We start from the raw sequence: 57,092 nt of genomic DNA, 5'->3' as shown, positions 1-57,092 counted from the left end.
TTGATTGCGGAAGAAGATCACCTTGTGCTCTAGCAATAAGCTGTTGATCGCAGCTATCGCGTGATCCGGTAGATCGCCTGACAGCTTGATATTTTTGACTTCGGCACCGATGCGCGCTGCTCGTTTCACAATATCCGCGCTCGGAATGACGCCACCTATCAAAGTCATTGCGCTGATCTCGCTTTTCCAGGCCCTGGCAGGTCTCCCGCACCCCCTTGGAGCGAATGATCTTCAGCAAGCATCGTGCCAATCGAAAGACCAACATGTCCTCGACAATAGGCACTGAACGAATCGTGGTATTTGCTGCGAGTCATCGAACGTCATCGTGCCATATCAACGGGTTCGAGAGTATTTGCTGGTCTACATGTCTCGGATGCTTATAGCGGGTAATGTCCGGTTAAGTGAGCTGAATCAGCTGACCGGTCCTCGAGGGTGAGATGCGGTGGAAAGCGTGAGCATTGCTGCTTTGTGGCTCTGCTTCTTGATCGATTCGTTTTAGGCAGTGACCATGCCAGGCGGCGCTGGGCAAGCCACAACGCGAATGGGCTTTTCGAGAGTTCGCGTACTATGCCCGCTGTACTCGACCTGACACGGGATTTGGCCCCTGTCGGAAAACCGACAACTCTCCACATAGTGTAGTAAGCTCAAGCTGACTGTTCCATTGGCAAATTCGTGAGTTAATTGACGGCCCGGGTTAATCTCCCTACGTCGCTGGAGAGCTGTGAGAGTTGCAGATGTACGATCATTCTCTCGAGCGGCGTTCTTGGCGACGGTCATGCACATTATCGTCTCGTCCTGAAGTGGGACAAAGCTGCAATATACTGGTCCTGTGCCAGTTTGCTCGCCGCTTAGGCCGGTGCCGAAACCAATGCGATCAGGCGCCAGCGGTGGTTCATGTCCGATCATGGTGATCGGGATGAAATCCGCGGGAGCATCGCTGACCGCCCACGGCGTCGCACGTCACGTCTCATGGAGGTTCGTCAATCGCGTCACGATCTGAAGCAGGCGATTGAGATACTCGAAGAATTCAATCGCCCATGGGCGTGGACCGCGATGTAATTCCATGTCGGCAGCATATGTTCGGCTTGTGGTTTGCTGGGAGACCAGGATGACGTCTCGCAAGCCTCTGCGCCAGTGAAGATCGGCAGAGCGGTCCGATTGATGCGCGATTGCGGATAGCTAAGTTCACTTCGCCGGCGGCCTGCCCAGCGTCTTTGTCTACTGGACAACAGACTGAGCCGCCGCCATGGTGCAGAACGTCGCAGCACCGGCGGTAGGGGCTGGTCCAAAGCGGCTCCTGTGGTCGTTTGTTCCGCAAGGTCCGGAAGTATCCCAATTTCCAGGAAACGGATGCTTTCTCGGGCACTTCAGCGCTGTTAGCGGAACGACCGTGCAGCTATTCGTGAGGCTATGGGCACGGCCCCCTGGCACATTGCTGCCTCAATTGGGCGCAGTTCTCTTGATCTTTCTCAAGCGATGCCCCTTCTGCAGCAGTGGAGCAGGCGCGCCTGCCGCGCAGCGGTGGCAAAGGCGTCGTGGTCGACGATTCTAAGAAGGATCAGCTTCGGGCAAGGCCATAATTCGCATCCATCTTCCAGGGATCCGGCGAGTATCGTGGTTCAAGAGCCGCCCCTCCTCATTGCCTCGATACTGGCTCGGGCGAGCCCCCAATCGTCAGACTTCAGAAGGGCAACTTCCACACGAAATAGAGAAGCGCAGCGATTGCCACCCAGAAAAGTATGCCGCGGAAGATGAAAGCGAGCGCCATTTTAGTTGCCATCTTGCCCAAGCCGCTGCGCCATGGTGATTCCATCGATCGCGTCTGCCAGCGCTTCCAAGAAAGTCCGATACCACGCGTCATCATCGGGAAGATCCCACTCTTGTAGGCTGCCGACGTAACGCGTCAGAGCAATCACGCCCGCGATCGTGGTTGGGGTTGAACGGATGAGCACGTTCCCATGCTCCGCGAGAGCATGGTTCCTTTGACAGCTGATTTCCTCGGCGGCATCAAACTCGGGTCCCGAATCGAGCTTCGCCGATACGGACAGGGCCGCATCGTAATGCGCCAACAGCTCGCGATGACCCTCGATTATTGCGAAGATTAGATCCCGATCGGCTGCAGCAGTCGACTGGAAGGAAATTTCCTGCGATGACAATGTTGGCCCCAAGCAAGTAGCAAGGCTACGTTAGCATGGTAGTCATGATGATAATCAGCATAGAGGGTCCTTGATCTGCGGTATTTCTGCTCGATCGCCTTGGCATTCAGGCGAGGTCAACGGCTCCATTTTGAGTTCGAGACGTTTCGCGCACGAGGGCGCGCCTTACTCGCGGGAAAACGGCCCTGCTCGATCGTTTTGGCGTACATCACTGGCCTTTCAAGCGTCGTCGTCATTTATGAATGCCACGCAGCGTGCCAGGGCGGAGATCCTCGCACAGCCGGCTTGGGGGTGTCCTCGCACTGTTGGCGGAACCTCGTCCGCGTCGTGTGAAGGCGACACCGCGACATCGGGTATTCGGCGGCAGGCCCATTCAGCCATCATTCACGGATCATCCGGTCTGAGCCGGAGTGACGACGCAGTTGAGGCGTCGACGCCCGCGCTGGGAGCTCTCCGCAAAAGTCCTACGCGGACGGTTGGATAAGATATCGTAGGTTTGGTCGGTGTGGGGGTAGGCGGTAGCGCTCCCCCGCTACCAATCCAGCTAAACAGCTGATGTTTTTTCAGAGTATCGCGTGCACTCGGCTCGATGCTAGCGGTGCGTTATGCTGGTCCTATAGCTGGCGCGCGGCGTCGCGCGCGCTGCATTGATCGGCAATTGGGCGCAGAGCGATAGGAAATGTCCGACCAGCTTGAACTCGTAGTGCTTCATCGGAGCGGTTGCGGAAGTCCCGCGAAGAAGGAGCGGTACACGTTCGATTTTGTCGTCAATGGCCAATCTCTCTTTGCCATCACCGGTGCCTCCAGCTTTGATTTGTCCGGTTGTCTTTCAGTCCCTCAACGAGAGCCCGAGCTTGCCGTTCGCCTCAACGATGGACTTGCGCGACTTCTGACATCGGCCGTTCCGATAGGTGAGAGCAACCGCGTAGCTCTGTATGTTTGTCCGGAATGCGGAGACCTTGGCTGCGGAGCTATCACGGCACGTGTGTCGCGAAGCGACGACGTCGTGCGTTGGTCCGACTTTGCGTACGAAAACGCAGATGACAGCGAAACCAAGCTGTCGAAGATCGGCCCCTTTGCGTTCGAATGGACGTCCTACGTAACTGAAATCGAACGAGCTTGCGCTGGCTGACGGGTCTGTAGGATGGGTAGAGCACTTGCGAAACCATCGTGTTCCACGGCGGGCGGTATCGATGGGTTTCGCTTTCGTTCTATACCCATCCTACCCTGTGTCGCCTCCGTCAATCCCTCCCCACAAAAATATTCTCCTTTACCGAATTTCGGAAATATCGCACACCTGCGCCCATCCCGGCTCACCTTGAGGGGCGATCGCGTCGTCGTCTTGATCGCGAGCCGGGCTTGCGGTGGACGCGGCAGCGTCGGGCGCGACGGGTAGCGGGCAGGGAGGGTAGTCCCCGGTGAGCTCGCGGCCGCGCGCGGACGAACGACGCTGCTAGGTCTCGTCTCGTCTTGCAAGTTTCCGGCGCTGTCGACGGTGCCAGGGAATACTGCGGCGAAATGGCGGGCCGTGCGTACGGCAAAACCGTGTGGTCCTGGCCGTCGTTGCTACGGTCAAGCGCTTGCGGAGGCGGTAGTCGCGTCAACCGGCGCGGGTGCCGGTGAATTCCGTGAGGGCGAGGGAGGCCAGAAGGAACTCGGCTCCCGGGAGAGCGCGGCATAAGCCGTCCGACCATCGCGCAGGGAAGGCCGAGTGATCGGCACCACCTGTATGCTGCTGTGCGGTTCTTCCTGCGTGTGCATTTTGCGCAGCAGACCGCGGGTGCGTTGTCAGCACCCGGCCTTCCCTGCGCCCTCTTGGCTTTCAGAGGGTGGAGTGACCAGGTAAAGCTCGGGCGAATTCAGCCGCGAGAATGCGAAGCTGTGTCCGGCATTCGGAATCAAGGCTGAGCGGTGAATGGCAAGTGTGGCTGGGGAGGCCGCGGCGCGCCGCCGTAGCCGCGTGATGTTGATGCCCCGCCCCGCCGGGGAACCGCCGAGCTTTGTTCGCCGTTTGCATCCGGAAGCATGGGTGAAGTGCGATGAAGTGGATGCTGGTGGTTCTGGTCGGCGGCGTGACGCCTGTGAACACAGACCTGGTGTTTGACAAGTTCACCGATTGCCTTTCGGCGGAAGAGCAGATGCGCAAGCACTATGCCGATGCTTTCGATGCCTGGGACAAATGGGCGGCGATGAACATCGAGCGGCGTCGCGACTATTCCAAAGCCCGCGATGTGCAGGCCAAGCGCTTGTTGGGCAATATCGGAACGTGCGTGCCTCATGGCGACGGGGCGGTCGTGAAGCCGGAGGCCAGCCCTTCACCGACGCCTTCGCCCAAGCCGAGCCCATGACAAGCAAACGAAGCGACCGCGAGCATGCTCCGCGGCCGCACCCGGGAAGCAACCGACGGGTTCTGTGATCACCATCACAGGTGTGGCCGCCTTTCTCTGTCTATATTGTGGGCTCGGCAGCAGGGTGGCGACCATGCGGAATCGGATTGCACTGGTTTTCAGTCTCTTTTTGTTCACAGTTCTGGCAGCCGCTGATCTTGCGGCAGCAGATGACCGGACAATCTGCGCGCAGCGCGGCCATGAAGACCGCATCGCCGCGTGTTCGCGGCTGATCGCAAAGAGCGGTGGGCGCGATGCCGTGGCGTTCGACAATCGCGGTGCCGAATATGGCGACAAGGGCGACTACGATCGCGCCATCTCCGATTTCAGCGACGCCATCCGCATCGATCCGAAATACGCGCTTGCCTGGCAGCATCGCGGCGCCGCCCTGCTTCGCCGGAACGAGGTAGATCGGGCCATTGCCGACCTGACCGAGTCGATCCGGCTCGATGCAAACAATCTGAACGCCTTGAACGACCGCGGCATGGCCTATGCCGCTGCAGGTGATTCCGAGCGCGCGCTTTCGGATTACAACGCCGCAATCCGCATCAATCCGAGGTTCAAGTTCGCCTACTTCAATCGAGGGCGGCTCTATGCCGGCAAGGGCGACCACACCCGGGCGATCGCCGAATACTCCGAGGTCATTCGCATTGACCCGACCTACGGTTATGCGTTCAACAATCGCGGACTGTCCTATCGGGACACCGGCCAGTCCGAGCGTGCCGTGGCCGATTTCAGCGAGGCGATCCGGCTTTTGCCGAGGACGACGCTGGCCTACAACAACCGCGGCGACATCTATCTCCTTCAGGGCAGGTACGATCAGGCCCTCGCCGATTTCAAAGACTCGCTGCGCAATGATCCGCAACATCAGAGCGCGCTGGTAAACCGCGGAATGGTGTTCGAGAAGCTGGGCGAGATCGCAAAGGCCCGCGCCGACTTCAACGCAGCTCTGGCTGCCCCGCAGAAGTACGACAGCGCGAAATGGGCGATGGACAAGGCGCGCGAACGCCTCGCCGCGCTGGACGATACGTCCATCAAGACCGTTCCCGCCACCACCACGTCGGTCATCGCGCTGCCGGGACCGTCAAGCAGAAATGACAGGCGCATCGCGCTCGTGGTCGGAAACTCCGCTTATGAGAATGTCGCAGCGCTCACCAATCCGGCGCGCGATGCGGCGCTCGTCGCCGAAACGCTCAGGCTCACCGGATTCGATTCCGTCACGCTGCTAACCGATCTGCGCAAGGATGCGTTGACCGCGGCGTTGCGCGACTTTGCAAGGCAGGCGGAAATCGCCGACTGGGCGATGGTGTATTACGCCGGTCACGGCATGGAGGTCGGCGGCGTCAACTATCTGATCCCGATCGACGCGAAGATCGCGTCCGACCGCGACGTCAGCTTCGAAGCCGTGGCGCTGGACCAGGTGTTGAACGCCGCGGAACGCGCCAAGCGGCTGCGCCTCATCGTCCTCGATGCCTGCCGCGACAATCCCTTCGCCAACCAGATGAAGCGCACCATGACGCTGGCGTCGCGTTCGGTGTCGCGCGGCCTTGCGTCGATCGAGCCCGAGGCGGGCACGCTGGTGGTGTATGCCGCAAAGGATGGAGAGATGGCGCTCGACGGAGAGGGCAGGAACAGCCCGTTTGCCACGGCGTTCGTCAATAATATGCGCAAGCCCGGTCTCGAGGTGCGCCGGCTGTTCGACGTCGTGCGTGACGACGTCATGGAGGCGACCAATCGTGCACAAAAGCCGTTCAGCTACGGATCGGTCTCGGGCCGGCAGGATTTTTACTTCGTTGCCGGGAAATGACATGCAAGGCTTTGGCTGTCGCGCCGGCCAAAATTCATGGTATTGAGCCGAAATTCGGAAATACCGCATAAAACCTGCCCATCCCGGCTCATCCCGAGGGCCTTCCCTGTGCCCTCTTGGTTTTCAGAGGGTGGAGTGACGAAGCAAAGCTCGGGCGAAAGTCGTCGTGAGGATGCGAAGCCGTGTCGCAATCAGCCGGCGATCTCACGCGGGCGGCGCGCGAGGGTTGAACTGGGCTGGTTGGAACTCGCGTGCGTGATGGTCGTTTGCTTGGCCGGGGCACCAGTAGCGAGTAGGGAGAGCACGTGAACCGACGCCAGCTTGTTCAAGGGTCGGCAGTGCTGCCGGCGTTGCTGCTCGCTCCCCGATGCAGTCTGGCAGCCCCTTCGGACGACATGTTCGGGCCGTCCACGGTGAGGGACCTGGCGCGCAAGCTGGCGGGCAAGCCGTACGAGGCGCCGGACGAGAAGCTCCCGAGCGGATTGAAGGACCTGGATTACGATCAGTATCGTTCGATCCGCTTTTTGCCCGAGCGGGCGCTCTGGCGCGGCAAGAATCTTCCGTTCGAGGCGCAGTTCTTCCACCGCGGCTTTTTCTACAAGAACAGGGTGAACATCTTCGAGGTCGCGGACGGAAAGGCATCCGAGCTCAAGTACCGCAAGGCGGACTTTTCCTTCGGCGAGAAAGTCCCGGCGTTCGAGGACAGCGATCTCGGGTTCGCAGGCTTCCGCATCCATGCGCCGATGAACCGTCCCGACTATTACGACGAGGTCTGCGTCTTCCTGGGCGCGAGCTATTTCCGCGCCGTGGCCAAGGGGCAGACGTACGGGCTCTCCGCCCGGGGACTTTCGATCGATACGGGCGAAGCCAAGGGCGAGGAATTTCCGCTCTTCAAGGCCTTCTGGCTCGAGCGGCCGGCGCCGGGTGCGACATCGTTGGTGATCCATGCTCTGCTCGACAGCAAGAGCTGCGCCGCGAGCTACCGGTTCACGGTGCGCCCCGGGGAGACGACGGTCTTCGACGTCGAAATGTCGGTCTACCCGCGCGTCGAGATGCCGCGCGCCGGTCTCGCGCCCATGACCAGCATGTTCTTTTATGGTCCGAACGACCGCAACGACATCGACGATTTCCGCCCCTCCGTCCACGATTCCGATGGCCTTGCGATCTTCAACGGGAAGAGCGAAAGCCTCTGGCGGCCGCTCAGCAATCCCCGCGATCTCCAGATCAGCACCTTCCAGGATCTCAATCCGCGTGGCTTCGGGCTGATGCAGCGGGAGAGAAACTTCTTCGCCTACCAGGACATCGAATCCAGCTTCGAAAAACGTCCAAGTCTCTGGATGGAGCCGATCGGCGATTGGGGCGAGGGCGGCGTCGTGCTGTTCGAGATCCCGACCAAGGAGGAGATCCACGACAACATCGCCGCATTCTGGCGCCCGAAAAGCCCGCTCCAGGCCAAGGGCGAACACAACTACACCTATCGGCTGCATTGGGGGCCAGATAGCCCGAAGCCGCATTCGCTGGCCAGATTCACGCGAAGCGGGATCGGGGCGAGGGGCGGAGATGCGCGCCTGTTCGTGCTCGATCTGCATGGCGACAACCTCAAGGGCGTCGATCCTGCCGGTGTCAAAGGCGTGGTGACGGCGGAGAAGTCCGAGGTGAAGAACATCGTCACGCAGCCCAATCCCTACACCGGTGGCTGGCGGCTCAGCTTCCAGTGCCGGGTCAAAGGCGAGCCGATCGAACTGCGGGCATTTCTGGCAGAAGGCGACAAGCCTTTGTCGGAAGTCTGGGTCTACCGATGGGCACCCTGAGCACTGCACCGCGGCCGATTGTCGGCGATATCGCGACCCAGCGCCTGCTGCCGACGGAGGCCCCCCTTCCGATGGCTCCTGGCGACCTCGGAAAACATGGGGTACCCGACCGCATTCCGGCGCCGGTTGCCCCCGCCATGGCCTGGCGGCGCGGCCTCATCCTGCTCTCGACAGCGGCGCTCACCGGGGCCGGCGGATATGAGATGTATCGCGTGCTGCAGGTCGGCGGCGTCACCATCCTTGAAGCCATGGTGCTGGCGCTCTTCCTGGTCTTGCTCGCCTGGGTCGCCTTCTCGTTCGCCTCCGCGCTGGCCGGCTTCTTCGTGCTGCTGGTCCATCGTCCGGGCGCCTTTGCGCCGGACGAGGAGCTGCCTGCGATCGCAAGCCGCACCGCCATGCTGCTTCCCACCTACAATGAAGATCCGCACCGATTGACGGCGCGGCTTCGCGCGATCATCGAATCCCTGGAGACGACCTCCCAAGGAAGGCTGTTCGACTGGTACGTTCTGAGCGACAGCACCGATCCCGACATCTGGGTCGCCGAGGAAAAAGCGCTCCTCGCGCTGCGACAAGCCGTCGGAACGCCAAGGCTGTACTATCGCCATCGAGCCGACAACACGGCTCGGAAAGCCGGCAACATCTCCGAGTGGATCACGCGGTTCGGCGCCGCCTACGACTTCATGATCGTGCTCGACGCCGACAGTCTCATGAGCGGGCAGACCATCGTCCGACTGGTCCATGCCATGGAGAGCAATCCGAGCGCCGGCCTCGTCCAGACGCTCCCCATGGTCGTCAACGCACGAAGCCTGTTCAGCCGAGTCCAGCAATTCGCCGGCCGCCTGTACGGACCGATGATCGCCGCCGGCGTCGCCTGGTGGCACGGCTCCGAAGGCAATTACTGGGGCCACAATGCGATCATCCGGGTGAAGGCGTTTGCTGAAGAGGCGGCGCTGCCGCAGCTTCGGGGACGGAAGCCGTTCGGCGGGCACATCCTCAGCCATGATTTCGTCGAGGCTGCGCTGATGCGGCGCGCCGGGTGGGGCATCTACCTGCTGCCGACGCTCGGCGGAAGCTACGAAGAGGTGCCGCCTTCGCTGCTCGATTTCGCAGCGCGCGACCGGCGCTGGTGTCAGGGCAATCTTCAGCATCTCGCCGTGGTGCCTGCGCGGGGTCTCCATTGGGTCTCGCGCGTGCATTTCATGGTGGGGATAGGGGCATATCTGACGGCGCCGCTCTGGCTGCTGTTCCTCCTGCTGGGAATGCTGATCTCGTTGCAGGCCCGCTTCGTGCGTCCGGAGTATTTTTCGAAGGGGTTCTCGTTGTTTCCGACGTGGCCGGCCCAGGATCCCGTGCTTGCCATCTGGGTGTTCGTCGCCACGATGGGGTTGCTGCTGTTGCCCAAGCTTCTCAGCCTCGTGCTCGTTTGGATGCGAGGCTCGGTGAGACGCCAGTTCGGCGGCGCGTTGCGCGCTTCGGCCGGAGTTCTCGCGGAGATCATCGTATCCGCGCTGATGGCGCCGGTGATGATGATCTTTCAGTCGATCGCCGTCGTCGAGATTCTGGCCGGCCGCGATGCCGGCTGGCAGACGCAAAGGCGCGACGACGGCACGGTGGAGCGGCGCGAGCTCTATCGGAAATACGGCGTTCCGACCCTGTGCGGCGTTGCGATGGCCGCAAGCGCCTACGCCGTTTCGCTGCCACTTCTGCTCTGGATGTCGCCGGTCATCGTTGGGCTGCTGTTCGCCGTTCCCATAGGCGCGCTGACCGCCAAGTCCGTCTCCGGAAGATTGTTTGTCACTCCGGAAGAACGAGAGCCGCCTCCCGTCCTGCGGCGAGCGAACGAACTCAGCGCGTCCGCGGACCTAGGGGGCAGCCCCGCCTTGGTGGAGCTGCGCCAAGACCCCGCGCTCCTGGCCTTCCACCTCGCGCAGCTGCCGCCGCCTTGTCCCATCAGACCCGACACGGTCGACGCCAATCTGGCGGTCGGCCGTGCCAAGGTCGATGCAAGCGAAACTTTCGAGGAGGCCGCAGAGCATCTATCCTCGCGAGAAATCTTCTCGATCTTGAACGATGGTTCGGCGCTCTCCACAGTGTTGCAGAAGCGATGAAGCTGCGGCCTGGATCTGTCCTGCGGCCGTTTGAAGCTTTTCTCGTTGCATAGTCCGGTATTGCTCTCTCCCTTGATGGCCGGCATCCTCGAACCAAGTGCGCGGAAAAGCGCGCCCCAAAAAGTCCAAGGAAGGAAGCAATCGATGAAGATGATCAAAGGGCCTGCGATATTCCTCGCTCAGTTCGCTGGCGATGCGGCGCCGTTCAACTCGCTCGGTGCGATGTGCGGATGGGCGGCGTCGCTTGGCTACAAGGGGATTCAGATCCCGAGTTGGGATGGGCGGCTCTTCGACCTCAACAAAGCCTCGGAGTCTCAGGCCTATGCCGACGAGGTGAAGGGCATTGCGGCTCGTCACGGCCTTTCCATCACCGAGCTTTCGACCCATCTGCAAGGCCAACTCGTCGCCGTTCACCCGGCCTATGATGCGGCATTCGACGGCTTCGCAGCGCCGGACGTGCGTGGCAATTCCAAGGCCCGCACGGAATGGGCCGTCGATCAGGTCAAGCGCGCCATCCTGGCGTCCCGGCGGCTCGGGCTCAGTACGCAGGCGACGTTCTCCGGCGCGCTTGCCTGGCCCTATGTCTATCCCTGGCCGCAGCGTCCCGCCGGCCTGATCGAGACTGCCTTCGATGAGCTCGCCAGGCGCTGGCGGCCTATCCTCGACTATGCCGACGAGCACGGTGTCGATCTCGCCTATGAGATCCATCCTGGCGAGGACCTCCACGACGGTGTCTCCTACGAAATGTTCCTCGAGCGGGTGAACAATCATCCGCGCGCGAACCTGCTCTACGATCCCTCGCACTTCGTGCTGCAACAGCTCGACTATCTCGACTACATCGACATTTACCACCAGCGCATCAAGGCGTTTCACGTCAAGGACGCCGAATTCAATCCCACCGGTCGCCAGGGCGTCTATGGCGGGTTCCAGAGCTGGGTCGACCGTGCCGGCCGCTTCCGCTCACTCGGCGATGGTCAAGTCGATTTCGGCGCAATCTTCTCCAAGCTCACGCAATACGATTACGACAGCTGGGCGGTGCTCGAGTGGGAGTGTGCCCTGAAACATCCCGAGCAGGGCGCGGCCGAGGGCGCCGAGTTCATCCGAAACCATATCATCCGGGTGACGGAGAAGGCCTTCGATGATTTCGCAGGCAGCGGCGCTGACGCGGCAGCCAACCGCAAGATGCTCGGCATCTCCTAAAAGAGAGGGTGCAACATGGCGATCGAAGCAAGCAATGAAACCGGCGGCCATCGCCGTATCTGCCTCGGCATGGTCGGCGGGGGCCAGGGCGCCTTCATCGGTGCAGTCCACCGCATTGCCGCGCGCATCGACGACCAGTTCGAGCTGGTCGCCGGCGCGCTCGCGTCGGATCCGGTTCGCGCCAGGACTTCCGCAAAGGAGCTCGGTATCGCCGACGGCCGGGCCTATGGCTCGTTCGAGGAGATGGCGCGGGCAGAAGCGGCGAGAGCGGATGGCATCGAGGCGGTCGCGATCGTGACGCCCAATCACCTGCACAGCCCCGTCGCCAAAGCCTTCCTCGAAGCCGGCATCCACGTCATCTGCGACAAGCCGCTGACGACGACCGTTGCAGAGGCCGAGGAACTGGTGGCGCTGGTCAGGAAGACCGGCAGGGTCTTCGTCGTCACGCACAATTACACCGGCTATCCCATGGTCCGGCAGGCGCGCGCCATGGTCGCGAATGGCGATCTCGGCGAGATCCGTCTCGTCAAGGTCGAGTATCTGCAGGATTGGCTGACCGAGCCATTGGAAACCACCGGCCAGAAGCAGGCGGCGTGGCGCACCGACCCGTCCCGGTCCGGCGCCGGCGGGTGCATCGGCGACATCGGCACCCATGCTTACAATCTTGCCTGCTTCGTCAGCGGGCTCGAGCTCGACGAATTGCTCGCCCAATTGTCGACCTTCGTCGAGGGGCGGCGGCTCGACGATGATGTCCAAATTCTCCTCAAGTGGAAGAGCGGCGCCAAGGGCATGCTGTGGGCGAGCCAGGTTGCCGTCGGCAACGAGAACGGGCTCACACTGCGCGTTTACGGCAGCAAAGGCGGCCTCGAATGGGCGCAGGAGAATCCGAACCACCTGTGGTTCACACCCTACGGCAAGCCCAGGCAGCTCCTGACCCGCGGCGGGGCCGGCGCATCGGGCGAGGCCGCCCGCGTTAGCCGCATTCCATCGGGGCACCCCGAGGGCTACCTTGAAGGTTTCGCAACGATCTATGCCGAGGCGGCGCGCGCCATCCGCGCGGCAGCGGCCGGTGAAAAGCCGCATCCCGATGTCGTCTTCCCGACGGTCGAGGATGGCCTTGCCGGCGTGAAGTTGATCGATGCTGCGGTGAAGTCGTCCGCGGGTAATGGCGTCTGGGTTCGGATGACGTAACGGCCCACGTGCATCCGACGTCGGCGCAATGCCGGGTGGAAAGGCATGCACGCCCCGGGACAAGCCGGCCATCCGGCACGGGCAGACGTGTAGGAACTCTTGCACATGGTTGAAACTTGACTCCGCGGGTCAGCATCGCCGCCGATCGCTGGCCTGCACGGCCCCGCCTCCAAGCCCCCCATACCCCCCAGGGTGGGGCCGTGCTTCCAAGCAGGAGGTGCAATTGTCCGAGCCGACCGAGCAAGAGATCAGAGAACGCGCGCACCAATTGTGGGAGCAGGCGGGCAAGCCCGAAGGCCGCGAGGAGGAATTTTGGCACGCGGCGGAGCAGGAGCTGCGCAACGAGGACGGGTCGAACACGCTGCGGACGCCGGATACGCTGTGACCGACAAGGCCTGCCCATTCTGCCAAGGTCTTGGATGGGTCTGCGAAAACCATCCGCTCCGGGTCTGGAGCGAGAAGCTCGGCGGCTGCCGCTGCGGCGAGGGCATGCCCTGCACCTGCAACACGACTGAGGATCCTGAAATCAGGGTGGTGGTCGTCGAAGCCGACACGACGTGGCATTAGCGGCGCCGGCGGCTTCGGCTGGACCGATGGTGCGACCTTCGTCCTTTCCGAAGCGCCACACCTCAGGGAACGGACCGTCGGGGAAGGGAATTTAGTCTCCGCACGGCTCCGACAAGAACCCTTTCCCACGGCAGTTTGGCGGTGGACGAACAGAAGAAGCTAGAGCACCAGATCGAACTCGCAACGCGAGCGGCTTCGCTCGTCAGGGACGAAACCACCGGGCAACGCTTCAGGAGCTTCGCCGAGGAACTGAAACGAAAGCTGCTTCGCATGATGCGCCGTGGCAAGGTGCGCACACGCGCCTATGAGCTCTGGGAGCAGGCGGGACGGCCGAGCAATCGCGAGTTGGAGTTCTGGCTCGAAGCCGAACGCCAGATCGAGGAAGAGCGCGAGGAGAAGAAGGGCTCGGGAGCTTCATAGCGCCAGGCGGGATCCGTGCCCGCTGCACGCGGTCTCGCGGGTGCCGCTCGCGCAAAGCAAGGAAAAAGCCGCCGGATTCTTCATCCTGACGGCTTCGCAAAGTCCGTAGCTGTTGATCGTCTTCCCAGCCTCGTGCGTACCGCCGTTACCTTGTTTGCGGCCATGCCCGATCCTTGTAGGCGATGGTGCGCGATTCCGCTGTGATCTGGAGCACACAGTGGAGAGGATTCGCTGTCACGTTCTGACGGCCGCGCTGCGCTGCAACCATAGGCGCGCTCACGAGCCCCTCAGGTCCGATACCACGCCGCCAGGTTCCACGTGATGGTGTCCCAGCCGGAGATGTCGATCATCAAATTGTTGGCGCCGGCGTTGACGACGTGGCGCGAGAGCAGGGGCAGGAACACGTTGGCCTCGCAGAAGATCTCGTCGACCTTCATCAGCAGCGCGGCGCGCTTGACCGGATCGAGTTCGTTCTGCGCGGCCTTGTAGGCCTTGTCGGCTTCGGGATCGGAATAGCGCGAATTGTTGCGGCCGAGCCATTTGTTGTCCTTGGTGGCGATCTCCCAGGACACGCACTGGTTCAAGAGGCGCTCCGGATCGGGCTGCGGCTGCGTGGTGTTGTACATCTCCATGTCGGCATAGAATTTCGAGTAGGTGTCGGGATTGCCGACGTCGGATGAGAAGAACACGGAGGCGGTGACCGCCTTGATCTCGATGTCGATGCCGGCCTTCTGGCACGCCTGCTTGATGATGGCCTGCGTCTTCTGCCGCGGCGCGTTGGTCGAGGTCTGGAATACGTATTTGAGCTTCTTGCCGTCCTTCTCCCGGATGCCGTCCGCGCCCTTGGTCCAGCCGGCCTCGTCGAGGATCTTGTTGGCCTTGTCGATGTCGAACTCGTATTTCAGCTTCGGCGACTTGAACTGCTTGGGCGCGTTGACGAAGCTCGCGGTCGCGATGGCGGCGCGTCCGTAGATGAACTTCTGGATCGAATCGCGGTCGATCAGAACATTGATGGCGCGTCGAACGGCGGGATCGGACAGCGTCGGATGCTTGGTCTTGACGCTCGAGCGCTCGCCGTCGACCTCGGTCCAGGGGTCGGTCGTGTTGAGGATGATGAACTCGACATTGCCGGAAGGCGTGATGTCGAGCTTGCCCTTGCCGCCGGCCTCCATGCGCTTGAGGACCTCCTCCTCCACCTGCATGTTCCAGGCAAAGTCGTATTCGCCGGTCTGCAGCACGGCGCGCGCCGCAGACACCGCATCGCCGCCGCCCTTGATCTCGAGCATATCGAAATGCGGCTGGTTCTTGATGTGATAGTCGGGATTGCGCTCGGCGCGGATCATGTCGCCCGGCTTGAACTCGACGAATTTGTACGGGCCGGTGCCGACCGGCTTCAGATTGCCCGGCGCTTCACGCGACTTGGCCCCGACATACTCGCCGAAATGATGCTTCGGCAGGATCATCCCGACCGAGCCGACGAACGGATCGGCCCAGAACGGCGTCGGCGCCCGGAAGATCACCTTGACAGCGTGGTCGTCGATCTTCTCGACCTTGATGTCCTTGTAGGAGCCCGTGGTGTAGGCCGCGGTGGCGAGATCCGCGGCGTATTGCCAGGTGAAGACGACGTCGTCGGCGGTGAAGGGCTTGCCGTCATGCCAGGTCACGCCTCGCTTCAGCTTCCAGATCACGCTCATGCCGTCGGCCGCAAGGCCGCCGTTCGCCTTGGTCGGCGCCTCGGCGGCGAGGCAGGGGATGAGGTTGCCCTCCTTGTCCCAGCCGGCGAGCGGCTCGAAGAAGATGCGCGAGGCGATCTGGTCCTTGGTGCCGAGCGCGAAATGCGGATTGAGCAGGGTGGGCGCCTGCCAGAGCAGCATCTTGAGCGTGCCGCCGCCGCCGGCCTTGGCCGGCTTGTACGGCAGCGTGGCGTCAGCCATTGCGACGTCGTGCCAGACCAAGATTTGGCTGGCGATCGGCGCCGCGATTCCGACCGCGGCCATTGTCCTGATGAACGAGCGCCGCGACAGCGTGCCTTGCTTCACCTCTGCGACCAGATTGCGGATTTCGTTCTCGTTCATTGGATGATCCCCACTTCGTCGCCACCGGCTCAGTGCGCGCTAACTCAGCACGTCGGGCGTGGTGGAGTCAAAGAGAAGGACGCCGGCCCGGCTGCGGATGGAACGAAAGTGTAATCGGGGATTCTTGCCACGAGCGGCAGCAGCTCTGCTTGCGCGGCGCTTCATCCGGGTTACGCGCGCGCACTTTGTCGCACTCTGCATTCGTTTTCCGTTTGCGGCCGATTGGAGAAAGGCTGGCCCCGAGCCGCGCCCAATATGGATTTCCATTTCATTGATTTCGCACCGCAGAAAAGGGAATACGGTTCCGTTGCCGCAAGACCTAAGGAGACCAAGATGTTGTTTCGCCTTCCCCTGATTCTCTCTGCCGTGCTGGCCGCATGGTCCGCCGCAGCCGCGGCCGAGACCATCAAGATCGGCGTGACGCCCGGGCCGCATGCGCAGATCCTCGAAGCCGTGAAGCCGATCGCCGCCAAGCGGGGCCTCGACATCCAGCTGCTGGAGTTCTCCGACTACGTGGTGCCGAACGCGGCGCTCGATGCCGGCGAGATCCAGGCCAATTCGTTCCAGAATCAGCCTTACCTGGACAACCAGAAGGCCGACCGCGGCTACAAGATCGAATCCGTCGGCCTGACCGTGAATTTCCCGATCGGCGTCTATTCGAAGAAGCACAAGGCCTTCGGCGACATTCCCGCGGGCGGCAAGGTCTCGATCCCGAACGATCCGACCAATGGCGGCCGCGTGCTGCTGCTGCTGCGCGACAAGGGCGTGATCAAGCTGAAGGACGGCACCGGCTTCAAGCCGACCGTGCTCGACGTCACCGACAATCCCAAGAAGCTGAAGTTCATCGAGGTCGACGCGGCGCAGGCACCGCGCGCGCTCGACGACGTCGATGCCGCCGCGATCAACACCAATTACGCAACCCAGGCCGGCCTCGATCCGGTCAAGGACCCGATCCTGCGCGAGGACCCGAAGGGGCCCTATGTCAACCTGATCGCGGTGCGCAGCGCCGACAAGGACAAGCCTTGGGTCAAGATCCTCGTGGACAGCTATCACACGCCTGAAGTCAAGGAGTTCGTCCTGACCAAGTTCAAGGGCGCGGTGCTGCCGAGCTGGTAGGCAATCTGCCTGCCCAGAGTCCACATCAAGGCGATCCGGCGGGCAGCCTTGCGATCAGCCTTGCGCAGGAATCTTGCGTATGTGCCCTGCGTAATGCCCGCTTGTCGGGAGCTGCGGCAACCGACATCATCGGGGCCCATCCTCGCCCGACAGGGATCGTATGAAACGCTTTGCCAACCTGAAACGCCTGGGCTTCTTCACGCGGCTGCTCGACGAGGCGCCGGCGGCGGACCGCTATCGCTTCGCCGCCGAGCAGATCGTGCGCGCCGAGAAGGCCGGGCTCGATTCCGCGTGGATCGCGCAGCATCATTTCCATGAGCGCGAGGGCGGCCTGCCCTCGCCCTTCACGTTCCTGGGTTACGTCGCCGCCCAGACCTCGCGCATCCGCCTCGGCACCGGCATCGTCACCCTGCCGCTGGAGAACGCGGTGCGGGTGGCGGAGGACGCCGCGGTGCTGGATCTCCTCTGCAACGGCCGCTTCGAGCTCGGCGTCGGCACCGGCGGCAACCCGTCGGCCTTCGCCGCCTTCGGCCTCGACAGCGCCCAGCGCAACGAGATCTTTGCCCGCAATCTGGACATCGTGCGCAAGGCCCTGACCGGCAAGCCGCTCGATGGCGGCGACACGCTCTATCCGCAGCGGCCGCAACTGGATAAGCGCATCTGGCAGGCGACATTCTCCGTTGCTGGCGGCGCCCGCGCCGGCAAGGCCGGCGACGGCCTCCTGCTCTCGCGCACGCAGCCGCGGGCCAAGGATGCGCCGAACGCGACGCTCGCCGAAATCCAGAATCCGATCATCGACGCCTATCTCTCAGCGCTGCCGCCGGGCTGCGAGCCGCGCATCATGGCCTCGCGCAGCATCTTCGTTGCCGACGACCATCGCGAGGCGCTGCGCCTCGCCGATATCGGACTGCGCCGCGCGCTGCCGCAATTCATGAAGGGCGGACACCTTCCGCCGGGCGAGACACTGGAAGAGATGATCACCGCGTTCGACACCCATGTCGGCGATGCCGACCACGTCATCGCCTCGCTTCGCGCCGACGCCACGCTGGAACGGGTGACCGATCTCGTCTTTCAGGTACATTCAGTGGATGCGCCGCATCCTTACGTCCTGCGCTCGATCGAGCTCGTCGCCGACAAGGTCGCCCCAGTGCTGGGCTGGGCCCGGACGGCCGCCAAAGACGTTGCCCTCGCAGGCTAGCCGGAAATGAACGAAAAACGCGTTGCAAGAGACTGAGTGATGGCAGCAACAGACATCATCGACACGCTCGCCGGCATCGAGCCCGGCTCCACCCTCGACGCCATCCGCGCGCGCCGCCTGCAGGCGCGCGAGAATGCGCAGAAGAGCTATCTCGCTTTGTTCGAGCCGGTCGACGCCGGCGATATTTCGCTTACCGAACGCGCCGCGGTCGCGGCCTTCGTGACCGGGCTCCACGGCGAGTCCCCCGTTTCCGCCTTCTATCGCGACAAGCTCGCCGCAAACGCGGATGGCGCGCCTCTGCTCGATGCGATCAACGCCGAGATCGAGCGCGGCAAGACTTCGGGTCCATATGGCGCCTATCCGGCCGGTCCGTTGTCGATCGAGAACAAGGCCGGCTTGATCTATCGCGTCAGCGCGGAGCGCAAGCCTGTCCTCGGCGCCAGGCTAGTCGCAGCATTGGAGCACGCGCATCTCCTTGTCTTCCACCCGCGCGACGCCGCATCCGCCGACATGAAGGCGCTGCTGGCCGCGGGCTGGTCGGCCACCGGCATCGTCACGTTGTCCCAGCTCGTTGCATTCCTGTCGTTCCAGGTCCGTGTGGTCAGCGGCTTGCGCACGCTCGCCGCCGCAAGCGCGTAGGAGGCCCAATCATGAGCACCGTCAATCCGCCAGTCGTCTTCACCCAGGACGAGCTCGGCTGGGTCTCGTGGATCGACCCGCTGCCCGAGGCCGAGCTGACCGAGCGGCACTACGCCGGCCTCGTCGACCGCGCCCGCGCCAAGTCGGAATATTTTCGTCTCTTGGTGCGCGATCCCGAAGTGCTGGAAGCCCGCACCAAGACCGACAAGGACATCTTCTACAACGTCGCCGACGGCCTGCCGCGCGCCGAGCGCGAGCTCGCCGCTGCCGCGACCTCGCGCTTCAACGGCTGCATCTATTGCGCCTCCGTGCATGCGCGCTTCGCCAGCACCTATTCCAAGCGCCGCGACGACGTCCAGCGCCTGCTCGACGAGGGCGTTGGGGCCGATCTCGGCGAGCGCTGGAATGCGGTGGTCAAGGCCTCGGTGGCGTTGGCCGCAACGCCGATCGCATTCGGGCCTGACAATATCGCCGAGCTGCGCCGCGCCGGTCTCGACGACGCCGAGATCGTCGACGTCATCAACGGCGCCGCGTTCTTCAACTGGGCGAACCGGCTGATGCTGTCGCTCGGCGAGCCCTCGAAATAGGCAATCTCACCGGCACGAGAATTGCTGCTGTATCAACATTGAATGGATGGAGCCGTGCATGAGCAACATCGATCGCCGTACCCTGGTCAAAGGCTCGCTCGCCGCCATGATGGCGAGCCCAGCCTTCTCGCGCGCCGCACTGGCGCAATCCGCCGAGCCGATCCTGCTCGGGGTCAGCGGCCCCCTCACGGGACCGAACGCGCAATATGGCGCGCAGTGGAAGCAGGGCTTTGATCTCGCGCTCGACGAGATTCACGCCGCCGGCGGCATCAACGGCCGTAAGCTCGCCTACCAGTTCGAGGACAGCCAGAGCGATCCGCGCCAGTCGGTCGCGATCGCCCAGAAATTCGTCTCCGATCCTCGCATCGTCATGGAGCTCGGCGATTTCTCCAGTCCCGCCTCGATGGCGGCCTCCCCGATCTATCAGCGCGGCGGCCTGGTGCAGTTCGGCTTCACCAATTCGCACCCCGACTTCACCAAGGGCGGTGACTTCATGTGGAGCACGTCCGTGAGCCAGGCCGACGAGCAGCCGCTGCTGGCGTCCTACGCCGTCAGACGGCTCGGCCTGAAGAAGCTTGCGGTGCTGCACCTCAACACCGATTGGGGCCGAACCAGCCGCGATCATTTCGTCAAGGCGGCCAAAGAATACGGCGCCGAGGTCGCGATCACCGAGGGCTACATCGCCGAGGAACGCGACTTCCGCTCCACCCTGGTGCGCGTGCGCGACGCCAGCCCGGACGGGCTGATCCTGATCTCCTATTATTCCGACGGCGCGCTGATCGCGCGCCAGGCGCGCCAAGTCGGCCTGAAGCAGACGATCTGCGCGGCCAGCTCGGTGTACTCGCCGAAATTCATCGAGCTCGGCGGCGAGGCGGTCGAGGACGTCCATCTCGGCACGCGCTATTTCCCGCAAGATCCGCGGCCCGAGGTGAGGAAGTTCATCGAGGGCTTCAAGGCCAAGTACAACGGGCAGGAGCCCGACGCCTTCAACGCCTATTCCTATGACGCGATGAACATGGCCGCTGCCGTGGTGAAGATCGGCGGCACCGACCGCCGCGCCATTCGCGATGCCTTCGCCAAGGTGAAGGACGTCTCCAGCGTCATCTTCGGAAAGGCGACGTTCGACGTCGAGAGCCGCCGCGTCAAGGGCGCCATGAACGCCGAACTCGTCGTGCGCAAGGGCCAGTTCGCGCTGTGGGACGGCAAGCCGACCTGATGTGATGGCCGAAGCGATCGCTCCGGCCGCTTTCTCCCTGATTAGGAATGCTGCGTGTCCTCCTGGCTCGACCACACCATCAACGGGCTGATCGTCGGCAATGTCTACGCGCTCGTTGCAGTCGGGCTCGCGCTGATCTTCGGCGTCAGCCGGCTGATCAACTTCGCGCAAGGCTCGATCTATCTGGTCGGCGCCTATATCGGCTGGATCGCGGTGGTGCAGCTGCACACGCCGCTGCCTCTCACCATCATCGTGGTCGCCGTGGCCGCGGCGATCGTCGGTCTGATCATCGAGCGGTTCGGTCTGCGGCCGCTGCAGAACTCGGTGCGGATCGCGCCGCTGCTCGCGACCATCGGCATCAGCTTCGTGCTTGATCAATTGGTGATGCTGATCTTCTCGCCCAATCCGCGCGCGTTGCCGAGCCAGTTGCCCGATGTCCGCTTCCAGGTCGGTGGCGGGACGATCGGGCCGCTTGATCTGCTCATTGCCGGCGTCGGCCTCACCAGTGCGCTGCTGCTGTTCGTGTTCCTGCGCTACACCAAGCTCGGCTGGGCCGTGCGTGCCACCGCGCAGGACCGCGACGCCGCCATGCAGATGGGCGTCGACGTCAACCGGGTCAATCAAGCCGTGTTCGGTATCGCGGCGGCGCTGGGCGGCGTCTCCGGCATGCTGGTCGGCATGTACTACAACCAGATCGATACGGCGATGAGCCTTCAGGCGACGCTCAAGGGCGTCGTCGCGGAAGTCGTCGGCGGCGCCGGCAACGTGCCGGGCGCGGTGATCGGCAGCCTGCTGCTGGGCCTCGTCGAGAGCTACGGCGTCGCCGTGCTCGGCACCAGCTACCGCAATTTGTTCGCGTTCCTGCTGCTCGTCGTCGTGCTCGTGCTGCGGCCGAACGGCCTGTTCGTCAGCGCACGGCAGGCGCCGCCCGAGCCGCTCACCGGCACGTTCATCGCGCCGAGCCGCCCGGTGAATATTCCGCGCTGGGCGCTATTGGCCGCCGTTGCCGGCTTTGCGATCCTGCCGCTGTTTCCGGTGTCCTTCTACGTGCTCCAGACCCTGATCAACGCCTGGCTGCTCGGCATGCTCGCGCTCAGCCTGACGCTGGTTGCGGGCACGATGGGGCAGGTCTCGCTCGGGCATGCTGCGCTGCTTGCGATCGGCGCCTACACCTCCGCATTGCTGTCGCTGACGCTGGCCGTTCCGGCCGGACTTGCCGTCATCGGTGGTGGCCTGATGAGCGCCGCGCTCGGCACGCTCCTGATCTCGCCGTCCTTCCGCCTGCGCGGGCATTACGTGTCGATCGCGACGCTCGCGATCGGCGAGATCGTGGCGCTGGTGATCCTGAACTGGGAGAGCGTGACGCGCGGCCCGATCGGCATCTCCGGCATTCCGCCGCTGGCTCTATTCGGCTATGACCTGATCAGCCCGACCTCGGTCTATTGGTTCAGCCTTGCGGTGATGGTCGTGCTGGCGCTGCTGCAGGGGCGGCTGCTCACCTCGCATCTCGGCCGCAGCTTTCGTGCCATCCGTGACGACGACATCGCCGCGCGCGCCTATGGCCTCAGCCTGAATCGCTACAAGTCGATCGCCTTCATCTTCGGCGGCTTCGCCGCCGGCGTCAGCGGCGGCATCGCCGCGCATCTTTATTCCTACATCAACCACGAGACCTTCAACACGCAGCAATCCATCCTGGCGCTGACCGTCGTGATCCTCGGCGGCCTCGGCAACGTCGTCGGCGCGATTGTCGGGTCGGTCGCGCTGGTCGGCCTGCCGGAGGTGTTCCGGATCGCGGCGGAGTATCGCATCCTGATCTACGGCATCGTTCTCTTGCTGCTGGTGCGGTTCAGGCCGCAGGGCCTGTTGGGAACGGTCTGATGGAGAAGCAGCTTCACGCCATGCTGTCCCTGCGCGGCCTGACGCGCCGTTTCGGCGGCCTCACCGCGGTCGATACGATCGACCTCGATCTCGCCAAGGGCGAACTGATCAGCATCATCGGCCCGAACGGCGCCGGCAAGACGACGCTGTTCAATCTCGTCACCGGGCTTGACCGGCCCGATGCCGGCACCGTCAGCTTCGAAGGGCAGGACATCACCGGCCTGTCCCCGGAGCGGCTCGCGGCCGAAGGCATCGCGCGCACCTTTCAGCTCGGCCGCGTGTTCGGCAATCTCAGCGTCATGGACAATGTCCTGATCGGCGCGCACACGCGGCTGCGCGCCGTGAAGCCGGCCGTGCCGGTGATCGGTCCGCTGCTGGAATTGGGTCTGGCCCTGCTGCGTCCCTCGCGCGTCAGGGCCGAGGAAGAGCGGCTGCGTGAGGAGGTCAAAGCGATCCTCGCCCGTTTCGGCGAGCGGCTGCTGCCGCGCATCGACCAGCCCGCCTATAGCCTCTCCTATGCCAACCGCCGCCGCGTCGAGATCGCGCGTGCGCTCGCGCTGAAGCCGCGGCTGCTTCTGCTCGACGAGCCCACCGCCGGCATGAACCCGACCGAGACCGCGGAGATGCAGGGGCTCGTCGCCGAATTGAAAGCCGAAGGGCTGACCATCCTGCTGATCGAGCACAAGCTGGAGATGGTGATGCGCCTGTCCGACCGCGTCATCGTCATGGACGAGGGCAAGAAGATCGCGGAAGGGCCGGGCGAGCAGGTGCGAACCGATCCCAAGGTGATCGAGGCCTATCTCGGTCACGGGCTATCAGGGGCGGCGGAGCAGGAGAGCGCGGCATGACGAACTCTACTCCCGAACCGCTGCTGGCTTTGTCTGATGTCAACACCTTCTACGGCCAGGCCCAGGTGCATTTCGACCTGTCGATCACGGTCGCGCGCGGCCACATCGTCTGCCTGCTCGGCGGCAATGCGAGCGGCAAGTCGACGACGATGAAGATCATCTTAGGCCTGGTGAAGCCCCGATCGGGCGAGGTGACGTTCGACGGCGCTTCGCTGATCGGGCTCACCACGCCGCAGATCGTCCGCCGCGGCATCGCCTCGGTGCCGGAGGCGCGGCGGCTGTTCGCCGACATGAGCGTGCGCGAGAACATCCTGATGGGCGCCTTCGTGCGCAACGACCGCGACGCCATAGCGCAGGATCTCGACAGGATGCTGACGCTGTTCCCGAAGCTCGGCCAGCGGCTGTCGCAGCGCGCCGGCTCGCTGTCCGGCGGCGAGCAGCAGATGGTGGCGATGGCGCGTGCGCTGATGAGCCGCCCGCGCATGATCGTGATGGACGAGCCGACCATGGGCCTGTCGCCGCTTTATGTCGATCGCGTGCTGGAGCTGATCCGCAGCATCAACCAGGCGGGCGTCTCGGTGTTCATGGTCGAGCAGAACGCCAGCCTCGCGCTCGAGATCGCGCACGAGGCCTATGTGCTGCAGACCGGCAAGATCGTGCTGTCTGGCCCCGCGCGCGCACTGAAGGACGACCCCCGCATCCGCGACGCCTATCTCGGCGGCTCCGAGGCGGCCTGACGGTCCCAACCTCTCCCGCTTGCGGGAGAGGTCGCGCCGAAGGCGCGGGTGAGGGCTCTTGGGGGCTGTCCCTTTGCGGAGAGACCCTCTCCCCAACCCTCTCCCGCAAGCGGGAGAGGGAGCGCATCTCATTCGTAGTACCAATCAAGCCGACGCCGCGCTCGCGACCTGCTCCGCTGGCTGATCATCTCCGTTGGGATCGCCCGGCGCGGTCGCCCAGGCGAGCTCCACCAGCGTCACGATCCGGCGGCCGCCGCCGTCGAGCTGGACGACGATCAGGCCCTGCTCCTCCATGTAGCCGAGCAGGCGCTGTGCGCGGCGCAGCGAGTGCGAGCCGTAGGCGCGGGCGATTGCGGCATCGCCGGGGCAGGGCCAGCCTTCCTTCGCCGCGCGCGCGATCATCATGAACACGCCCTGCATGTCATCGGGCAGGATCGAGGCGCGCAGCGCCACGTCCTGCCAGGCGTCGTCGTCAGTCAGATCTGTCCCGAGCCCGGCGCGCGCATGCGTCAGCATGCGCCGGAATTCGTTGAGATCGGGCACCGCCGCCCCTAAGCCCTCGATGCGGCAGCGGACCACGAACTCCTGATAGAGCACGCCGATGGCGCGGAAGCCGGCATCGGGCTCGGCCATCACGGCACGCAGCGTGCGATCCACGCGCTCGCGCCGCTCGGCGAGCTCTTCGGCACTGACGGGAGCCTCGACCGCCTCTAGCCGAATCTCCGGCACCGCGGCGGCCTTCGCCGCGCGAAGCTGCTCGAGCAGATCCGGTGCCGGCCGTCGCTGCGGCCGGCTGGCATCGGGCGGCGGTGCGGCGAGGATAACCGCGCGGGCATCTTCAAGCGTAGCCTCCGGCAGCGGCATCAGCCGCGGCGTCGAATTGCGCGGGCTGGTCTCGGTCGGGCCGATGTTGAGGCGCAGCGGCCGGCGCGACAGCGCAGGCCCCAGCGCCATGAACTGGCCGCGCTCGAGATCGCGGAAGGCTTCCGCCTGCCGCCGCTCCATGCCGAGCAGGTCGGCGGCGCGCGCCATGTCGATGTCGAGGAAGGTCCGCCCCATCAGGAAGTTCGAGGCTTCCGCCGCGACGTTCTTGGCGAGCTTGGCCAGGCGCTGGGTCGCGATGATGCCGGCAAGCCCGCGCTTGCGGCCGCGGCACATCAGATTGGTCATGGCGCCGAGCGAGAGCTTGCGTGCTTCGTCCGAGACTTCGCCCGCCACCGCCGGCGCAAACAGCTGCGCTTCGTCGACGACGACGAGCATCGGGTACCAATGATCGCGGTCGACGTCGAACATCCCGCCAAGGAACGCAGCCGCGCGCCGCATCTGGTTCTCGGCATCGAGACCTTCGAGATTGAGCACGGTGGAGACGCGATGCAGCCGTGCGCGCTCGCCCGCGACCTGGAGGCCGCGCTCGGTGTGATCCTCGGCCTCGATCACCAGATGGCCGAAGCGCTCGGCCAGCGTGACGAAGTCGCCCTCGGGATCGATGATGGCCTGCTGCACCCAGGGCGCGCTCTGCTCCAGCAGCCGCCGCAAGAGATGCGACTTGCCGGAGCCCGAATTGCCCTGCACCAGGAGACGGGTCGCCAGCAGTTCCTCGAGGTCCATGGCGGCCGCGGCGCCTGCCGTGGTCTGCCCCATCTCGATCGCAACCGTCATGTCCCCGACTCAAAGTCCGTCATTCGCGGACAGCGGCTTATCAATCCAGCCGCGGCGCGTCGAGCGCTCCAGCGCGAATCAGGCGGTGTTGCCCACGCCAAAACCGGAAAGCTCCGCCGTGCGCGGCAGGAACCCGGTGCCGAACGGCGCCGGCTTGGGGAAGATGGTGCAGACCGCCATCGCTCGGCCCGAAATGACGCAGATCAAGATCGACCGGCCCGAGACCTGCTATCCGGCCGTATGACCTTTCTGACCTTCTTCACGGCGACCTATTTCCTGCTGGCGGTGCCGGGGCCGACCAACACCCTGCTGGCGACATCGGGGGCGGGAGCGGGCATCTCGCGCTCCCTTCATCTGCTCGCGGCGGAACTGTGCGGCTATCTGCTGGCGATCGCGGTGCTGCGGCTGGCGCTCGGTCCAATCATCAGCGACATCCCGATTGCGGCGCTGCTGCTCCGCGTCGCCGTGACCATCTACATCCTGTGCCTTGCGGTCATGCTCTGGCGCGTCAACACGCGCGAGCTGCGCGGCGGCGCTGCGGTGACGTTCGGTCAGGTGCTGCTGACGACGCTGCTCAACCCGAAAGCACTGGTCTTCGCGTTCCTGCTGCTGCCGCTCGGGGCCGGACCGCTCGAACTGCTGCCGTGGCTCGGCGTGATCGCGCTTCAGATTCTCACCGCCGGCGCGGCGTGGATCATTCTCGGCGCAACGCTCGGACGTGGCGCCCGTCGCCTCGGGCGCCCTGACCTCGTCACGCGCACCGGCGCGGTCACGCTGGTCGCGGTGACCGGGCTGATCTGGCTGCAATCCTTCCTGGTTGCCTGAGCGCCGGCGTTGCCGGGGCGCGCCGCGCTACTGCGCGCCGGAGCCGCCCTGCACGATCTTCTCGTTCAGCTTCTGGTCCACGGTGTCGACGGTGCGGTCGATCTCGGCGTTGGGTACGCCGAGCTGATGCGAGATCAGCTTCACGAGCAGGTCGACACGCTCGATGAAGGGGGCGCCGCTCGCGACCGCGCGCGCGGCCGATGACGGCTTGAGCAGGCTCTCCGCGGCCTTGGCGTATTTCGCGAACGGCACCTGGTCCTGCGGATCGGCGCCGAGGCGGCGCGCGATCGCATCGACATGGTCGTAGATCGTCTGCGAACGATTGAGATCGCCGTGCACGGCGTCGCGGATCGACTGCGGCTCGTTCGGCGTGATGCAGCGGTAATTGCCGGTCAGCAGCATCGACCATTTCGCCAGCGGCACGAACAGGGAATCGAACACTTTCAGCTTCACCGGCACGTCGTGGCCGTCGAGCGTCACCGCGTCGATGTCGGCCTCCAGCTCGCGCAGCAGCTTGTTGTGCTTCTCGTCGGCGAAGACCGACGCCTTGAAGTTGGTGGGCAGGCCGACATGCAGCACGTTGGCGGCCTCTTCCGGCGGCCGGAAGGCCTGCGGGTCGGGCGAGCACAGCGTCACCAGCCCGGGCTCAAACCGCTCCCACACCTGCGCATTGGTGTAGGCCTCCTCGAGATCCATGTCGGCGAGTGCCGGAATCCGCTTCAGATAGGGCAGGGGCGGCATGTTCATGATCGACAGGCACGGCAGCTTCGCCGCGGCAATCTTGACCATGAGGACGCGCACCGTGTGGTTGGTGTATTGCGGCTCCTGCATCGCGAGGCCGACCAGATCGTAGCGGGAGAGGTCGACATTGGCCGGCGTCACCGCGTCGAGCTTGCCAGGGAGGTTGCGGGAGAAGATCGCCCGGTGCACCGCCTCGTCGCGCAGCTTGATGCGCACCTCGGTACCGTCGCGGTTGATCAGCTCCGCGGTCTTGGCGCGGCAGACCAGGGTCACGTTGTGCCCGGCCATCAGCAGCTTCGTGCCCAGCAGGGAGCCGTAAGAAGCCCCAAGAATCAATATGTTGCGCGCCATGCTCCGTCCCCTTGGCAATTTGCATGATTTTTCAGCCCCGGCCGTTCCGCGGGGCCGGTTGGAGGGCATGTAAAGCGAAGCGCAAGGGGATGGCAACTGGGATAATGCATACAAGGCTGCATCTGGTCCCCGCGGGTTCGAGGGCTAGCCTGGCGGGCCTGGTTCGGCCTCGTGTCAACCCAGCGAAGCAAAGATATTCTTTTTTACCGAAATTCGGAAATAGCGTATGTGTCGCCTATCCCGGCTCAATCTCGAGGGGCGATCATGAGGTCGTCATTGTCGCGAGCCGGGCTTGCGGTGGACGCGGCAGCGTCGGCATGAAAGGTGCGGGCAGGGCGGGTAGTCCCTGTGAGCTCGTAACCGCGTGCGGACGAGCGGCGCTGCTAGGTTTCGTCTCGTCTGTAAGTTTCCGGCTCTGTCGACGGAGCTGGGAAAACTGCGGCGAAATGGCGGGCCGTGCGTACGGCAAAACCGTGTGGTCCTGGCCGTCGTTGCTACGGCCAAGCTCTCGCGAATGCGGCATTGGCGTCAACCGGCGCGGTGCCGGTGACTTTTGCGAGGGTGAGGGAGGCCAGAGGGAACTCGGCTCCCGGGAGAGCACGGCATAAGCAGTCCGACCATCGCGCAGGGAAGGCCGAGTGATTGGCACCACCTGTATGCTGCTGTGCGGTTTTCTGCGTGTGCGTTTTGCGCAGCAGACCGCGGGTGCGAGGTCAGCACCCGGTCTTCCCTGCGCCCTCTTGCCGATGAGGGCGGCGAGACGAAGCAAAGCTCGGGCGAAATCAGCCGCGAGGATGCGAAGGCGTGTCTGCAGGCTGACACGAGAGTTGGTGAATGACCATGCGACCTCATACGATATTGATGGAGCGCCGCTTCTTGGCAGCCTCAGCCCTGGCTCGCCATGCGGTCGCGGTCGAGATGCTGCTCGATCTTGGGGCGGTCACGGGTGCGCTCGAAGCTGGTGCAAAGCAGCTCGGTCTCCTCGAGCGAGATCGGAGCACGATAGAGCCGGCACATGAATTCGGCGTTTCCGCGTCCCTTGGAGGTAGCCGGGCCGCGCTCTGCGAGAAACATGCAGTCCCGGCAGATGCTCGCTTCGAGCCGCTGATGGGCTGCATCGAGGTGATTGAGGATCTCGCGGAGAGAGTCGCGCAGCCTGATGCACTCCTCGGTCCCGAGCGACGTCACCGCGTTGACTACGTGATTGATCGGGTCGTGCTGGTTCAGGCACTTCTCACCCTGGGACGTGACGTGGAGGACGACGGAACGCTTGTCCTCATGCGACGGCTTTCGCACCAGGAACGACTTGCTCTCCAGAGTCTTCACGATCTGCGACGCCGTCGCGCGTGTGGCGCCGATGAAGCCGGCCAGTGCGGACGGCGTGCGCGAAAACCTGTTGGCGCGCCCGAGAAAGCGCAGCGCCATCCATTCCCGATCGCGCAATCCATGCTGATTGCCCTCGAAATACCAAGCCCGCGCCGCCTGAACCAGCAGCTCGACGGCTTCCCGCGCCAATGGCATGAATCTACCTCGTCCCCGGAACTTCGTCTGCGGCGTCCCGAAGCCGCTTTGCGCCCTGAGTGTCAGACGAGCATGCCCTGTCGAACTCTCGCACAATGGCGCGGATCGCACCGCGCCCGACCTCGGCCGATGAGCGTCGCATCGTCCGCAGCGAGAAGCCGTATCGCTGATGACATGCCAACAGCGTGGTCGTCGCGCGGGAGCTCGGGTTGCCGTCGTCGGCAAACCGTGGAACGGAGTAGCTCAACCGAAGCCCCCAAAGTTCAAGTCACAAGCAGACGTTTCTTATACTCAACCAAAACGATGGATGAGCTTCTCAACAAAATCAAGTAGAGACCCTCTCACAGGCTGGATGTCGTCGCAGGCGAATGTAACGTTCAAGGGCAATCTCGTTGTTCGGGACACATGATGGTGAACGCAATACATGGCGCGGCGAGTAATATGCACTCGATATTGTGAGAGTTTGATTGCACGCGCGTTGTTGTCTTGCGTTGATGCAAACTGATCGAAGCTTGTGCATCACGATGACGTTTGGCGGCACGTCATCCACAACTTGTGCGTTCTGCCGCGGAATCGTCGAGGGAACTCATTGGAATTGCACGCGGCGGTTGTTCCCGTCGTGCTTGCAGAATAGACTCTTCGATCGCTTGCACAGCGCTTGCCAGCTCGTGCACACCCGAACGGCGAATTCGCTCACGACGAAGATCGGTGTGCCTGTGTGCACGCGCATGCGCTGGAAGCGTAGCGACATGCGCAATCTCTTGTCGAAAACCACGGGCAGGGCGGACGGCGCCTCACCCTCTCCACCCGTCAGTCGCCCTTGAGCATGTCCCGAAGCTCGCGGAACGGATCGGCGCTCGGCGGAGCCGACGCGCCCTGTCGCATCGCGTTGTAGATTCGCGGAACCATCTCGACCGCCTGGTCGAGGCCCGAATCACGTCCCGGCTGATAGCCGCCCATCAGGCGAAGGTCGCGCGTGTCCTCGTATTTCGCGATCATGGCGCGCAGCTTGCTCACCAATTCGCGCTCCTCGGGGTCCCAGACGTTGTGGGCGAGGCGGGAGACCGAGGCCAGAACGTCGACGGCCGGATAGCGCGCCTGGTCGGCGATGTGCCTTGAGAGCACGATGTGCCCATCGAGCGTGCCGCGGATGGTGTCGGCGATCGGCTCGTTGTGATCGTCGCCATCGACCAGCACGGAGAAGATCCCGGTGATGGTGCCGGATCCCTCCTCGCCCGGACCGGCGCGCTCGAGCAGGCGCGGCAGATCGGTGAAGACGGTCGGCGCGTAGCCGCGCGCCACCGCGGGCTCGCCGGAGGCGAGCGCGACCTCGCGGGCGGCGTGGGCAAAGCGAGTGATCGAATCCACCATCAGCAGGACCGATTCGCCGCGGTCGCGGAAATATTCGGCGACCGCCATCGCCGTCTTCGGCGCCAGTCGCCGCATCATCGGGCTTTCGTCGCCCGTCGAGACGATTGTGACAGCGCGATGACGGTCGTTGCCCAGCACGTCCTCGATGAACTCGCGCACCTCGCGGCCGCGCTCACCGACCAGGGCCAGCACGACGGTGTCGAAGCCCTGGCTGCGGGCGAGCATCGCGAGCAGCGTCGATTTGCCGACGCCCGATCCGGCAAAGATGCCGACGCGCTGGCCGGCGCAGACCGGCGCGAACAGGTCGATGACGCGCACGCCGGTGCGCAGCGGCTTGTGCACGCGCGCACGCTTCATGGCCGACGGCGCCTCCGCCTCCGCCGAGACCGCCTGCGACCCTCGCGTGAGCGGCCCCTGTCCGTCCAGCGGCGCGCCGAGGGCGTTGATGACGCGGCCCTTCCAGCTTGGATCGGGCGCGAACGACAGCGGCGGCATGCGGGAGGCGACCGAGCCGAGCCCGCCCGCGAACTGCCGGTCGAACGGCTTGGCGATGATGCCGTCGCTGTCGATCCGCACCACCTCGCCGATCTGGCGCTTGCCGCCGCAATTGACGCCGATAAGCTCGCCGAGCCTGACGAAGCGGGACAGGCCGGAGACGCGGAAATGCGTCGGCGCGATCTCGGAGATCGCGCCACTGATGCTTGCCAGGGGAGTGCTCTGCTGAAGCTCCAGCAGCGCCCACTCGAGTTGCCGAAGAGCGTTCAAGGAAACCGTCCAACCTCATCCTGCGCGCTTGGCGCGCAATCTACTTGCCGGGTTCGCCGAGGGTCCGGATCGCGTTCTGCAGCGAGCTCTCGGTGCCCTCGATCATCGAGTTGGTGCCGTCGAAGGCGCGCGAGGCCGAGATCAGCCGCGTCAGTTCGAGCATCGGATTGGCGCCGGAGCCTTCGACATATCCCTGCTTGAAGCCGTCCCGGGAGAAGTCCGCGATGGCAGTCGCTGGCCGGTCGGGCGTCACGCCTGAATTGCCGTAGCGTTCGAGATTGGCGTCGGCCGGAATGCTGAACAGGCCGATGGTGCCGATCTCGTTGTTGTCCTGGATGATCGCGCCGCTGCGCGCGATCGAGATCGGTCCGCCGTTCGGGTCGAGCGTGATCTGCGCGCCGCCGGAATCGACGATCGGAAAGCCGCTCACGGTCTGAAGATCGCCGTTGGGGGCGATCTGGAGCCGGCCATCGCGCGTGTAGACCGTGCCGTTCGGACCGGCGAATGCGATCCAGCCCTGGCCGACCACGGCGACGTCGAGCGGGTTGCCGCTTTCGGTGATGTTGCCCATCTCTCGCGAGATGATGTTGTCGCCGGGCGAGGAGAACGCCACCGGTGTCGGACCTGCCTTGGACAGCACGGTCTCGAACTTCACCACGTCGGTGCGGAAGGCGGCCGTGTTGACGTTGGCGACGTTGTTGGCGATCGTCTGGAGGCGCTTTTCAAGGGCGACCTGCGCCGACAATCCCACATAGAGAGCCGATTGCATGACTTACCTGTTGAACTTGATGTTCTGAAGCGTCGTGAGCACGTTGGTATCCATGCTGACCGACGTCGCGGCGCCGGCGATCAGGACCAGCGCGGGATTGGTCGAGCTGTCGTTCCGGGCCTGGGTCGCATCCCACATCGCCGCAAAGCGCTGCACGAACTTGGTCACCTTGGCCGGATCCTGAAAGTCGGTGAGCTTGATCTTGTCCGCGATCATCTTGGCCTGGGCGTCGATGTTGGCCGCGCTGATCGTCGACGGCAGGCCGAGCGCGGTCTGCACCACCTGCGTCAGCGCCTTGTCGGCCAGGATCTGGTAGGCGGTCGTGATCGTGGAAGCCTTGCGGGTGAAATACAGCGCCAAACGCAGGCCTTCGTTCTGATCGCCGGCCTTCTCCTCCATCGTCTGCGTGACGTACTGGGTCGCGGTGCCGGTCGTGGCCGCGGCGCTCTGGGTCGCCTTGTCGCCGAGTGCGGCGAAATTGAAGGCGGTCGCGAATTGCCGGTAGCGGGTGTCGGTCAGCTTGTTGGCGAAGGCGTCCTTGCTCGCGACGCCCTCGGTCAGCACCTTGCGCATGAACGCCTTGGCGTATGTCATGTCGCTGAGGCCATAGGCCTTCATCGCATAGGAATAGAGACGATAGTCCTTCAGGAAATCGTCGATGGTCTTCACTTTGCCGATATGGCTGAGGAAGTAGTCGGTCTCGCGGCTGACATCCGGCTGCTTCGCGACTTGCGTCAGCGACTTGCCCATGTCCTTGGTCAGCCTGGTGTAGTCCGCGATGGTGGATAGCATGAAACGCGCCCCTCTGGCCGCCGGTGCGACCCGCTTCAAGCTGCCGCCAATTGCTTGCGCGGGGCTGGCGACCTCGAAGCCAGCTTCGCGCAAGCGTCGCCGACTAGGTATTCCAGGTGGGATCGGCGATGGAGCGGCGCGTTGGGCAGTTTCGTGGGGATTTTCATCACGGTAGCGGCGCTGCTCGGCGGCTTTGCCGCCATGGGCGGGCATCTGGCCGTGCTCATGCAGCCGTGGGAGTTCGTGATCATCATGGGAACCGCGGTCGGCACCTTCATCGTGGCGAATCCATGGAAGACGGTGGTGGACACGGGCGTCGCCTGCATGCAGGCCATCACCAACGCGGTGCCTGGACAGCGCTATTACCTCGACCTGCTCGGCGCGCTGCACGCCTTGATGCGTGAGCTGCGGGGCAAGGGCCGCAACGAAGTGGAGGCGCATATCGACGATCCCTCGTCCTCGGAGATCTTCAAGGCGTTTCCCAGCGTGCTCGGAGATCCCTCGCTGCTCCAGTTCATCTGCGACTACGTCCGCCTCATCATCATGGGCAATGCGCGCACGCACGAGATCGAGGCGCTGATGGACGAGGAGATTCATACCATCGTGAAAGGCAAGCTGGCGCCCTATCATGCACTGGTGACGGTGTCCGAGGCGCTGCCGGCGCTCGGCATCGTCGCCGCCGTGCTTGGCGTCATCAAGGCGATGGGCGCGCTCGACCAGTCTCCGAAGCTATTGGGCGGCTTTATCGGTGCAGCCCTGGTAGGCACCTTCGCAGGCATCTTCCTGTCCTATGGCGTGCTTTCGCCCTTCGCGATCAAGATCAAGATGACGCGCGAGAAGAAGTGTCGGCCCTACATCATCGTCAAGCAGACGCTGCTGGCATTCATGAACGGTGCCATGCCGCAGATCGCCGTCGAGCACGGCCGCAAGATGATCTCCAGCAGCGAGCGTCCCTCGATCGACGTCGTCGAGAACGAGACGATCGCAGGTCCCAAGGCCGTCGTTGCCGACGCTGAACCCAAGGCGGCGCGCGCATGATGATGGAAGACGCCGAGGTCGACCAGCGCAAGCAGCTGCCGAACTACCTGCTGGACGCTGCCGGCATATCGATCGAGCGTATGCCGATGCTCAATGTGATCTTCGATCGCATGGCGGCATCGTGCACCGACAGCCTGCAGCCGATGGCCGGAACGCCCTGCTATTTCTCGGTCAACGGCATCACCAACGACCGTGTCGGCGATATCATCAAGGACTACGAGGCCAACGCGGTCGCGGCGGTGCTCTATGCCGAGCAGTGGGACTCCCGCGTCATCATCATGCTGGACCGTGACTTCGTGTTCACGATGGTCGAAGCGATGTTCGGATCCGACGGCGCCGAGCCGCCGCTCGATGTTGAGCGCGCGTTCTCCAACATCGAGCTCCGCCTGGTCCAGGCGCTGTTCGAACGGTTCGCCAAGGCGTTGCAATCCGCCTTCGCCGGCACGTCGAACGTGACCTTCCGCGTCGAGCGGGTCGAGACTGCGATGGCCTCGCTCGCGATCGGGCGGAGCGGCAACATGTCGATCTGCGCGAACATCATGCTGCAAGCGCTCTACCGCGGCGGTCAGATGTTCCTCATCATTCCGCACTCCGCGCTCAATCCGCTGCGCCAGAAGCTCGCTCACGTGGTCGTCAGCGACGGTCGCGCCGCCGACCCACGCTGGCGCGAGCAGATGGAAAGCGAGGTGCAGCGGACCGAGGTGACGCTCAGCGCCGTGCTCGACGAGAAAATGGTGACGCTCGGCGACGTCGTGAAGTTCGAGGTCGGGCAGGTGCTCGAGCTCGAGGCCACGCCGCGCACGCTGGCCCGTCTCGAAAGCAATAATCAGGTGTTGTTCTGGTGTCAGATCGGCCAGCTCGACGGCTATTACGCCATGCAGGTGGCAGATCCCGTCGATCAGAAGCGGGAGTTCGTCGATGATATCCTATCTCGTTGATATCGTGCTGCTGGCTGCGCTCGCCTTCACCAGCATGCGGGTGACCAGGATGCACCGCGAGCTGGCGCGGCTGCGCAGCTATCAGGGCGAGTTCTCCACCATCATGCACGAGACCGCGGGCGCCTTCGACACGGTCATCACCGCGGCGCACGATTCGACCGCGAATCTCGGACGCCTCGCCAACGTGCTGAGCACGAAGATCGACCAGGCTCACGAGGCGATCGCGGCGCTCGATGCGCGCAGCGGGCTCGCACCCGCGGCGACCGCCGAGTTGAACAAGCACTGAAAGCCGGCACCGGCAGAAAAATACGGCCGGAACGCCGCGGCGCTCCGGCAGCGGAAGTACCAAGAGGCGATACCAAATGGCGCAATCCTTCGACTATGAGCCTGCATCTGCATCGACCGAGGCCGAGACCTCACCGCTGGAACGCCTGGCCGAGATCGCCCAGCGCACCGCCGAGGAGACTGGCAAGTTCGCCAACGTCGACGCCATCTTGCGCATTCCCGTCACCATGCAGGTGGTGCTGGGATCGGCGACCATTCCGGTGGCGAACCTGATGAAGCTCGGACGCGGCGCAGTGGTTCCGCTCGATCACCGGGTCGGCGAACCCGTCGACGTCGTCGTCAACGGCCGCATCGTCGCCCGTGGCGAGGTGGTCGTCGTCGAAGAGGACAATTCCCGCTTCGGCGTCTCGCTGACGGAGATCGTGGGGCCGCTGGGGCAGGGTGATACCTGACCATGGCGGCACCGGTCGGCATCGCTCCCACCAAGCAGCGAGGCGTTACCACGCTGGGCGGCACGGAAAAGGTCGCCGCGCTCCTGCTGGCCATGGGCCGGCAGGCGGCGGCGAGCGTGCTGCAGCAGTTCGAACCGCAGGAGATCCGCATCGTCACCAAGGCGGCGGCGGAGCTGCGGCCGATCACCGCGCAGGAGCTCGAGGGGATCGTCGAGGAGTTCGCCCAGCAGTTCTCGATGGGCGCGAACATCCTCGGCACGCTCGGCGGTCTGGAGGCCGTGCTCGGCGACGTGCTGCCGGCCGACCAAGTCTCGCAGATCATGTCCGATCTGCTCGGCAATTCGAGCCGGTCGGTGTGGGACCGCGTCTCCTCGGTCTCGGAAAACTCGCTGGCGAGCTACCTTTCCAAGGAGCATCCGCAGACCGCGGCGCTGATCCTGTCCAAGGTCAAGCCGGCCTGCGCCGCCAAGGTCATGAGCCAGCTGCCTTCGAGCCTGCGCAACGAGCTGATGCGGCGCGTTCTGAGCCTCAAGCCGATCGTCGACGACGCCATGCGCATCATCGAGAAGACGCTGCACGAGGACCTGACATTGAATTTCGCCCGTAACCTCGGCGCCGACACCTACGCCCGCGTCGCCGACATCATCAACAAGATGGAACGCGGCCACATCGAGGACATGCTGAAGAGCCTGTCGGAGAAGCGGCCGAAATCGGCCGAAGTGCTCAAGGAGCTGCTGTTCACCTTCGACGACGTCGTCAACTTGACGCCGAAGGCACGCACCATGATCTTCGACCAGGTGCCGACCGATCGCATCGTCGTGGCGCTGAAGGGCACCGACAAGCATTTCCGCGAGCTGATCCTGTCCTCGGTCGCCTCGCGCGTCCGCCGCGTCGTCGAGCACGAGCTCGCCATCGGCGAGCCGTCCAACCAGCGCGACGTGCTGGAGGCGCGACGCGTGATCACCGACCTTGCGCTCGAGCTGGCGGAGAAGGGCGAAATCGAGCTCAACCCCGAGCAGGAGGATGAGCTGGTCTTCCGCTAACCGCTGAACGGGCATGGCAGAAACATCCGATCAGGAGAGCAAGACAGAAGAGCCGACCGAGAAGAAAGTCCGCGATGCGCTCGAACAGGGCAAGATTCCGGTCTCTCGGGAGGCCTCCATTTTCGCCTCGATGGCCGCGCTGATGGTGATCCAGGCGTTCCTGATCGGCCAGGGCGTGCAGCAATTGACGCCGACGCTGAAGAGCCTGCTCGACGATCCCGAGGGCTTTCCGCTCTCGACCGGTGCGGACGCGCAGAACCTGCTCACCGTGGTCGGCCTGCAGGCACTGCGGTTCCTGGTGCCGTTGGTGGTCATCCTGGTGGTGTTCGGGCTCGCCGCCTCGCTGCTGCAGAACGCGCCGCGCCTGGTGCTCGAGCGGATCAAGCCTGACTTGTCGCGAATCTCTCCAGTCAGCGGCTGGAAGCGGTTGTTCGGGACGCAGGGCCTGATCGAGTTCGCCAAGTCGCTGTTCAAGCTCGCCGCGGTGACCGCGGTGGTCGCCTTCGTGCTGCGCGCGTCCGAAGCGAGGGCGTTCGAGGCCATGTACACCGACCCGGTCGCGCTGCCGGAGATGATCCTCAACATCGCGATGCGAATCGTCTCGGCGATCTGCATCGCCACCATCGTCCTGGTGGCGATCGATCTCGCTTGGGCGCGCTTCCACTGGCGGCGCGAGCTGCGCATGACCAAGCAGGAGATCAAGGACGAGCACAAGCAGGCGGAAGGCGATCCCCTGATCAAGGCGCGTCTGCGCTCGCTGGCGCGCGACCGGTCGCGCCAACGCATGATCGCCGCGGCCTCGCGCGCGACGCTGGTGATTGCCAACCCGACGCACTTCGCGATCGCGCTGCGCTACAAGCGTGAGGAAAACGCCGCGCCGCTGGTCGTGGCCAAGGGCATGGACGTGATCGCGCTGAAGATCCGCGAGATTGCCGAGCAGAACCGAATCCCCGTCATCGAAAACAAGGCGCTGGCGCGCGCGCTCTACGAGGCAGTCCAGGTCGATCAGGTGATTCCGGCGGAATTCTTCCGGCCCGTTGCCGAGATCATCTACTTCCTCCAATCCAAGCAGGCGCCGCGGCCCGAGAACGTCCGATAGATTTCCGAGGATGATGCTTCGCGCAACAGCTTGACGAAAGCTTAACGCCCTAGGCTCGTCCCGAATGGATCAGAATGGGGCCGTCGTGGGACCGCTTTATCTCTTCGAACTCGCATCGTCGCAGGCGCGCTATCTCGAGCTGCGTCAGTCGACCATCGCCACCAACGTCGCCAACGCCAACACGCCGGGCTTTCGGGCGCGCGACGTCGAGCCGTTCAACAAGGTGCTCGACGGCATGCCGGTGAGGCTTGCGACGACGTCGCCGTCCCACATGCAATTGGCCGCAGCCGAGACCGACACGCGGGCGACCGCGAAGAAGGACAGCTGGGAAGTGGTTCACTCCGGCAACTCCGTCAGCCTCGAACAGGAAATGATCAAGGGCAACGACGTCAATCGCGACTATTCGATGAACGCGGCGATCGTGCGGTCGTTTCACCGCATGGTGCTGTCGAGTGCAAAGGCCTGAGGTGAATTGACATGCTGGACTCATTGAGTGCCTCGCTGACGGTCGCAAGCTCCGGGCTCGAAGCGCAGTCGACGCGCATGCGCATCGTCTCGGAAAACCTCGCGAACGCCACCTCGACGGGGCGCGCCGCCGGCGCCGATCCGTATCAGCGCAAGACCATCACCTTCGATGCGGCGATGGATCGCGCCTCCGGCGCACAGCTCGCGAAGGTCAAGGAGATCGGGGTCGACACCACGCCTTACCGGGTGGAGTACGATCCGGGGCATCCCGCCGCCGACAAGGCCGGCTACGTCAAGCTGCCGAACGTGAACATGATGATCGAGATGGCCGACATGCGGGAGGTCAACCGCTCCTATGAGGCCAATCTCCAGGTTGTGAAGCAGGTGAGGTCCATGCTCGGCATGACCATCGATCTCTTGAGGAGCTGACCATGCTTGAGGCGATTTCATCCACCGCGATTTCCGCAGGGCAAGCCGCGGGCCGTGCGACCGAGACGCAGGCCGTCTCGCCGGCGGCGACCACCGCGATCCAGACCAGTGACGACGTCGGCTTCGAATCGGTGATGAAGCAGGTGACGTCGGATGCGATCGGGACGCTGAAGGCGGGCGAGGCGGCATCGATCTCGGCAATGCAGGGCAAGGAATCGACGCGCCGCGTCGTGGAGGCGCTGATGTCGGCCGAGCAGGCCCTGCAGACGGCGGTCGCGGTGCGCGACAAGGTCGTCCAGGCCTACCAGGAAGTTGTTCGGATGTCGATTTGATCTGAAGGAGTGGGACCAGTGAAATCGCTCGCCATTGCGGCCACGGGCATGAACGCCCAGCAGACCAACATCGAAGTCATCGCGAACAACATCGCCAATATCAACTCGACCTCCTACAAACGGGCGCGCGCGGAGTTCACCGATCTGTTCTACCAGATGGACCGCATGCAGGGCGTCGCGAATACCAACGGCTCCTCGCCGATTCCGGAAGGTGCCAATCTCGGCCTCGGCGTCAAGTCCGCGGCGATCCGCAAGCTGCACATCCAGGGCGCGCTGACGCAGACCGGCAATCCCTATGATCTCGCGATCAACGGACGTGGCTGGTTTCAGGTGCTCGGCCCCAACAACGAGGTGCAATACACCCGTGCGGGCTCGTTCAACGTCAACGCCAACGCTCAGCTGGTCACGATCGACGGTTACCTGCTGGATCCCGCGATCACCATCCCGCAGGGGACGGTCGAGGTCACGGTCAACCAGACCGGCCAGGTGTTTGCCAAGCTCGACACGGAAGTGAATCCGCGGCAGATCGGCCAGCTCAACCTCGCCAACTTCGCCAACGAAGCGGGTCTCGAGCCGCTGGGCAGCAATCTCTACAAGGAGACCACGGCGTCCGGCACGCCGGTCGTCGGTCTGCCGGGCGATGCCGGTTATGGCAAGATCAACCAGAAATGGCTCGAAGCCTCGAACGTCGACCCGGTCAAGGAAATCACCGAGTTGATCTCGGCACAGCGTGCCTACGAAATGAATGCCAAGGTCATCCAGGCCTCGGATGAAATGGCCCAGACGGTCTCGAAGGGCATGCGCTAGTTCCGGTGTCTCGATGTTGAACAGGGTGGGCCTGATCGTGCGCGGGTTGGCCGCCGTGCTGCTGGTTCTCGCCGCGGCGCGGGCCGCCGCAGCCGAGGAGAAGCGGCTTCCCGTGCCGGCCGTCTCGATCCGCGCCGGCGAGCTGATCCGCGAGGAGATGATCACCGAGCGCGCCTTCGCGCCGAGCCTGCTCGGCGTCGCCATGTTCATCGAGGCGCGTCAGATCCTGGTCGGCCGCATGGCGCGGCGCGCGCTGTTGCCGGGCCAGCCCATTCCAACCAATGCGGTGGAGGACCCCTGGACCGTCGCGCGCGGCGCCATGGTCAAGGTCGTGGTCGAGGACAGTGGCCTCTCCATCGTCACTTACGGCTCGGCCATGCAGTCGGGGGCGGCCGGCGCGCTGATCCCCGTGCGCAATACGGATACCGGCGTGATCATCAGGGGCGTCGTCCAGCCGAACGGCAGCGTCAAGGTCATGGACGGGTCATGACCAGGCTCCTGCTTGCGCTCATACTGCTGGTGTCGGCCGCCAGCGCCCAGGCCGCCGTCCGCATCAAGGACATCGCGGACATCAAGGGTCTGCGCGAGAATCAGATCGTCGGTTACGGCCTCGTCATCGGCCTCAACGGCACCGGCGACACGCTGCGCAACGCGCCGTTCACCGAACAGTCCCTGCAGTCGATGCTCGAGAACATGGGCATCAACGTCAGGAACGAGACCACGAGCACCAACAATCCCCCGCGTCCAACCACGCTGCGCACGCGCAACGTCGCAGCCGTGATGGTGACGGCGGACCTTCCGCCTTCGATCGGGCCCGGCGAGCGCATGGACGTCACCGTGTCCTCGCTCGGCGATGCGACGTCGCTGCTCGGCGGCACATTGGTGATGACGTCGCTGCGCGCGGCGGACGGCGCCGTCTATGCGGTGGCACAGGGCGCGATCACGGTTGCCGGCTACAGCGTCGGAGGCCAGGCGCAGAACGTCAGCCAGGGCACGCCGACGGCCGGGCGCATCCCGAACGGTGCGCTGGTCGAACGCGAGGTGCAGGGAAGCCTCCACGAGATGGAGTTCCTGGTGCTACAGCTGAAGAACCCGGACTTCGTCACCGCAACGCGCATCCTCGACGCTGTCAACCGCTACGCCGGCGGTCGCTACCGCGCGCAGATCGCCTTCGAGCGCGACTACCGCACCATCGTGCTGTCGAAGCCGCGTCATGTCGGCCCTGTCCGCTTCCTCGCCGAGATCGGCGAATTGGTGGTCGAGCCGGATACGCCGGCGCGGGTCGTGATCAACGAACGCACCGGCACGGTCGTGATCGGGCGCGACGTGCGGATATCGACCGTCGCCGTGACCCACGGCAATCTGACGGTTCGCGTCACGGAGATGCCGGTGGTGTCGCAGCCGGCGCCGTTCTCGCGAGGACAGACGGTGGTCGTCCCGCAGACGGTGGTCGAAGCCAACGAGGCCGGATCGCAGGTGGCGATCCTGAGCGGGGTCGATCTCCAGCGCTTGGTGCGCGGGCTGAACCAGATTGGCCTGAAGCCATCGGGGATCATCGCGATCCTGCAGGCGATCAAGACGGCAGGCGCGCTCCAGGCCGACGTCATCGTGCAATGATGCGCAAGCGTCGTGCAAGCTTGGTCGCTCAATGCTCAGGTCTGAAGCGAGAATCGCACGCGGCCCGATGCTGAAGCTGGATCACAAAGGCAAACTCCTCCTGCTGGCCGCGGTAGCAATGCTCGCGAGCGCCTCGCCCGCGCTCGCCTTGGACGAGACCAAGCCGTCGAAACCGCTCAACCTGCTCTCCTTCGCCCGCGCCCGCGCGGGCGGACCGCAGAAGCCGCAGCCGCCGGCCACCGCGACACCTGGCGACAATGCGTCGGTCCGGGCCACGGCATGGGCGGCCGAGGAGTCGGGCCCCGTTATCACCGGCGCGGTGCCGGAGACACCGGCGCCTGCCCGTCCGGCCAAGCCTGGCAGCGTCACGGCGCCGCCGAAGCCTGCACCGCCGCAGGCTGCGCCGGCCCCCGACAACGAAATCGCGCTGTTCTGCAGCAACGTTGCCGATCCCGCCGTCGACGCCAGGCTGGCCTGGCAGCTCAAGGAGCTCGAGAAGGCCGAGAGCCTGCTGCGCGAGCGCATCGCCGAGGTCGAGGCCAAGCGCGCCGAATACGAGAAGTGGATGGCGCTGCGCGACGACTTCTTGAAGAAGGCCGAAGCAAGCGTCGTCGAGATCTATTCGCGCATGAAGCCCGAAGCTGCGGCGACGCAGATCGCCGGCATGGCCGACGAGACCGCCGCCGCCGTGCTCGCCAAGCTCAGCCCGCGCAGCTCGAGCGCGATCTTCAACGAGATGGACACGGCACGCGCGGCGCACCTCGCAGACCTGCTCGGCGGCATGCGTCGCGTGGACGACGGAAAGAGCAAATAGATGAACAGGCCGATCCTCATCCTTTCGCTGCTCGCGGCGTCCGTACTTCTGGCCGGTTGCTTCCATGATCCGGCCGAAGTCCTGACCGGTCCGCAGATGTCGCCCGTCGGCAGCGGCCTGCGGATGCAGGCCGATCCGATCCCGGTGACGCCGCGCATGCGCACGCCCGTCAGCTACCGCTCCACCTGGGACGACGGCACCGATCTCTACCGCGATCCCCGCGCCCGCCGCACCGGCGACGTCGTGACGGTGATCATCTCGATGCAGGACAAGGCCAAGCTCGACAACAAGACCGGCCGCTCGCGCGACTCGCAGGTCAAGTTCGGTCTCGACTGGCTGATGGATATCGCCGGATGGAACGACACGGGTTCGGCCAACGCCAATCTCAGCACCAACACTCAGATCAAGGGCAACGGCCAGATCGACCGCACCGAGGACATCAGGCTCTCGATCGCGGCCATCGTCACCGACGTGCTGCCCAACGGCAACATGATGATCAGCGGTTCGCAGGAATTTCGCGTCAACACGGAGATGCGCGTGCTCAAGGTCGGCGGCATCGTGCGTCCGCGTGACATCTCGCGGGCCAACACCATCTCCTACGACAAGATCGCCGAGGCGCGCGTGTCCTACGGCGGGCGCGGAAATCTGTCGGACGTGCAGCAGCCTGGGTGGGGACACCGGATCTATGACGCCGTGGCACCATTCTGAGACCGGCGTCGGCCGGGGCGCGTTGCGATGCCAGGGGACGCCATGCGCCTGATCGCCGCCATCGTCGTGCTGACCCTGATCGCGATCGGCGCGGGCGCGATTGCCGGTCTGCATCTGATCGCGACCGCCGAACGCGTTGCCGACGCCAAAAAGAACGCCACATTGCCGCCGATCGCGTCGAGCTACGCCGGCAGCGCGCGGCTCAGGAAATTGTCTCCGATCGTGACCAACCTCGCCGCGCCGGCCAACAATTGGGCGCGCATCGAAGCCTCGATGGTGACCGACAGCATGAGCGACGAGGATGCGGGCATTCTGGCCGCCCATATCAGCGAGGACATCGTGACCTATTTGCGGTCGGCGACGGTGGCGCAGTTCGAGGGATCGCGCGGGCTCCAGCATCTGCGTGACGACCTGACCGAGCGTGCCAATATCCGCTCATCGGGCAAGGTCCGCGAATTGATCATCGAGACGCTGGTGATCCAGTGAGGGTGATAGTCCTGCTGCTCGCAATGGTTCTGGTCGTGCTGCCCGAAGCGGCGCTGGCCCAGATTCCGGACCTGAATTCCCTGCTGCCGCCCGGAAACGGCTCGACCAGCGGCCGGATCATCCAGCTGATGGCGCTCATCACGGTGCTGTCGGTGGCGCCGGGGCTGCTGATCATGGTGACGAGCTTCACGCGATTTGCGGTGGCGTTGTCGTTCCTGCGCGCCGGTCTCGGCCTCCAGACCACGCCAGCCAACCTGGTGCTGATCAGTCTCGCGCTCTTCATGACCTTCTACGTGATGGCGCCGACCTTCGACCGCGCCTGGGAGACCGGCGTCCAGCCGCTGATGAAGAACGAGATATCGGAGGAGGAAGCCTATCTGAAGATCACCGATCCGTTCCGCGAGTTCATGCTGGCCCATGTCCGCGACAAGGATCTCCAAACCTTCGAAGCGCTCGCTGCCGAAAGCTTCCGCAGGAAGTTCGACGACAAGCGGGTCGATCTGCGCGTCATCATTCCGGCCTTCATGATCTCCGAGCTCAGGCGCTCGTTCGAGATCGGATTCCTCATCATCCTGCCGTTCCTGGTGATCGACATGATCGTGGCGACGCTGACCATGTCGATGGGCATGATGATGATGCCGCCGACGATCCTCGCGCTGCCGTTCAAGATGCTGTTCTTCGTGCTGATCGACGGCTGGAATCTGCTGGCTTCCGGGCTGGTCCGCTCGTTCTCGTGAGCACCGCGAGCGCCCGCCGGCCGATTATGGTTAAGCGAAACGCGCTGGATATGGTTATCGGCGCGTAATTTTAACCATATGATATTACTGTGGAATTCAAGCTCGTCTTAATCCGGAAGCAAGATTCGGCGTGCTAGCAACACGGTACGGCGGGTTGGACCCACACAGATCGGTCCAAAGGCATGATGCCGCCCTTCCGTACCGGTGCAAGCCCGGTATGTCCCCTCGTGAAAATGTAAACGCGTACATAAAGGGACATTCGCAATGTCAAGCCTGCTTACGAACTCGACTGCCATGACCGCACTCCAGACCCTGCGGTCTGTGGGTTCGCAACTTTCCACCACGCAGAACCGGATCTCGACCGGCCAGCGCGTGTCCACCGCGTCGGACAACGCCGCCTATTGGTCGATCGCAACGTCGATGCGCTCCGACAACGCTGCGCTCTCGGCGGTGTCCGACTCGCTCGGCCTGTCGGCCGCGACCGTCGACACCGAATATACCGCTCTGACCTCGGTGATCGGCGACAAGGACTCCGGTCTGACCAAGCTCCAGGCGCTGCTGGTCCAGTCCAAGACTGCAGGTATCGACCGCACCAAAATCCAGGCGGACATCACCCAGATCCAGCAGGACATGAAGCTGAAGGCCAACTCGGCGACCTTCAACGGCATTAACTGGCTGAGCACCACGACGGGTACCACTCCGACGAGCTTCAGCCTGGTGTCGTCCTACTCGCGCGTCGGCGGCACACCCACCATCGGCTCGATCACGGTGACGACGGCCAACTACACGCTCTACTCGACCACGCAGACCGGCATTCTAGACACCGTGGCCGGCAGTGCGTCGGTCGACACGATCAACATCTCTGCGCTGACCGACTCGGCCGCCGACCAGACCACGCTCGATGGCTACATCGCGCAGGTGACGACTGCGATCAACTCGGTGGCCTCGGCCGCCGCCAACCTCGGTGCGGTCAAGAACCGTATCTCGACCAACACGAACTTCGTGAAGTCGCTGATGGACTCGGTTGACCGCGGTGTCGGTCAGCTCGTCGACGCCGACATGAACGCGGAATCCACCCGCCTGGCCGCCCTTCAGGTTCAGCAGCAGCTCGGCGTGCAGGCGCTCTCGATCGCCAACAACAGCAGCCAGAGCATCTTGTCGCTGTTCCGCTAAGACGGAAGTCATCGGAGGAGGGCCGCGCTTCTCGCGAAGCGCGGCCCTTTCGTTTGGGCATGGCCATCCGCGCCCAAGTCCGGCCGCCTGTTGCGGCAGGAACACAGGGCCACAAGCCCCGCACAAGCTTCGCTCGCTAACCTCGCCGCTACGACAGATTGGGCCTTGAACCGCGTTTGCGGCACGCCCAAAGGCATGACGCCGCTCTGTCGTACCGGTGCAAGCCCGGTATGTCCCCAACTCAAGTCAATCTTCAAAGGGACATCAAAATGGGTTCTAGTCTTCTCACCAACTCCTCCGCCATGACCGCGCTGCAGACCCTGCGGTCTGTCAGCACGCAACTCGCCACCACGCAGAACCGGATCTCCACCGGTCAGCGCGTGTCCACCGCCTCGGACAACGCTGCCTATTGGTCGATTGCGACCTCGATGCGCTCCGACAACGCCGCGCTGTCCGCGGTCTCCGACTCGCTCGGCCTGTCGGCCGCGACCGTCGACACCGAATATACCGCTCTGACCTCGGTGATCGGCGACAAGGAATCCGGCCTGACCAAGCTCCAGGCGCTGCTGGTCGAAGCCAAGACTGCCGGTATCGACCGCACCAAGATCCAGGCGGACATCACCCAGATCCAGCAGGACATGAAGCTGAAGGCCAACTCGGCGACCTTCAACGGCATTAACTGGCTGAGCACAACGACGGGTACCACCCCGACGAGCTTCAACCTCGTGTCGTCTTACTCCCGCGTCGGCGGTACGCCCACCATCGGCTCCATCACGGTGACGACCGCCAACTACACGCTCTACTCGACCACGCAGACCGGTATTCTGGATACCGTGGCCGGCAGCGCCTCGGTCGACACGATCAACATCTCCGCGCTGACCGATTCGGCGGCCGACCAGACCACGCTCGATGCCTACATCGCGCAGGTCACCGCCGCCATCAACTCGGTGGCCTCGGCAGCTGCCGATCTCGGTGCGGTCAAGAACCGCATCTCGACCAACTCGGAGTTCGTCAAGACCCTGATGGACTCGGTTGACCGCGGTGTCGGCCAGCTCGTCGACGCCGACATGAACGCGGAATCGACCCGCCTGCAGGCTCTGCAGACCCAGCAGCAGCTCGGCGTTCAGGCGCTCTCGATCGCCAACCAGAACAGCCAGAGTATCCTGTCGCTGTTCCGCGGCTAAGCGGCGCTTTCGAAAACGACCGTGCTCCCTCAGGGAGCACGGTCCCCGCCGTGATGGTGGGCGCCGACACGCGATGTGCCGGCAATCGAAACCTTCGTCATACTTCTGCGACACGCCGCAGCCGGTCGGGCTGCCCTGCGTAGCGCTCGCTTGCGGCTGCCAAACCGATTGCGTCGCCCCGTCTTGTAAAATTGCAACGCCTCGCCAGCGAACCCGAAACATTCGCGCCTCGCGCAACCTTCAGACAAGGTTGGCAGCTGAGTGTCGTCACCATTCGCATTGGTACGAGGTCATATGCTCAGTCGTGCGCAGGTACAGCAACTGCTCAACAATCTGCTGGAGCTTGGGCCGCGACGCCTGATGGCCTTGGGACTGATCGGTTTTGCGGTTCTCGTCACCGTCGTCGGCGGCGCCTATTATCTCAGCCGCCCCGAGTTCGAAACGCTCTACACCGGCCTCACCCGCGAAGACGTGACGCGCATCGGCGCGGCGCTGCGCGAGCAGAACATCACCTTCGACGTCAATTCCGCCGGCGATGCGGTCTCGGTGCGTCCGAGCCAGACCATGCAGGCGCGAATGCTGCTCGCCGAGAAGGGGCTGCCGACCAGCGCCAATTCCGGTTACGAGCTGTTCGACAAGATCGGCTCGCTCGGGCTGACCTCGTTCATGCAGGAGGTCACCAAGCTGCGCGCGCTCGAAGGCGAGATCGCCCGCACCGTCCAGCTGATGAAGGGCGTGAAGGCGGCGCGCGTGCATATCGTGCTGCCGGTGCGCGGCTCGTTCCGCGCCACGCAGCAGCCGCCTTCGGCATCGGTCGTGCTGCGCACCGACGGCGCGATCGAGGCGCGCACGGCGCAGTCGATCCGGCATCTCGTCGCCGCCGCCATTCCCGGCATGAGCCGCGACAAGGTGACGGTGCTCGACGCCGACGGCTCGATGCTGCTCGCCGAAGAGGACGAGGCCAGCGCCGCGCCGACCAAGATGGCGAGCCTGCAGAAGACGGTCAGCGGCATGGTGCAGGAGAGCATCCGCAAGGCGCTGACGCCGTATCTCGGCCTCGACAATTTCGAGGTGAGCGTCGCTCCGCAGCTGTCCACCGACAAGCGGCAGATCAACGAGACGGTCTACGATCCCGAGAACCGCGCCGAGCGCTCGGTGCGGGCCGTACGCGAGAAGGAATCCTCGCAGAACGCCGACCGCTCGTCGCCGACCACGGTGCAGCAGAATCTCCCCGACCAGCAGGTGAATGCGGGCGGCGGCAAGAACTCCAGCGAGGACAAGACCCGCCGCGAGGACGTCACCAATTTCGAGGTCTCCTCCAAGACCACGACGACGGTCAGCGACGGCTATTCCGTCAAGAAGCTGTTCATCGCCGTCCTGGTCAATCGCGCTCGGCTGGTCGCCGATCTCGGCGACAAGAGCAACCAGGCCATCATCGACAGCAAGCTCGCCGAGATCAGTCAGCTCGCGGCGACGGCGGGCGGACTGGACAAGGCGCGCGGCGATCAGATCCAGGTGACGGCCGTCGATTTCATCGAGGGCTCGCGTGAGCTGGCGCCGGTGCCGCCGATCAGCTTCGTCGAGATGATCAACAAGCAGCTCGGCAGCGTCATCAACGCGATCACGATCCTAGCCGTGGCTTCGATGCTGGTCTGGTTCGGGCTGCGGCCGGCGGTCAACGGCATTCTGACCCATCGCGCGGAGCAGGAGCAGGCCGAGGCGGCCGAGGCCGCCCAGCTCGAGGCCTCGGCGGCCCTTGCGCTGCCCGACGGCGAGGAGGCCGAGCTCAACCTCGTCGAAGACCTCGAAGGCAAGATGCAGCGAACGCCGCAGAAGCGGCTCGAGCAGATCGTCCGGCTCGATCAGATGCAGGCGGCGGCGATCCTTAAAGACTGGATGCGACGCGAGGAGGCGGCATGAACGCGGCAATCGGAAAGCTCCTGACGCAGTTCGATGCGAATGGCCGGGTCAAGTCGTCGCCGCCGCCCCCGCCTCCAAAAATCCAGGACGTGCTGACCAGGCCAAAGGAGGCGAGGCGCGATCCGCAGCCTCAATCGCAGCCGCAGGCCCACACGCAGCTTCAGGCTCAGCCCTCGGCGCCCGCGACGGAAGCGCCGCCGGTCAATCTCCTGGACGATGCCTATCGGCGCGGCCATGCCGCGGGCGTCGCGGAAGGCGACGCCAAATTGGCCGAGGAGCGCGTCCGCAGCGCGATCCGGCTCGGCGAAGAGCGGGCCAAATGGTCCGACCAGCAGGCGGTCGCGATCGTCAGCGGCTTCGAGGCGGCCTGCCGCGAGATCGAGACCAACATCGCAAGCTCCGTGGCGCGGATCCTGCTGCCGTTCCTCACCGATGCGGTGCGCGACAAGGCGATCGGATCGCTCGTCGAGCAGATCGCGGCACTGACCGGCAGCTCGTCGGCGCCGGCCTTCAAGGTCACCGGCCCGAGCGAGTTGCTGGACCTCGTGAAGACGCAGCTCGAGGCGTCCAGGCGAACCGGCATCGCATACGAGGCCGCCGAGACGCTCGAGGTGCGCGTCGTGGCCGACCAGACCGTGATCGAGACGCAGATCTCCGCCTGGAGTGAACGCCTCAAGGAAGCGCGCCGGTAGTCCGCCATGGAGGAGGTCAAGCATGAGATCGTGATCGTCCGCCGCCGCAGCGCCTTCGCCGAGGAGGCGCATCACGGCGGCGTCTGGAAGATCGCCTATGCGGACTTCATGACCGCGATGATGGCGTTCTTCCTGGTCATGTGGCTGCTCAACGCGCTCAACCAGGACCAGAAGCAGGTCGTCGCGAGCTATTTCAACCCGATCAAGCTCGCTGAGAACTCACCTGCCCCAAAGGGCCTCAAGGATCTCTCAAAAAAGGAGCCGTCGTCGTTCGAAGGCCAGGACGGCAAGCGTCAGCCGGCCGGCACGAACGAGGAAAGGCGCGGCGATTCTCCGACGGCTGAGAAGCCGGCCTCTTTCGAGGAGAAGGTCCTGTTCCGTGACCCCTATGCGACGCTCGCCGAGATCGCCAACAGCGCGAACCAGTCGACGGGCCAGCGGCGCGCCGGCGCTCTGACCTCCGCTGAAGAGGACGGCCTAAAGGGGGGCGATGCCTATCGCGATCCATTCGATCCCGGCTATTGGAAGCTGGCGCCACAGGCGTCCAAGGACGCCGATCGCTTCATCGAGAGCGAGCCGAAGCCGAATGCCTCCGCGCGAGACGGCGCAGCCGGAGCAAATCCGGGCGAGGTGCAGGCGCGCCGGAGCAGGACGGATGATGCCGGCGGCAACGTGGCTCCGGGCCCGGAGAGCTCGTCCGCAAGTCTGTCGCCGCTGGTGCCGCCGGGCGCCGCACCGACGCAGTCGCCGCGCGAGGGCAGCGCCCAAGCTGGCGTTCAGGTGAGCACCGCCCCGCAGGCTCGTCTCAACGATACGGCCAAGGAAACCGAAGCGCGCGACGCGGCGCAAACGCAGCAGCCCACCCTCAAGCAGCTTCAGTCCGCGGTCGCGGAGGCGCTGTCGGACATCAAAGCAGGGGCGGGGCCGGCGGCCGAGGTGCGTCAGGTCGAGGAAGGGCTCCTGGTCAGCCTCACCGACGATGCGAGCTTCGGCATGTTCGCGGTCGGCTCGGCGGAGCCGCGGCCCGAGCTGATCCGCGTGATCGACAAGATCGGGCCGCTGCTGATGAAGCGCCAGGGCATGATCATCGTCCGCGGGCATACCGACAATCGGCCGTATCGGTCGGAAACTTACGACAATTGGCGGCTGTCGACCGCGCGTGCGCAGATGGCCTATTACATGCTGGTCCGTTCCGGCGTCGATGCGCGGCGGATCGAGCATATCGAAGGTTACGCCGATCGGCGGCCGAAGCTCCCGAACGACCCGGCCGCCGCCCAGAACCGCCGGATCGAAATCCTGATCCGGGAGAAGCGCCCTTGATCAGGCTGCTGCGCCTCGCCGTCTTGCTGCTGCTGCCGTTCATCGCGGCAAATGCGCTTGCCCAGCCTGCACCCCAGGGCAGCGAACCCTATGAGCTCGTCCGCGCGCTGCAAGCGGTGCAGGACGGCATCGCCAATGGCGACACCGCAGCACATGGTAATCATATCTCCTTGGTCCGGCAGATCGGCGAGAAGTTTCTCGCTGCCGATCCCGCGGTGTGGAGCAATCCGCAGAACGGCCAGGCCGTCGTCATCTACCTGCTCAGCGGCGGTGCGCCGCAAGTCGTCCGCAAACTGCCGCGCGACAAGATGAACGTCGACGAGCGGCTGTTCAACGGTGCGCTCGCCTATGTCGAGGGTCGCCAGGAGGAAGCGCGGGAGCTATTCAAGGAGATCAAGCCGCGGACCATTCCCTCGGGACTGGGCGGACAGGTCGCGCTGGTTCAGGGCGCGCTGTTCGCGCGCGCCGAGGCATCGCTCGCGATCGAGCGCCTGGACGATGCGCGCCTGCTGCTGCCCGGCACGCTGGTCGAGGAGGCGGCCCTGCGGCGCGAGATCCTGCTGGTGGGGCAGGCGGAGGATTTCGAGAAGTTCGAGTTCCTGACGTTGGCCTATCTCCGCCATTACCGCAACTCGATCTATGCGGGCGATTTCTGGCAGCGCTTCTCCGCGGGGCTGACGCAATCGAGCCTGGCACTCGACGAGCGCCGCTTTGCGCGGATCTCAGCCCTGCTGGAGCAGATCGATCGTGCCAGCCGCCTCAAGCTGTATCTCGTGATCGCGCGCGCCGCGATGGTGCGCGGACGGCTGACCGTGACCCGACTTGCGGGCGAGCGGGCATTGACCCTCAGCGCGGATGCATCGGCGGAGCGCGAGCGCGCCCATTTCTTCCGCGGCGCCTCGCGCGTGCTCGCCGACGAATATGACGGCGGTCTCGCCGAACTGAAGGCGCTCGACCGGTCGAAGCTGCCCGAACGCGACCTCCCCCTTCTCAATGCCACGGTGCAACTCGCGCTCGATGTCCGCAAGCCGTTCGCGGGCGGATCCGCCGCGGCGGCGGACAAGCCCCCGGCAACGCCGGCGCGCCTCGATCTGGCGTCGTCGACCGCGACGCTCGCACGCGCGCAGAAGCAGCTCGGCGAGCTCGAACTTCTGACCAAGGACCGCCGTCCATGACCAAGCTCAGTGGAACCTCCGGACAGCTCTTCAACGGTCTCGCCGAGAGTCTCAACATGCGCGGGTCGCGCGCGGCAAAGGGCGCAGCGACCAAACCGCAGGCGAATTCGTCCTTCAACGAATTGCTCCACACCGTCTCGAATCTCGCCAAGCAAGCCCTGAGCGAAGACGGCAGCGAGACGGCCGCGAAGACCGGAACGCTGCGCACGCGTCCGATCCAACCGACCGAGCAGGAGAAGCCGAAGCAGGCGACGCTGCGCGAACCTGTCGCGGCCACCGCAGATCCAAAGTTCATGGACGAGGCCTCCGACACCAAGTCCGACAGGCTGGCGGAGAAACAGCATCCGGTCGATCATGTCACCGGGACAGATCGCCAGGATCAATCCGGCATCGCTGTGATGGTCGGGCAGGAGATCGCTGCCGTGCCTGCCGTGAAGCCGCAGATGCAAGTTCCCTCCGCAGACAAGGAAGCGCCTGCGCGCGATGAGCGGTTAACCTCGGCGAAGCACGAGGCTCCGGGCGTGATGAGGGCGCCAACCGGGGATCCCGGTCCATCCAGTCCTGCCCCGGCCGGCGCGCGCTCGCAGGCGGCGGCTTCGCAAGCGATGGCCGCGCCGCAGCCGGCGCTGACGCAAGGTATGGAGGCTTCGAGCGCAAGGCCGGCATCATCCGGCTTCGAGGCTGTTGCGGCCGATGTCGAGCGCGCTGCCAAGGCTTCGGCGCGCGCCGCGCTGCCCGAGGCGACCAAGGTCACCGTGGTCCAGCAGGAAACCCATCTGCCACCGGCGCAGTTCAACGCCCCGCAGCAGGTTGCCAATGCCGTCGTCGCCGAGCTGAAGGAGTCCTCGGCACCGGCTGCGTCCGCGGCACCCGATCTCGCCGCATCTCAGACCAACGCACCGGATCAGCCGCTCAGGATCCTGACGGTCAATCTCGAACCGCCCGCGCTCGGCAACGTCACGGTGCGCCTGCGTCTCGTCGGCACCGAAGTGTCCGTCCAGCTCGCGGCCGAGCGCAAGGACACGAGCCAGATGCTCGACCAGCAGCGCGACCAGATCCGCGATCTCATGCAGTCTGCGGGCTACGTCGCCGACGTCGCGCCGGTCCAGCACGGCTCGCTGGACGGATTCCAGGGCAGCTCCGGCCAGTCGCAGCCGCCGGCCCCAGGCCAGCAACAATCCTCGCCGCAGTCGCAAGGCGCATTCGGCGGTGCCGGCACGTCGTCGGGGCAATCCGACGGCGGCGCGAAGCAGGCCCGCGAGGAGCGCCAGTTCAACCAGGAGACGCGTCATGAGCAGGACGTGGCGCCGCATCATCGTCGCGGCCCTGTTTATCTCTAGTGCGGGCGCTGCCCAGGCGGCCGCCGAAACTGCGCGCCCCTGCGAGCGCGAGATGGCGCGCGCGGCCCGGCAGCACGGGATTCCGCTCGGCATTCTCTATGCGGTCGGACTCACCGAGACCGGCCGGCGCGGGGCGCTCCATCCCTATGCCCTCGGTGCCGACGGCCAGACCGTGTTCGCCAAGGACATCAACGATGCAATCGCGAATTTCGAGGCGATGCGCAGCAAAGGCATCAAGTTGATCGATCTCGGCTGCATGCAGATCAACCATTACTATCACGGCGAAAAGTTCGCTTCGGTCCGGGCGATGTTCGATCCCGCGGGAAACGTCGAGTACGCCGCGCGCTTCCTGAAGGAGTTGAAGCAGCGCGAGGGCAGCTGGACCATGGCGGTCGCCCGCTACAACGCGGGTCCCAACAATCAGCCGGCGCAGAAGCGCTATGTCTGTCACATCGTCGCTCATCTCGTCTCGAGCGGTTTCGGGGCGTGGACGGACAAGGCGCGCTCGTTCTGCCAGCCCAGGACGAGCTGAAGCAGAGCTGACCGGATCACGACAAGCTGTGCATCGCGCCCAATCATCAGCCCCGCGCAAGCAAGAACCTCCATTGTAGCTGCAACCTGACCAAGGAGCCCAATTCATGAGCCTGTATGGTGTTATGCGCACCGGCGTTTCCGGGATGAACGCGCAGTCCAACAAGCTGTCGACGGTCTCGGACAACATCGCCAACGTCAACACGACGGGCTACAAGCGGGCTTCGACGGAGTTCTCCTCGCTGATCCTGAAGAGCGGCTCCGGCAATTACGATTCCGGCGCTGTCGAAACCAAGGTCCGCTATGCCATCAGCGACGGGGGCAATACGCAGTACACCACGTCGACCACGGACCTCCGCGTCCAGGGCAATGGCTTCTTCGTGGTGTCGAACGCCAACAACACGCAGCAATATCTGACGCGGGCCGGCTCGTTCGTGCCCGACAGCCAGGGCAATCTGGTCAACGGGGCGGGCTTTTATCTTCTGGGCCAGCCCGGCAACGTGACCAACTTCTCGCAGAACAGCCTGTCCGGCATGCAGATCGTCAACATCGCCCAGGTCTCGCAGGTGCCGGTGCCGTCAACGGCGGGGACGCTGACGACCGGCAACCTGGATCCGAAAGCGGCCGTCATTGCTGGCCCGCCTGGTCCGGCGTCATATTCATCGAAGAGCTCGATCGTGGCCTACAACAATATCGGCCAGGCCGTTACGCTCGACGTCTATATGTCCCACACGGCGACGGCTGCCGGCTCGGATACCTGGCAGATCGAAGTTTACGATTCCGCGACGGGCACCTCGCTCGGCGCGGCCACGACCTTCACCTTCGACACCACGGCGGCCGGGCGGGGCGCGCTCGCCGCGGCGAGCCCGACCGGTCTTGCCTTCACCGTTCCCGGCGGTGCGGCGATGACCCTGGACCTCTCGAACCTGACCCAGGTCGGCACCGACTTCAGCTTCAAGGCCACCGTCAATGGCAGCGTTCCTTCGGCCATCGAGAAGGTCGATATCGACGATGCCGGCCACGTGACGGCGATCCTCAAGAACGGGCAGCAGATGACGCTCTACACCATCATGCTCGCCGACGTCGCGAGCCCCGACAATCTGACGCCCGAACCGGGCAACGTCTATTCGACCAATATGAATTCCGGCAACGCGCAGGTCGGAAATGCCGGCACGGGTGGGCTCGGCACGATCCAGTCTAGTGCCCTGGAGGACTCCAACGTCGACCTTGCGGACGAACTCACCGGCATGATCGAGGCCCAGCGCGGCTTCACGGCGAACTCGAAATCGTTCCAGACCGGCTCGGATCTGCTGGACGTCGTCGTCAACTTGAAGCGCTGAATTCCTCGGCGCTCGTTTCGGGCAAGAGCACGCCATGTCGCTTACCGCCGCTCTCAACTCGGCTCGCTCCTCGCTCATGGCGTCGAGCGTCCAGTCGTCGGTCATCTCGCGCAACATCGCCGGTGCCGGCGCCACCGGCTATTCGCGCAAGCTCACCGTGCTGGACAATCTGCCTGGCGCCGGCGTCTATGTCGCGGCGATCCAGCGCGCCGCCAGCTCGGGCCTCTACAACAACGTCCTGATCGCGACCTCGTCGTCCGCCAAGCAGACCGCGATCTATGACGGCCTGCAGAAGATCGCCACCGCGACGGTGGACGATCCGGAGCTCGACCAGTCGCCGACGGCGCAGCTCAACGCGCTGAAGCAGGCGTTGCAGAAATATGCCAACGCCCCGGACAACGCCACGCTGGCGCAGGCGGCCGTCGCGTCCGCCAAGGACATGGCGACCGCGCTCAACCAGGCGACCCGGACCGTGCAGTCGGTCCGCGAAAGCGCCGATGCCGACATGCAGACGTCGGTTCAGAACATCAACCAGTTGCTCTCCCGGTTCGAGACCGTGAACACCGCGATCGTGAAAGGCACGATCTCCGGCGACGACATCACCGACTATCTCGATCAGCGCGACAGCATCGTCTCGCAGCTGTCGCAGGAGGTCGGCGTCAACATGTCGATCCGCCCCAATGGTGACGCGGCGCTCTACGCCGACAGCGGCGTCGTGCTGTTCGACAAGACGGCGCGGACGGTGAGCTTTGCGCCGACGAATGCCTACACCGCCGGCACCACGGGCAACGCCGTCTACATCGACGGGGTCCCGGTGACCGGCGCCAATTCGGTGATGCCGCTGAAGTCGGGCAAGCTCGCAGGCCTCGCCCAGCTGCGCGACCGGGACACCGTCACTTATCAGAGTCAGCTCGACGAAATCGCACGCGGCCTGATCAATACGTTCAGGGAAAGCGATCAGACCGCCGCGGCGCTGCCCGACGTTCCCGGCCTCTTCACCTATCCGGGCGCCCCGGCGATGCCGGCGAGCGCAACCGTCTCGGTGGGCCTCGCCGGCACGATCTCGGTCGCCGCATCGGTCGATCCAGCCCTCGGCGGCAACCCGAATCTGCTGCGCGACGGCGCGATCAGCGGCAACCCCGCCTACCGATACAACACCGCCGGCAACGGCGGCTATTCGGCCCGGCTGCAGCAGCTCATCGGCGGCATGGATGCCGCGCAGCCATTCGACGCAACGACGCAAGGCAAGCCGAGCGGCAGCCTGATCGACTTCGCATCGTCGTCGGCGAGCTGGATCGAAAACCAGCGCAAGACCGCCGACGCCAACTCCGAGTACCAGAGTACATTGCTCAACCGCAGCATCACGGCGTTGTCCAACGTCAACGGCGTCAACATGGACGACGAAATGGCGTTGATGCTCCAGGTCGAGCGCACTTATTCGGCCTCGTCGAAGATCATTTCGACCGTCGATGAAATGCTGCAGAGCCTGCTGGCCGCCGTGGGGAACTAAGCCATGATGAGCGCAAACTACGTTTCCACCTTGATGCTGTCCTCGTCGTTGAGGTATTCGATAACGAACAATCAGGCGGCGCTGAGCAGGGCGTCGACCGAAGCGACCACCGGCCGCTTCTACGACGTTGGTCTGGAACTCGGTGCCTCGACGGGAAGCGACCTCACGCTGCGGGCGGACTGGAGCTTTGCCGACCAGCTCGTCGACACAAACGGTCTCGTCTCGGGACGCCTCGACGTGACGCAGAATCGGATCACCCAGCTCAGCAAGACCGCGACGGACTTCCTCAAAGACTTGATCGCGGCCCGCAGCACCGACGGCGGCGGGCGGGTCATCTTGCCGCCTGCAGCCTCCAATCTCCAGGACCTGATCGGCGCACTGAACGTCTCCTATAACGGCTCCTATCTGTTCTCGGGCATCAACACGCAGAACGCGCCCATTACGCCTTACGCCGCGGGCTCGGCCAGCAAAAACCAGGTCGATGCGGATTTTCTCGCGGCCTTCGGCTTCTCGCAATCCGCGCCCGGCGTGGCCACGATCACCCCGGCCCAGATGCAGACCTTCCTCGACACCACCTTCGATGCCGAGTTTGCCAGTCCGGCCTGGAACACCAATTGGTCGTCGGCGACAGACCAGACCATGCAAAGCCGCATCTCCACGACGGAGATCGCGGAAACGTCGGTGAGCGCCAACCAGATCGGCTTCCGCAGGCTCGCCGAGGCCTACACCATGATGGCCGACCTCGGGAACGTGAAGCTGAGCCAGGAGACGTTCCAGGTCGTGGTGGACAAGGCCATCGGGCTGGTTGGCAACGCCATCAACGACCTCGCTGCGCTCGGCGGCAGCGTCGGCACGGTCCAGCAGCGGGTCACCACCGCAACCGCCAAGCTCAAGACGCAGCAGGACATCCTGAACAATCAGA

Annotated in this window: 57 protein-coding genes (2 of these 57 running past the window's edge); 47 read left to right on the top strand and 10 right to left on the bottom strand. The window is 64.4% G+C overall.

Going from position 1 to position 57,092, the window contains the following annotated elements:
* From ABIA45_RS19200 to ABIA45_RS19190, 3 genes are all read right to left on the bottom strand, one after another.
* Positions 1-177, bottom strand: partial view of a TauD/TfdA family dioxygenase gene (locus ABIA45_RS19200; protein WP_346656602.1) — the start only. The gene continues 729 nt to the left of window position 1, outside the view; only the first 177 of its 906 coding nucleotides appear in the window; its start codon is at positions 175-177; its stop codon lies beyond the left edge, outside the window.
* Between the two features lie 812 nt (positions 178-989).
* A complete protein-coding gene (locus ABIA45_RS19195) occupies positions 990-1,268 on the bottom strand; it encodes an FMN-binding negative transcriptional regulator (RefSeq protein ID WP_404655703.1) in 279 nt (92 codons plus the stop codon).
* A 501-nt stretch (positions 1,269-1,769) separates the two neighbouring features.
* Complete coding sequence (locus ABIA45_RS19190; protein WP_404653204.1) at positions 1,770-2,156, bottom strand: hypothetical protein; 387 nt, start codon at positions 2,154-2,156, stop codon at positions 1,770-1,772.
* A 679-nt stretch (positions 2,157-2,835) separates the two neighbouring features.
* On the opposite strand from ABIA45_RS19190, the gene ABIA45_RS19185 reads away from it, so the two are divergent.
* From ABIA45_RS19185 to ABIA45_RS19140, 10 genes are all read left to right on the top strand, one after another.
* Positions 2,836-3,288 carry a hypothetical protein gene (locus ABIA45_RS19185; RefSeq protein WP_404653203.1) on the top strand — a complete coding sequence of 151 codons (453 nt, stop codon included), beginning with the start codon at positions 2,836-2,838 and terminating at the stop codon, positions 3,286-3,288.
* Between the two features lie 907 nt (positions 3,289-4,195).
* Positions 4,196-4,504, top strand: coding sequence for a hypothetical protein (locus tag ABIA45_RS19180; protein ID WP_404653202.1), 309 nt, complete (start codon positions 4,196-4,198; stop codon positions 4,502-4,504).
* A gap of 133 nt (positions 4,505-4,637) precedes the next feature.
* On the top strand, positions 4,638-6,350 hold the full coding sequence (locus tag ABIA45_RS19175; RefSeq protein ID WP_404653201.1) for a tetratricopeptide repeat protein: 1,713 nt from the start codon (positions 4,638-4,640) through the stop codon (positions 6,348-6,350).
* A 305-nt stretch (positions 6,351-6,655) separates the two neighbouring features.
* Positions 6,656-8,161: a glucan biosynthesis protein G gene (locus ABIA45_RS19170; RefSeq protein WP_404653199.1), complete on the top strand. Its 1,506-nt coding sequence runs from the start codon at positions 6,656-6,658 to the stop codon at positions 8,159-8,161.
* The gene (gene mdoH, locus ABIA45_RS19165; protein ID WP_404653198.1) at positions 8,149-10,269 is read left to right on the top strand and encodes a glucans biosynthesis glucosyltransferase MdoH; all 2,121 of its coding nucleotides are present in this window, start codon (positions 8,149-8,151) and stop codon (positions 10,267-10,269) included. The genes ABIA45_RS19170 and mdoH overlap by 13 nt, the downstream gene beginning before the upstream one ends.
* A gap of 144 nt (positions 10,270-10,413) precedes the next feature.
* Entirely contained in the window at positions 10,414-11,469 is a 1,056-nt protein-coding gene (locus ABIA45_RS19160; protein ID WP_404653197.1) for a sugar phosphate isomerase/epimerase family protein, read from the top strand.
* A 15-nt stretch (positions 11,470-11,484) separates the two neighbouring features.
* Complete coding sequence (locus ABIA45_RS19155) at positions 11,485-12,660, top strand: Gfo/Idh/MocA family protein (protein ID WP_404653195.1); 1,176 nt, start codon at positions 11,485-11,487, stop codon at positions 12,658-12,660.
* A gap of 223 nt (positions 12,661-12,883) precedes the next feature.
* Entirely contained in the window at positions 12,884-13,045 is a 162-nt protein-coding gene (locus tag ABIA45_RS19150) for a DUF2934 domain-containing protein (RefSeq protein WP_157281972.1), read from the top strand.
* Positions 13,042-13,227 (top strand): hypothetical protein, encoded by a 186-nt coding sequence (locus tag ABIA45_RS19145; protein WP_246732151.1) that lies wholly within the window; start codon positions 13,042-13,044, stop codon positions 13,225-13,227. Before ABIA45_RS19150 ends, ABIA45_RS19145 begins: the two co-directional genes overlap by 4 nt.
* A 141-nt stretch (positions 13,228-13,368) precedes the next feature.
* The gene (locus ABIA45_RS19140; RefSeq protein WP_271542110.1) at positions 13,369-13,647 is read left to right on the top strand and encodes a DUF2934 domain-containing protein; all 279 of its coding nucleotides are present in this window, start codon (positions 13,369-13,371) and stop codon (positions 13,645-13,647) included.
* Between the two features lie 287 nt (positions 13,648-13,934).
* Here the strand turns inward: ABIA45_RS19140 and ABIA45_RS19135 are convergent, their stop codons facing one another.
* Positions 13,935-15,722, bottom strand: coding sequence for a peptide ABC transporter substrate-binding protein (locus ABIA45_RS19135; protein WP_404653192.1), 1,788 nt, complete (start codon positions 15,720-15,722; stop codon positions 13,935-13,937).
* Between the two features lie 333 nt (positions 15,723-16,055).
* Here ABIA45_RS19135 and ABIA45_RS19130 point away from each other — a divergent pair, with 333 nt between their 5' ends.
* The 8 genes from ABIA45_RS19130 (at position 16,056) to ABIA45_RS19095 (ending at position 23,941) form a co-directional block, all read left to right on the top strand.
* The gene (locus ABIA45_RS19130; RefSeq protein WP_404653191.1) at positions 16,056-16,838 is read left to right on the top strand and encodes a MetQ/NlpA family ABC transporter substrate-binding protein; all 783 of its coding nucleotides are present in this window, start codon (positions 16,056-16,058) and stop codon (positions 16,836-16,838) included.
* A gap of 160 nt (positions 16,839-16,998) precedes the next feature.
* Entirely contained in the window at positions 16,999-18,036 is a 1,038-nt protein-coding gene (locus tag ABIA45_RS19125) for a putative FMN-dependent luciferase-like monooxygenase (RefSeq protein ID WP_404653189.1), read from the top strand.
* 39 nt (positions 18,037-18,075) lie between these two features.
* Positions 18,076-18,675, top strand: a complete 600-nt coding sequence (locus ABIA45_RS19120) for a CMD domain protein (protein WP_404653187.1) — start codon at positions 18,076-18,078, stop codon at positions 18,673-18,675.
* Between the two features lie 11 nt (positions 18,676-18,686).
* Positions 18,687-19,262 carry an alkylhydroperoxidase domain protein gene (locus ABIA45_RS19115; protein ID WP_271542106.1) on the top strand — a complete coding sequence of 192 codons (576 nt, stop codon included), beginning with the start codon at positions 18,687-18,689 and terminating at the stop codon, positions 19,260-19,262.
* 58 nt (positions 19,263-19,320) lie between these two features.
* Positions 19,321-20,478, top strand: coding sequence for an ABC transporter substrate-binding protein (locus ABIA45_RS19110; protein WP_271542105.1), 1,158 nt, complete (start codon positions 19,321-19,323; stop codon positions 20,476-20,478).
* 54 nt (positions 20,479-20,532) lie between these two features.
* On the top strand, positions 20,533-22,356 hold the full coding sequence (locus tag ABIA45_RS19105; RefSeq protein WP_271542104.1) for an ABC transporter permease: 1,824 nt from the start codon (positions 20,533-20,535) through the stop codon (positions 22,354-22,356).
* Positions 22,356-23,204: an ABC transporter ATP-binding protein gene (locus tag ABIA45_RS19100; protein ID WP_198399649.1), complete on the top strand. Its 849-nt coding sequence runs from the start codon at positions 22,356-22,358 to the stop codon at positions 23,202-23,204. The genes ABIA45_RS19105 and ABIA45_RS19100 overlap by 1 nt, the downstream gene beginning before the upstream one ends.
* The gene (locus tag ABIA45_RS19095) at positions 23,201-23,941 is read left to right on the top strand and encodes an ABC transporter ATP-binding protein (protein ID WP_404543260.1); all 741 of its coding nucleotides are present in this window, start codon (positions 23,201-23,203) and stop codon (positions 23,939-23,941) included. Before ABIA45_RS19100 ends, ABIA45_RS19095 begins: the two co-directional genes overlap by 4 nt.
* 144 nt (positions 23,942-24,085) lie before the next feature.
* On the opposite strand, the gene ABIA45_RS19090 is transcribed toward ABIA45_RS19095, so the two are convergent.
* Positions 24,086-25,600 carry an ATP-binding protein gene (locus ABIA45_RS19090; RefSeq protein WP_271542102.1) on the bottom strand — a complete coding sequence of 505 codons (1,515 nt, stop codon included), beginning with the start codon at positions 25,598-25,600 and terminating at the stop codon, positions 24,086-24,088.
* A 118-nt stretch (positions 25,601-25,718) separates the two neighbouring features.
* Here ABIA45_RS19090 and ABIA45_RS19085 point away from each other — a divergent pair, with 118 nt between their 5' ends.
* Together ABIA45_RS19085 and ABIA45_RS19080 are read left to right on the top strand one after the other, a co-directional pair.
* Complete coding sequence (locus ABIA45_RS19085; RefSeq protein WP_404543258.1) at positions 25,719-25,844, top strand: hypothetical protein; 126 nt, start codon at positions 25,719-25,721, stop codon at positions 25,842-25,844.
* Positions 25,841-26,425, top strand: a complete 585-nt coding sequence (locus ABIA45_RS19080; protein ID WP_404543257.1) for a LysE family translocator — start codon at positions 25,841-25,843, stop codon at positions 26,423-26,425. Before ABIA45_RS19085 ends, ABIA45_RS19080 begins: the two co-directional genes overlap by 4 nt.
* 27 nt (positions 26,426-26,452) lie before the next feature.
* On the opposite strand, the gene ABIA45_RS19075 is transcribed toward ABIA45_RS19080, so the two are convergent.
* The 5 genes from ABIA45_RS19075 to ABIA45_RS19055 form a co-directional block, all read right to left on the bottom strand.
* Entirely contained in the window at positions 26,453-27,517 is a 1,065-nt protein-coding gene (locus ABIA45_RS19075) for a ketopantoate reductase family protein (protein ID WP_036006955.1), read from the bottom strand.
* Positions 27,518-28,402: 885 nt separating this feature from the next.
* Positions 28,403-29,038, bottom strand: a complete 636-nt coding sequence (locus ABIA45_RS19070; RefSeq protein ID WP_157281942.1) for a MarR family winged helix-turn-helix transcriptional regulator — start codon at positions 29,036-29,038, stop codon at positions 28,403-28,405.
* Positions 29,039-29,848: 810 nt separating this feature from the next.
* Complete coding sequence (fliI, locus tag ABIA45_RS19065; RefSeq protein WP_404653182.1) at positions 29,849-31,174, bottom strand: flagellar protein export ATPase FliI; 1,326 nt, start codon at positions 31,172-31,174, stop codon at positions 29,849-29,851.
* Positions 31,175-31,214: 40 nt separating this feature from the next.
* A complete protein-coding gene (gene flgF / locus ABIA45_RS19060; protein WP_036027436.1) occupies positions 31,215-31,943 on the bottom strand; it encodes a flagellar basal-body rod protein FlgF in 729 nt (242 codons plus the stop codon).
* Positions 31,944-31,946: 3 nt separating this feature from the next.
* Positions 31,947-32,735 (bottom strand): DUF1217 domain-containing protein, encoded by a 789-nt coding sequence (locus ABIA45_RS19055; protein WP_275497125.1) that lies wholly within the window; start codon positions 32,733-32,735, stop codon positions 31,947-31,949.
* 141 nt (positions 32,736-32,876) lie between these two features.
* Between ABIA45_RS19055 and motA the strand changes: the two genes are divergently transcribed.
* The 27 genes from motA to ABIA45_RS18920 form a co-directional block, all read left to right on the top strand.
* The gene (gene motA, locus ABIA45_RS19050) at positions 32,877-33,773 is read left to right on the top strand and encodes a flagellar motor stator protein MotA (RefSeq protein WP_404543254.1); all 897 of its coding nucleotides are present in this window, start codon (positions 32,877-32,879) and stop codon (positions 33,771-33,773) included.
* Positions 33,770-34,711 (top strand): flagellar motor switch protein FliM, encoded by a 942-nt coding sequence (locus ABIA45_RS19045; protein ID WP_128263907.1) that lies wholly within the window; start codon positions 33,770-33,772, stop codon positions 34,709-34,711. The genes motA and ABIA45_RS19045 overlap by 4 nt, the downstream gene beginning before the upstream one ends.
* Entirely contained in the window at positions 34,692-34,997 is a 306-nt protein-coding gene (locus ABIA45_RS19040; RefSeq protein ID WP_036037681.1) for a hypothetical protein, read from the top strand. The genes ABIA45_RS19045 and ABIA45_RS19040 overlap by 20 nt, the downstream gene beginning before the upstream one ends.
* A 76-nt stretch (positions 34,998-35,073) precedes the next feature.
* A complete protein-coding gene (gene fliN, locus ABIA45_RS19035) occupies positions 35,074-35,448 on the top strand; it encodes a flagellar motor switch protein FliN (protein ID WP_057030117.1) in 375 nt (124 codons plus the stop codon).
* A 2-nt stretch (positions 35,449-35,450) separates the two neighbouring features.
* Positions 35,451-36,491, top strand: a complete 1,041-nt coding sequence (locus ABIA45_RS19030; RefSeq protein ID WP_128263905.1) for a flagellar motor switch protein FliG — start codon at positions 35,451-35,453, stop codon at positions 36,489-36,491.
* A gap of 13 nt (positions 36,492-36,504) precedes the next feature.
* Positions 36,505-37,590 carry a flagellar biosynthesis protein FlhB gene (gene flhB, locus ABIA45_RS19025; RefSeq protein ID WP_404543252.1) on the top strand — a complete coding sequence of 362 codons (1,086 nt, stop codon included), beginning with the start codon at positions 36,505-36,507 and terminating at the stop codon, positions 37,588-37,590.
* A 64-nt stretch (positions 37,591-37,654) separates the two neighbouring features.
* The gene (gene flgB / locus ABIA45_RS19020) at positions 37,655-38,056 is read left to right on the top strand and encodes a flagellar basal body rod protein FlgB (protein WP_157281919.1); all 402 of its coding nucleotides are present in this window, start codon (positions 37,655-37,657) and stop codon (positions 38,054-38,056) included.
* A gap of 11 nt (positions 38,057-38,067) precedes the next feature.
* On the top strand, positions 38,068-38,484 hold the full coding sequence (gene flgC, locus ABIA45_RS19015; RefSeq protein WP_036006988.1) for a flagellar basal body rod protein FlgC: 417 nt from the start codon (positions 38,068-38,070) through the stop codon (positions 38,482-38,484).
* Between the two features lie 2 nt (positions 38,485-38,486).
* Positions 38,487-38,816, top strand: a complete 330-nt coding sequence (locus ABIA45_RS19010) for a flagellar hook-basal body complex protein FliE (RefSeq protein ID WP_036037689.1) — start codon at positions 38,487-38,489, stop codon at positions 38,814-38,816.
* Between the two features lie 18 nt (positions 38,817-38,834).
* Positions 38,835-39,623 carry a flagellar basal-body rod protein FlgG gene (flgG, locus tag ABIA45_RS19005; protein WP_036006992.1) on the top strand — a complete coding sequence of 263 codons (789 nt, stop codon included), beginning with the start codon at positions 38,835-38,837 and terminating at the stop codon, positions 39,621-39,623.
* A gap of 13 nt (positions 39,624-39,636) precedes the next feature.
* A complete protein-coding gene (flgA, locus tag ABIA45_RS19000) occupies positions 39,637-40,113 on the top strand; it encodes a flagellar basal body P-ring formation chaperone FlgA (RefSeq protein ID WP_404653177.1) in 477 nt (158 codons plus the stop codon).
* Positions 40,110-41,240 (top strand): flagellar basal body P-ring protein FlgI, encoded by a 1,131-nt coding sequence (gene flgI, locus ABIA45_RS18995; protein ID WP_128263899.1) that lies wholly within the window; start codon positions 40,110-40,112, stop codon positions 41,238-41,240. Before flgA ends, flgI begins: the two co-directional genes overlap by 4 nt.
* Before the next feature lie 67 nt (positions 41,241-41,307).
* Positions 41,308-42,054: a MotE family protein gene (locus ABIA45_RS18990; RefSeq protein ID WP_404653175.1), complete on the top strand. Its 747-nt coding sequence runs from the start codon at positions 41,308-41,310 to the stop codon at positions 42,052-42,054.
* Positions 42,055-42,762 carry a flagellar basal body L-ring protein FlgH gene (flgH, locus tag ABIA45_RS18985; protein WP_157281909.1) on the top strand — a complete coding sequence of 236 codons (708 nt, stop codon included), beginning with the start codon at positions 42,055-42,057 and terminating at the stop codon, positions 42,760-42,762.
* A 42-nt stretch (positions 42,763-42,804) separates the two neighbouring features.
* Positions 42,805-43,248, top strand: a complete 444-nt coding sequence (locus ABIA45_RS18980) for a flagellar basal body-associated FliL family protein (RefSeq protein WP_404546309.1) — start codon at positions 42,805-42,807, stop codon at positions 43,246-43,248.
* Positions 43,245-43,985 carry a flagellar type III secretion system pore protein FliP gene (gene fliP, locus ABIA45_RS18975; protein WP_404653174.1) on the top strand — a complete coding sequence of 247 codons (741 nt, stop codon included), beginning with the start codon at positions 43,245-43,247 and terminating at the stop codon, positions 43,983-43,985. Before ABIA45_RS18980 ends, fliP begins: the two co-directional genes overlap by 4 nt.
* Positions 43,986-44,249: 264 nt before the next feature.
* A complete protein-coding gene (locus ABIA45_RS18970) occupies positions 44,250-45,158 on the top strand; it encodes a flagellin (RefSeq protein WP_157281907.1) in 909 nt (302 codons plus the stop codon).
* 269 nt (positions 45,159-45,427) lie between these two features.
* Entirely contained in the window at positions 45,428-46,342 is a 915-nt protein-coding gene (locus ABIA45_RS18965; protein ID WP_157281905.1) for a flagellin, read from the top strand.
* Between the two features lie 294 nt (positions 46,343-46,636).
* Positions 46,637-48,262: a flagellar basal-body MS-ring/collar protein FliF gene (fliF, locus tag ABIA45_RS18960; RefSeq protein ID WP_036046274.1), complete on the top strand. Its 1,626-nt coding sequence runs from the start codon at positions 46,637-46,639 to the stop codon at positions 48,260-48,262.
* Positions 48,259-48,954 carry a hypothetical protein gene (locus ABIA45_RS18955; RefSeq protein WP_404653171.1) on the top strand — a complete coding sequence of 232 codons (696 nt, stop codon included), beginning with the start codon at positions 48,259-48,261 and terminating at the stop codon, positions 48,952-48,954. Before fliF ends, ABIA45_RS18955 begins: the two co-directional genes overlap by 4 nt.
* A 6-nt stretch (positions 48,955-48,960) precedes the next feature.
* Positions 48,961-50,274, top strand: a complete 1,314-nt coding sequence (locus ABIA45_RS18950) for a MotB family protein (protein WP_275508563.1) — start codon at positions 48,961-48,963, stop codon at positions 50,272-50,274.
* Positions 50,271-51,449 (top strand): chemotaxis protein, encoded by a 1,179-nt coding sequence (locus ABIA45_RS18945; protein ID WP_404653169.1) that lies wholly within the window; start codon positions 50,271-50,273, stop codon positions 51,447-51,449. The genes ABIA45_RS18950 and ABIA45_RS18945 overlap by 4 nt, the downstream gene beginning before the upstream one ends.
* On the top strand, positions 51,446-52,789 hold the full coding sequence (locus ABIA45_RS18940) for a flagellar hook-length control protein FliK (protein WP_404653168.1): 1,344 nt from the start codon (positions 51,446-51,448) through the stop codon (positions 52,787-52,789). Before ABIA45_RS18945 ends, ABIA45_RS18940 begins: the two co-directional genes overlap by 4 nt.
* A complete protein-coding gene (locus ABIA45_RS18935) occupies positions 52,740-53,321 on the top strand; it encodes a transglycosylase SLT domain-containing protein (protein WP_404653166.1) in 582 nt (193 codons plus the stop codon). Before ABIA45_RS18940 ends, ABIA45_RS18935 begins: the two co-directional genes overlap by 50 nt.
* Positions 53,322-53,427: 106 nt before the next feature.
* Positions 53,428-54,660, top strand: a complete 1,233-nt coding sequence (locus ABIA45_RS18930) for a flagellar hook protein FlgE (protein WP_275497112.1) — start codon at positions 53,428-53,430, stop codon at positions 54,658-54,660.
* 34 nt (positions 54,661-54,694) lie between these two features.
* Positions 54,695-56,170 carry a flagellar hook-associated protein FlgK gene (gene flgK, locus ABIA45_RS18925; RefSeq protein WP_404653164.1) on the top strand — a complete coding sequence of 492 codons (1,476 nt, stop codon included), beginning with the start codon at positions 54,695-54,697 and terminating at the stop codon, positions 56,168-56,170.
* Positions 56,171-56,173: 3 nt separating this feature from the next.
* Positions 56,174-57,092: the 5' portion of a flagellar hook-associated family protein gene (locus tag ABIA45_RS18920; protein ID WP_404653163.1), read on the top strand. Its footprint extends 128 nt past the window's final position; the window shows 919 of its 1,047 coding nt (coding positions 1-919); its start codon is at positions 56,174-56,176; the stop codon falls past the right edge of the window.

Origin of the sequence: Bradyrhizobium sp. USDA 336 (genome assembly GCF_044908355.1) — a bacterium.
GTDB classification, from domain to species: domain Bacteria; phylum Pseudomonadota; class Alphaproteobacteria; order Rhizobiales; family Xanthobacteraceae; genus Bradyrhizobium; species Bradyrhizobium yuanmingense.
The sequence above is the reverse complement of the archived record's forward strand: the minus strand, read 5'-3'. Positions and strand labels throughout refer to the sequence as shown.

Coding starts and splice junctions, on each gene's coding strand:
- ABIA45_RS19045 (WP_128263907.1), top strand. CDS start 33,770: ATGATGATGGAAGACGCCGAGGTCGACCAGCGCAAGCAGCTGCCGAAC.
- ABIA45_RS19160 (WP_404653197.1), top strand. CDS start 10,414: ATGAAGATGATCAAAGGGCCTGCGATATTCCTCGCTCAGTTCGCTGGC.
- ABIA45_RS18965 (WP_157281905.1), top strand. CDS start 45,428: ATGGGTTCTAGTCTTCTCACCAACTCCTCCGCCATGACCGCGCTGCAG.
- ABIA45_RS19120 (WP_404653187.1), top strand. CDS start 18,076: ATGGCAGCAACAGACATCATCGACACGCTCGCCGGCATCGAGCCCGGC.
- flgF (WP_036027436.1), bottom strand. CDS start 31,943: ATGCAATCGGCTCTCTATGTGGGATTGTCGGCGCAGGTCGCCCTTGAA.
- ABIA45_RS18980 (WP_404546309.1), top strand. CDS start 42,805: ATGCGCCTGATCGCCGCCATCGTCGTGCTGACCCTGATCGCGATCGGC.
- ABIA45_RS19095 (WP_404543260.1), top strand. CDS start 23,201: ATGACGAACTCTACTCCCGAACCGCTGCTGGCTTTGTCTGATGTCAAC.
- ABIA45_RS18935 (WP_404653166.1), top strand. CDS start 52,740: ATGAGCAGGACGTGGCGCCGCATCATCGTCGCGGCCCTGTTTATCTCT.
- ABIA45_RS19070 (WP_157281942.1), bottom strand. CDS start 29,038: ATGCCATTGGCGCGGGAAGCCGTCGAGCTGCTGGTTCAGGCGGCGCGG.
- fliN (WP_057030117.1), top strand. CDS start 35,074: ATGGCGCAATCCTTCGACTATGAGCCTGCATCTGCATCGACCGAGGCC.
- ABIA45_RS18940 (WP_404653168.1), top strand. CDS start 51,446: ATGACCAAGCTCAGTGGAACCTCCGGACAGCTCTTCAACGGTCTCGCC.
- ABIA45_RS18990 (WP_404653175.1), top strand. CDS start 41,308: ATGCTGAAGCTGGATCACAAAGGCAAACTCCTCCTGCTGGCCGCGGTA.
- ABIA45_RS19130 (WP_404653191.1), top strand. CDS start 16,056: ATGTTGTTTCGCCTTCCCCTGATTCTCTCTGCCGTGCTGGCCGCATGG.
- flgI (WP_128263899.1), top strand. CDS start 40,110: ATGACCAGGCTCCTGCTTGCGCTCATACTGCTGGTGTCGGCCGCCAGC.
- ABIA45_RS19180 (WP_404653202.1), top strand. CDS start 4,196: ATGAAGTGGATGCTGGTGGTTCTGGTCGGCGGCGTGACGCCTGTGAAC.
- ABIA45_RS19135 (WP_404653192.1), bottom strand. CDS start 15,722: ATGAACGAGAACGAAATCCGCAATCTGGTCGCAGAGGTGAAGCAAGGC.
- ABIA45_RS19080 (WP_404543257.1), top strand. CDS start 25,841: ATGACCTTTCTGACCTTCTTCACGGCGACCTATTTCCTGCTGGCGGTG.
- ABIA45_RS19155 (WP_404653195.1), top strand. CDS start 11,485: ATGGCGATCGAAGCAAGCAATGAAACCGGCGGCCATCGCCGTATCTGC.
- flgH (WP_157281909.1), top strand. CDS start 42,055: ATGAACAGGCCGATCCTCATCCTTTCGCTGCTCGCGGCGTCCGTACTT.
- ABIA45_RS19075 (WP_036006955.1), bottom strand. CDS start 27,517: ATGGCGCGCAACATATTGATTCTTGGGGCTTCTTACGGCTCCCTGCTG.
- ABIA45_RS19030 (WP_128263905.1), top strand. CDS start 35,451: ATGGCGGCACCGGTCGGCATCGCTCCCACCAAGCAGCGAGGCGTTACC.
- ABIA45_RS19125 (WP_404653189.1), top strand. CDS start 16,999: ATGAAACGCTTTGCCAACCTGAAACGCCTGGGCTTCTTCACGCGGCTG.
- mdoH (WP_404653198.1), top strand. CDS start 8,149: ATGGGCACCCTGAGCACTGCACCGCGGCCGATTGTCGGCGATATCGCG.
- flgA (WP_404653177.1), top strand. CDS start 39,637: ATGTTGAACAGGGTGGGCCTGATCGTGCGCGGGTTGGCCGCCGTGCTG.
- ABIA45_RS19110 (WP_271542105.1), top strand. CDS start 19,321: ATGAGCAACATCGATCGCCGTACCCTGGTCAAAGGCTCGCTCGCCGCC.
- ABIA45_RS18930 (WP_275497112.1), top strand. CDS start 53,428: ATGAGCCTGTATGGTGTTATGCGCACCGGCGTTTCCGGGATGAACGCG.
- ABIA45_RS19100 (WP_198399649.1), top strand. CDS start 22,356: ATGGAGAAGCAGCTTCACGCCATGCTGTCCCTGCGCGGCCTGACGCGC.
- ABIA45_RS19055 (WP_275497125.1), bottom strand. CDS start 32,735: ATGCTATCCACCATCGCGGACTACACCAGGCTGACCAAGGACATGGGC.
- ABIA45_RS19115 (WP_271542106.1), top strand. CDS start 18,687: ATGAGCACCGTCAATCCGCCAGTCGTCTTCACCCAGGACGAGCTCGGC.
- ABIA45_RS18955 (WP_404653171.1), top strand. CDS start 48,259: ATGAACGCGGCAATCGGAAAGCTCCTGACGCAGTTCGATGCGAATGGC.
- ABIA45_RS19175 (WP_404653201.1), top strand. CDS start 4,638: ATGCGGAATCGGATTGCACTGGTTTTCAGTCTCTTTTTGTTCACAGTT.
- ABIA45_RS18950 (WP_275508563.1), top strand. CDS start 48,961: ATGGAGGAGGTCAAGCATGAGATCGTGATCGTCCGCCGCCGCAGCGCC.
- flhB (WP_404543252.1), top strand. CDS start 36,505: ATGGCAGAAACATCCGATCAGGAGAGCAAGACAGAAGAGCCGACCGAG.
- ABIA45_RS18970 (WP_157281907.1), top strand. CDS start 44,250: ATGTCAAGCCTGCTTACGAACTCGACTGCCATGACCGCACTCCAGACC.
- ABIA45_RS19185 (WP_404653203.1), top strand. CDS start 2,836: ATGTCCGACCAGCTTGAACTCGTAGTGCTTCATCGGAGCGGTTGCGGA.
- ABIA45_RS19040 (WP_036037681.1), top strand. CDS start 34,692: ATGATATCCTATCTCGTTGATATCGTGCTGCTGGCTGCGCTCGCCTTC.
- flgK (WP_404653164.1), top strand. CDS start 54,695: ATGTCGCTTACCGCCGCTCTCAACTCGGCTCGCTCCTCGCTCATGGCG.
- flgC (WP_036006988.1), top strand. CDS start 38,068: ATGCTGGACTCATTGAGTGCCTCGCTGACGGTCGCAAGCTCCGGGCTC.
- ABIA45_RS19010 (WP_036037689.1), top strand. CDS start 38,487: ATGCTTGAGGCGATTTCATCCACCGCGATTTCCGCAGGGCAAGCCGCG.
- ABIA45_RS19090 (WP_271542102.1), bottom strand. CDS start 25,600: ATGACGGTTGCGATCGAGATGGGGCAGACCACGGCAGGCGCCGCGGCC.
- flgB (WP_157281919.1), top strand. CDS start 37,655: ATGGATCAGAATGGGGCCGTCGTGGGACCGCTTTATCTCTTCGAACTC.
- fliF (WP_036046274.1), top strand. CDS start 46,637: ATGCTCAGTCGTGCGCAGGTACAGCAACTGCTCAACAATCTGCTGGAG.